This is a genomic window from Pantoea sp. Pa-EAmG, assembly GCF_030024295.1.
GTDB lineage: Bacteria > Pseudomonadota > Gammaproteobacteria > Enterobacterales > Enterobacteriaceae > Pantoea > Pantoea dispersa.
The window spans coordinates 1-52517 of the sequence record NZ_JASEWO010000007.1 but is presented as its reverse complement, the minus strand read 5'-3'; the positions used below and the strand labels follow the sequence as shown (position 1 = coordinate 52517).

The 52517-nt window shown below is 60.1% G+C and carries 40 protein-coding genes; 13 read left to right on the top strand and 27 right to left on the bottom strand.

Going from position 1 to position 52517, the window contains the following annotated elements; all coding sequences use genetic code 11:
- From QMM04_RS02235 to QMM04_RS02215, 5 genes are all read left to right on the top strand, one after another.
- Window positions 1-277, top strand: a 277-nt coding sequence (locus QMM04_RS02235) for a hypothetical protein (protein WP_282995563.1), incomplete at its 5' end; no start/stop codon positions are given.
- A gap of 180 nt (window positions 278-457) precedes the next feature.
- A complete protein-coding gene (gene mutH, locus QMM04_RS02230) occupies window positions 458-1144 on the top strand; it encodes a DNA mismatch repair endonuclease MutH (protein WP_282995562.1) in 687 nt (228 codons plus the stop codon).
- Between the two features lie 97 nt (window positions 1145-1241).
- A complete protein-coding gene (locus tag QMM04_RS02225) occupies window positions 1242-1952 on the top strand; it encodes a TerC family protein (protein ID WP_021506699.1) in 711 nt (236 codons plus the stop codon).
- A 116-nt stretch (window positions 1953-2068) separates the two neighbouring features.
- On the top strand, window positions 2069-2287 hold the full coding sequence (locus QMM04_RS02220) for a YgdI/YgdR family lipoprotein (protein WP_021506698.1): 219 nt from the start codon (window positions 2069-2071) through the stop codon (window positions 2285-2287).
- A gap of 143 nt (window positions 2288-2430) precedes the next feature.
- Window positions 2431-3471, top strand: coding sequence for an NADP(H)-dependent aldo-keto reductase (locus tag QMM04_RS02215; RefSeq protein WP_282995560.1), 1041 nt, complete (start codon window positions 2431-2433; stop codon window positions 3469-3471).
- Between the two features lie 131 nt (window positions 3472-3602).
- Here QMM04_RS02215 and lplT read toward each other — a convergent pair whose 3' ends face one another.
- From lplT to QMM04_RS02175, 8 genes are all read right to left on the bottom strand, one after another.
- Complete coding sequence (lplT, locus tag QMM04_RS02210) at window positions 3603-4793, bottom strand: lysophospholipid transporter LplT (protein WP_282995559.1); 1191 nt, start codon at window positions 4791-4793, stop codon at window positions 3603-3605.
- Window positions 4790-6940 carry a bifunctional acyl-ACP--phospholipid O-acyltransferase/long-chain-fatty-acid--ACP ligase gene (gene aas / locus QMM04_RS02205; RefSeq protein ID WP_282995558.1) on the bottom strand — a complete coding sequence of 717 codons (2151 nt, stop codon included), beginning with the start codon at window positions 6938-6940 and terminating at the stop codon, window positions 4790-4792. Before aas ends, lplT begins: the two co-directional genes overlap by 4 nt.
- A gap of 90 nt (window positions 6941-7030) precedes the next feature.
- On the bottom strand, window positions 7031-8431 hold the full coding sequence (locus QMM04_RS02200; RefSeq protein ID WP_282995557.1) for an efflux transporter outer membrane subunit: 1401 nt from the start codon (window positions 8429-8431) through the stop codon (window positions 7031-7033).
- 3 nt (window positions 8432-8434) lie between these two features.
- Window positions 8435-11536, bottom strand: a complete 3102-nt coding sequence (locus QMM04_RS02195) for an efflux RND transporter permease subunit (protein WP_282995556.1) — start codon at window positions 11534-11536, stop codon at window positions 8435-8437.
- The gene (locus QMM04_RS02190; protein ID WP_282995555.1) at window positions 11533-14682 is read right to left on the bottom strand and encodes a multidrug efflux RND transporter permease subunit; all 3150 of its coding nucleotides are present in this window, start codon (window positions 14680-14682) and stop codon (window positions 11533-11535) included. Before QMM04_RS02190 ends, QMM04_RS02195 begins: the two co-directional genes overlap by 4 nt.
- Entirely contained in the window at window positions 14679-15884 is a 1206-nt protein-coding gene (locus QMM04_RS02185) for an MdtA/MuxA family multidrug efflux RND transporter periplasmic adaptor subunit (RefSeq protein ID WP_282995554.1), read from the bottom strand. The genes QMM04_RS02190 and QMM04_RS02185 overlap by 4 nt, the downstream gene beginning before the upstream one ends.
- A gap of 443 nt (window positions 15885-16327) precedes the next feature.
- Window positions 16328-18058, bottom strand: a complete 1731-nt coding sequence (locus QMM04_RS02180; protein WP_021506690.1) for a penicillin-binding transpeptidase domain-containing protein — start codon at window positions 18056-18058, stop codon at window positions 16328-16330.
- Window positions 18059-18369: 311 nt separating this feature from the next.
- A complete protein-coding gene (locus QMM04_RS02175; RefSeq protein ID WP_104188416.1) occupies window positions 18370-20643 on the bottom strand; it encodes a molybdopterin-dependent oxidoreductase in 2274 nt (757 codons plus the stop codon).
- Between the two features lie 196 nt (window positions 20644-20839).
- Here QMM04_RS02175 and galR point away from each other — a divergent pair, with 196 nt between their 5' ends.
- Window positions 20840-21841, top strand: a complete 1002-nt coding sequence (gene galR, locus QMM04_RS02170; protein ID WP_031279486.1) for an HTH-type transcriptional regulator GalR — start codon at window positions 20840-20842, stop codon at window positions 21839-21841.
- A gap of 225 nt (window positions 21842-22066) precedes the next feature.
- Here the strand turns inward: galR and QMM04_RS02165 are convergent, their stop codons facing one another.
- Both QMM04_RS02165 and lysA read right to left on the bottom strand, forming a co-directional pair.
- Entirely contained in the window at window positions 22067-22519 is a 453-nt protein-coding gene (locus tag QMM04_RS02165; protein WP_021506687.1) for a GNAT family N-acetyltransferase, read from the bottom strand.
- Window positions 22519-23772: a diaminopimelate decarboxylase gene (lysA, locus tag QMM04_RS02160; protein ID WP_282995553.1), complete on the bottom strand. Its 1254-nt coding sequence runs from the start codon at window positions 23770-23772 to the stop codon at window positions 22519-22521. Before lysA ends, QMM04_RS02165 begins: the two co-directional genes overlap by 1 nt.
- A gap of 110 nt (window positions 23773-23882) precedes the next feature.
- Between lysA and QMM04_RS02155 the strand changes: the two genes are divergently transcribed.
- The gene (locus tag QMM04_RS02155; RefSeq protein ID WP_282995552.1) at window positions 23883-24803 is read left to right on the top strand and encodes a LysR family transcriptional regulator; all 921 of its coding nucleotides are present in this window, start codon (window positions 23883-23885) and stop codon (window positions 24801-24803) included.
- On the opposite strand, the gene QMM04_RS02150 is transcribed toward QMM04_RS02155, so the two are convergent.
- The gene (locus QMM04_RS02150; RefSeq protein ID WP_282995551.1) at window positions 24800-25963 is read right to left on the bottom strand and encodes an MFS transporter; all 1164 of its coding nucleotides are present in this window, start codon (window positions 25961-25963) and stop codon (window positions 24800-24802) included. The two genes, QMM04_RS02155 and QMM04_RS02150, sit on opposite strands and share 4 nt — an antisense overlap.
- A gap of 391 nt (window positions 25964-26354) precedes the next feature.
- Between QMM04_RS02150 and QMM04_RS02145 the strand changes: the two genes are divergently transcribed.
- Window positions 26355-26981: a hypothetical protein gene (locus QMM04_RS02145; RefSeq protein ID WP_021506683.1), complete on the top strand. Its 627-nt coding sequence runs from the start codon at window positions 26355-26357 to the stop codon at window positions 26979-26981.
- A 249-nt stretch (window positions 26982-27230) separates the two neighbouring features.
- Here the strand turns inward: QMM04_RS02145 and lysS are convergent, their stop codons facing one another.
- Both lysS and prfB read right to left on the bottom strand, forming a co-directional pair.
- Window positions 27231-28751 (bottom strand): lysine--tRNA ligase, encoded by a 1521-nt coding sequence (lysS, locus tag QMM04_RS02140; protein WP_021506681.1) that lies wholly within the window; start codon window positions 28749-28751, stop codon window positions 27231-27233.
- 9 nt (window positions 28752-28760) lie between these two features.
- Window positions 28761-29859, bottom strand: a protein-coding gene (gene prfB, locus QMM04_RS02135) for a peptide chain release factor 2 (RefSeq protein WP_104093670.1) whose coding sequence is annotated in 2 segments (ribosomal slippage) — window positions 28761-29783 and window positions 29785-29859 — 1098 coding nt in all. Because the reading frame shifts where the segments join, the coding sequence is not laid out codon by codon here.
- A gap of 551 nt (window positions 29860-30410) precedes the next feature.
- Here prfB and QMM04_RS02130 point away from each other — a divergent pair.
- The gene (locus QMM04_RS02130) at window positions 30411-33167 is read left to right on the top strand and encodes an autotransporter domain-containing protein (protein ID WP_282995550.1); all 2757 of its coding nucleotides are present in this window, start codon (window positions 30411-30413) and stop codon (window positions 33165-33167) included.
- Window positions 33168-33170: 3 nt separating this feature from the next.
- Here the strand turns inward: QMM04_RS02130 and recJ are convergent, their stop codons facing one another.
- From recJ to xerD, 3 genes are read right to left on the bottom strand one after another with little or no spacing between them, the layout of a single operon-like run.
- A complete protein-coding gene (recJ, locus tag QMM04_RS02125; protein WP_282995549.1) occupies window positions 33171-34898 on the bottom strand; it encodes a single-stranded-DNA-specific exonuclease RecJ in 1728 nt (575 codons plus the stop codon).
- Window positions 34899-34907: 9 nt separating this feature from the next.
- On the bottom strand, window positions 34908-35621 hold the full coding sequence (gene dsbC / locus QMM04_RS02120) for a bifunctional protein-disulfide isomerase/oxidoreductase DsbC (RefSeq protein ID WP_021506677.1): 714 nt from the start codon (window positions 35619-35621) through the stop codon (window positions 34908-34910).
- Between the two features lie 22 nt (window positions 35622-35643).
- On the bottom strand, window positions 35644-36537 hold the full coding sequence (xerD, locus tag QMM04_RS02115; protein WP_282995547.1) for a site-specific tyrosine recombinase XerD: 894 nt from the start codon (window positions 36535-36537) through the stop codon (window positions 35644-35646).
- A gap of 100 nt (window positions 36538-36637) precedes the next feature.
- Between xerD and fldB the strand changes: the two genes are divergently transcribed.
- Window positions 36638-37156: a flavodoxin FldB gene (gene fldB, locus QMM04_RS02110; RefSeq protein WP_088517213.1), complete on the top strand. Its 519-nt coding sequence runs from the start codon at window positions 36638-36640 to the stop codon at window positions 37154-37156.
- Here fldB and QMM04_RS02105 read toward each other — a convergent pair.
- Both QMM04_RS02105 and sdhE read right to left on the bottom strand, forming a co-directional pair.
- Window positions 37153-37572: a protein YgfX gene (locus QMM04_RS02105; RefSeq protein WP_282995546.1), complete on the bottom strand. Its 420-nt coding sequence runs from the start codon at window positions 37570-37572 to the stop codon at window positions 37153-37155. The genes fldB and QMM04_RS02105 overlap by 4 nt on opposite strands.
- A complete protein-coding gene (gene sdhE / locus QMM04_RS02100; RefSeq protein WP_010616925.1) occupies window positions 37547-37813 on the bottom strand; it encodes an FAD assembly factor SdhE in 267 nt (88 codons plus the stop codon). The genes QMM04_RS02105 and sdhE overlap by 26 nt, the downstream gene beginning before the upstream one ends.
- A 228-nt stretch (window positions 37814-38041) precedes the next feature.
- Between sdhE and ygfZ the strand changes: the two genes are divergently transcribed.
- Window positions 38042-39025 carry a tRNA-modifying protein YgfZ gene (ygfZ, locus tag QMM04_RS02095; RefSeq protein ID WP_282995545.1) on the top strand — a complete coding sequence of 328 codons (984 nt, stop codon included), beginning with the start codon at window positions 38042-38044 and terminating at the stop codon, window positions 39023-39025.
- A 52-nt stretch (window positions 39026-39077) separates the two neighbouring features.
- Here the strand turns inward: ygfZ and QMM04_RS02090 are convergent, their stop codons facing one another.
- Window positions 39078-39731, bottom strand: a complete 654-nt coding sequence (locus QMM04_RS02090; protein WP_021506671.1) for a hemolysin III family protein — start codon at window positions 39729-39731, stop codon at window positions 39078-39080.
- A 176-nt stretch (window positions 39732-39907) separates the two neighbouring features.
- Here QMM04_RS02090 and QMM04_RS02085 point away from each other — a divergent pair, with 176 nt between their 5' ends.
- Together QMM04_RS02085 and QMM04_RS02080 are read left to right on the top strand one after the other, a co-directional pair.
- Entirely contained in the window at window positions 39908-40639 is a 732-nt protein-coding gene (locus QMM04_RS02085; protein ID WP_031279481.1) for a MurR/RpiR family transcriptional regulator, read from the top strand.
- Between the two features lie 124 nt (window positions 40640-40763).
- Entirely contained in the window at window positions 40764-42203 is a 1440-nt protein-coding gene (locus QMM04_RS02080) for a 6-phospho-beta-glucosidase (protein WP_260641597.1), read from the top strand.
- 60 nt (window positions 42204-42263) lie between these two features.
- On the opposite strand, the gene QMM04_RS02075 is transcribed toward QMM04_RS02080, so the two are convergent.
- The 8 genes from QMM04_RS02075 to QMM04_RS02040 all read right to left on the bottom strand — a co-directional run bounded on the left by QMM04_RS02075 (window position 42264) and on the right by QMM04_RS02040 (window position 52467).
- The gene (locus tag QMM04_RS02075) at window positions 42264-43007 is read right to left on the bottom strand and encodes an SDR family oxidoreductase (RefSeq protein WP_282995544.1); all 744 of its coding nucleotides are present in this window, start codon (window positions 43005-43007) and stop codon (window positions 42264-42266) included.
- A 73-nt stretch (window positions 43008-43080) separates the two neighbouring features.
- Complete coding sequence (gene gcvP, locus QMM04_RS02070; protein ID WP_021506667.1) at window positions 43081-45954, bottom strand: aminomethyl-transferring glycine dehydrogenase; 2874 nt, start codon at window positions 45952-45954, stop codon at window positions 43081-43083.
- Between the two features lie 98 nt (window positions 45955-46052).
- Window positions 46053-46439, bottom strand: coding sequence for a glycine cleavage system protein GcvH (gene gcvH, locus QMM04_RS02065; protein WP_282995543.1), 387 nt, complete (start codon window positions 46437-46439; stop codon window positions 46053-46055).
- 22 nt (window positions 46440-46461) lie between these two features.
- Window positions 46462-47559 (bottom strand): glycine cleavage system aminomethyltransferase GcvT, encoded by a 1098-nt coding sequence (gene gcvT, locus QMM04_RS02060; protein ID WP_282995542.1) that lies wholly within the window; start codon window positions 47557-47559, stop codon window positions 46462-46464.
- A 555-nt stretch (window positions 47560-48114) separates the two neighbouring features.
- Window positions 48115-49317 (bottom strand): FAD-dependent 2-octaprenylphenol hydroxylase, encoded by a 1203-nt coding sequence (gene ubiI / locus QMM04_RS02055; protein ID WP_282995541.1) that lies wholly within the window; start codon window positions 49315-49317, stop codon window positions 48115-48117.
- 20 nt (window positions 49318-49337) lie between these two features.
- Window positions 49338-50516: a 2-octaprenyl-6-methoxyphenyl hydroxylase gene (gene ubiH / locus QMM04_RS02050; RefSeq protein ID WP_282995540.1), complete on the bottom strand. Its 1179-nt coding sequence runs from the start codon at window positions 50514-50516 to the stop codon at window positions 49338-49340.
- Window positions 50513-51835 (bottom strand): Xaa-Pro aminopeptidase, encoded by a 1323-nt coding sequence (pepP, locus tag QMM04_RS02045; RefSeq protein WP_282995539.1) that lies wholly within the window; start codon window positions 51833-51835, stop codon window positions 50513-50515. Before pepP ends, ubiH begins: the two co-directional genes overlap by 4 nt.
- A 50-nt stretch (window positions 51836-51885) precedes the next feature.
- Window positions 51886-52467, bottom strand: coding sequence for a YecA family protein (locus QMM04_RS02040; protein WP_282995538.1), 582 nt, complete (start codon window positions 52465-52467; stop codon window positions 51886-51888).
- Window positions 52468-52517: the final 50 nt, after the last annotated feature.

Here is a 52517-nt window from a genome sequence, read left to right as displayed (position 1 = left end):
CATGCACAACGGGGAGAATAACACTAAAACCCCCATTTATCATAGTGATACCCAATCAACGCGTTCAGATACACAGCGTGAAAGCCGGTTATTCTTCCCCACGCGCTTACCGCTGCTCAAAGATCCATCACCGTTGATTTTATCCACAGAGAATGTCCTAAACCTGGGCAGAGAATGGAAAAAAAGCGCGCAGTTCGGCAAAGTCAAGGCAGTAAATGGAAACAGGGGTGGGCAAAACGTGGGGTTATCCCACTTTTCTGTGGATAACTGGGTTTAAGATCCTGTTCATTGTCGATAACAAACCGGGATAACCGCCTCTTACCCTGGTGAGCGCCTGGTCAATCGCGCTAAAAAAGCATGCTGAATCATGCTATTATCACGTTTACATTGTCCGGCACGATGTGGACAACACGCGCTGACCTTTACTGACCAAATTTTGACCAATGCGAGTTTTATCATGAATTGCCCTGCCGCCTTGCCTGCTGCGCCCCGTAACGAAGCCGAACTGCTCCAGCGTGCCCAACAGCTGGCTGGTCAGAGCTTTGCCGCGCTGGCCGCGCAGCTCGGCCTGCCGATGCCCGCCGATTTACGCCGCGATAAAGGCTGGGTCGGCATGCTGCTGGAGCTGCTGCTTGGCGCCAGCGCCGGCAGTAAAGCCGAGCAGGATTTTGCGCATCTGGGCATTGAACTCAAAACCATTCCGGTCGACGCGCTGGGTAAGCCGCTGGAAACCACCTTTGTCTGCGTGGCACCGCTCACCGGCAACAGCGGCGTTACCTGGCAAACCAGCCACGTGCGCCACAAGCTGGCGCGGGTGCTGTGGATCCCGGTGGAGGGCGATCGCGCCATTCCACTGGCCGAGCGCCGCGTGGGTTCGCCGCTGCTGTGGCAGCCGAATGCGCAGGAAGAGCAGCAGTTACGTGAGGACTGGGAAGAGCTGATGGACATGATCGTGCTCGGCCATGTGGAGCGCATCACCGCCCGCCACGGTGCGTGGCTGCAAATCCGGCCAAAAGCGGCCAACAGCAAAGCGCTGACCGAAGCCATCGGCGAACACGGCGAGCCGATCATGACGCTGCCGCGCGGTTTTTACCTCAAGAAAAGCTTTACCGGACCGCTGCTGGCGCGGCATTTTCTGCTGTAATTCCCGGTACAACCTCGCCCTTGCAGGATCACTTTAGGCAGCGCCGCCTGCGCCGTGTATAATTCCCGTTTACTTTTCGTTTAGGAATGAAGGATTCATGTTTGACTGGATTGCTGATCCCAACGCCTGGCTGGCGCTGGGAACATTAACCATTCTGGAAGTGGTGCTGGGTATCGATAACATTATTTTCCTGTCTCTGGTGGTCGCGAAACTGCCGCAGCACCAGCAAAACCGGGCGCGCCGGCTGGGTCTGATGGGGGCGATGTTGATGCGCCTCGGGCTGCTGGCCTCCATCGCCTGGGTGGTGAGACTGACGCAGCCGTTGTTTTCCATCATGGACCACGCCTTCTCCGCGCGCGATCTGATTCTGCTGTTCGGCGGCCTGTTCCTGCTGTGGAAGTCGAGCATGGAGATCCATGAAACCATCGAAGGCGGCGAAGAGGAGCACAAAACCAATGTGCACTCTTTCTTCGGCGCCATCGTGCAGATCATGCTGCTCGACATCATCTTCAGCCTGGATTCAGTGATCACCGCCGTCGGTCTGTCCGATCACCTGTTCATTATGATGGCGGCGGTGGTCATCGCGGTGCTGATGATGATGGTGGCCGCGCGCGCGATTGGCGAGTTTGTTGAGCGGCATCCGTCGGTCAAAATGCTGGCGCTGGCGTTTCTGATTCTGGTCGGCTTTACCCTGATCCTCGAGAGTTTTGGTATGCATGTACCAAAAGGTTACATTTATTTTGCGATGTTCTTCTCCATGGCGGTAGAGTGTCTGAACCTGATGCGCAGCAGGAAAAACAAAGCGTAACCTGTCAAGGGCGAGCGCATCTCGCCCTGTTATTTTAGGAATGATGCGATTACTCCAGCTGGCAAAAGCATTTATTACTACACTTTTGCTGTTGAAGTGGCTTGAGGGAGCTGAGAATGAAAGGGTTGGTAAGTGCAGTGGGCCTGCTGCTGGCGGCGCTGGCATTAAGCGGTTGCAGCAGTGATTACGTTATGGCCACCAAAGATGGCCGCATGATTATGACCGAAGGTAAGCCGTCGATTGATAAAGAAACCGGTCTGGTGCAGTACACCGACGAACAGGGCCATGTTATGCAAATTAATGGTGACGAGGTTTCCACCATCATTGAGCGTTAAGTGCCAAATTGCCTCGCCTGTACGCGTTTTCCCCCTGTGCAGGCGATTTCCCGAACTTTCCCCCCTTCCTTCTGCGCCACTTCACAGGCTATAGTCCCAGAGAACACAACATTCCGTTTCATAATGAAAAAAGGAAGCCGGCAATGCATTATCACCGTATCCCCCATAGCACGCTGGAAGTCAGTCAGCTGGGGTTAGGCACGATGACGTTTGGTGAGCAGAATAGCGAAGCCGACGCCCACCAGCAGCTTGATTACGCCGTTAGCCAGGGTATTAACCTGATTGATACCGCCGAGATGTATCCGGTGCCACCGCGTCCGGAAACCCAGGGCCTGACCGAAAAATACATTGGCAGCTGGCTGCAAAAGCGCGGCAGCCGCGACAAAATCATTCTGGCGAGTAAAGTCGCCGGCCCGGTGCGCGGCAGCGATGCGCTGATTCGCCCCAACCAGGCGCTGGACCGCAAGAACGTCCGCGAAGCGCTGGACGCCAGCCTGAAGCGCCTCAATACCGATTACCTCGACCTCTACCAGCTGCACTGGCCTCAGCGCCAGACCAACTACTTTGGCAAACTCGGTTATCAGTATAGTGACAACACCGCCACCGTTACGCTGCTGGAGACGCTGGAAGCGCTGACCGAACAGGTGCGCGCGGGCAAGATCCGTTACATTGGCGTCTCGAACGAAACGGCCTGGGGCGTGATGCGCTACCTGCAGCTGGCGGAGAAGCACGAGCTGCCGCGTATCGTCACTATTCAGAATCCGTACAGCCTGCTGAACCGCAGTTTTGAAGTGGGTCTGGCAGAGATTAGCCAGCATGAGGGCGTGGAACTGCTGGCCTATTCCAGCCTGGCCTTTGGTACGCTGAGCGGCAAATACCTTAACGGGGCGAAACCGGCCGGCGCACGTAATACGCTGTTCAGCCGCTTTACCCGCTACAGCGGCGAGCAGTCACAGCAGGCGATTGCTGCCTACGTGGCACTGGCGAAACAGCACAACCTGGATCCGTCACAGATGGCGCTGGCCTATGTGCGGCAGCAGCCGTTTGTGGCCAGCACCCTGCTCGGTGCCACCACCATGGAACAGCTGAAGGTTAACGTGGAGAGTTTCAACCTGACGCTGAGCGGCGAGGTGTTAGAGGCGCTGGAAGCGATTCACCGTCAGTACACGTATCCGGCACCGTAATCTCCCTGGTGCGCGTTAACGCGCACCCTACAGGGTTTGTGTTACCCTCGCGTACCTGCTGTGGTTTTGGCGTACGCGCCGGGCCAGGATAGGGTCGCCATTCATGGCGACCTGGTCCCTTTCTGCGCCGCTCAGCGACGCGTTCTCCACCACAGCACGGCAATCGCCATGGCGAACAGCGCGCCGAAGCCCACGCCCGTCGCGACCGCCGGCGCACCCAGCTTAATCGCCACGGTATACAGCCCCAGCATCAGCAGCATCGCGCTGTTTTCACCCAGGTTTTGCACCGCAATCGCGTTGCCAGAACCCACGGTATCTTTGCCGCGCTCCTGCAACAGCGCGTTGAGCGGCACCACAAAGAAGCCGCCCAGCGCACCAATCAGCATCAGCAGCAGATACGCATTCAGCAGGCTATGCTGCAGCGAGAACAGCACCACCATCACGCCAATCAGCACGCCGGCCGGCATGCAGCGCCGCACCGTTTGCAGCGTGACCAGTTTTGCCGCCGCGCCCGCGCCGATAACGATACCGATCGCCACCATGGCATTTAGCGTGGTCGGCGTTTTATTGTCCGTGATGCCCAGCGCCACCGGCACCCACAGCACCAGCAGGAAGCGCAGCGTGACGCCGGCGCCCCAGAACAGGCTGGTGCCGAGCAGCGAGAAGCGGGTTTCACCGTTACGCCACAGCAGCTGTGCCGAGGCGATAAAGCTGCGCAGCATCGCGCCAGCGTGCCAGCTCTGGCCGGGGCGCGCTGGCTGCAGACGCGGAATGAACAGGTTCGCCACCACCGCCAGTGCGTAAGTGAGCGCACACACCACCAGCGCCGCCAGCAGATGCCAGTCGGCGAGCACGCCGCCTGCCACCGAGCCGAGCAGAATCGCCGCGATAGTCGACGACTCCATCAGCCCGTTGGCTTTCACCAGCCGCGCGCCGCTGGTGATCTCCGTCAGGATGCCGTATTTCGCCGGCGAATACGCCGCCGCGCCGACCCCTACCAGCGTGTAGCCGAGAAACGGATTAAAGCCGAAGCAGATCACCAGCGCACCGAGCAGCTTAAGGCTGTTGGCAAACATCATCACCCGCCCTTTGGCAAAGCTGTCGGCCATCTGTCCGACAAACGGCGCGAGCAGAATGTAAGTGGCCACAAACAGCATCTGCAGGATCGGCTGGCTCCAGTCCGGATAGAACTGATTTTTCAGCAGCGCCAGCGTGGCGAACAGCAGCGCGTTGTCGCCAAAGGCAGAGAAAAACTGTGCCACGATCACCGCCAGCATACTGCGCGACAGCAACGGAGCGTCCGGATTCACCGACTGACTCATGCCCGCTCCTCTTCTGCCAGCTGTTTCAGGCTGACGTAGTCAGGTTTACCGCTGCCCAGCATCGGCAGCTGTTTCATGTAGCGAATATCGCGCGGCACGGCCAGCTCTGGCGCACCCATCTCACGCGCGGCCTGCTGCAGCCGCTCGCGGCTGAGTTCACTGTCGGTGGTAAACAGCACCAGCGCTTCACCGCGCTGGCCATCGGGCCGCAGCGACGCCGCGTGCTGTTTCTCCGCCGAGGCTTTCAGGGCAATCTGCTCCACGCTCTCCAGCGACACCATCTCACCAGCGATTTTGGCGAAGCGTTTAGCGCGCCCCTGAATCTGACAGAAACCGCCCTCGTCAAAGCTGACAATATCCCCGGTATCGTACCAGCCGGCTTCCTGTTCGCCCTCGCCGTTATCCGCCACCGGTGGCTCCAGCACGCCGGGGTTTTCCACCCGCAGGTAGCCGTTCATCACATTCGGACCGCGCAGCTGTAGTCGTCCGCCCTGCTCAATGCCCGGTACCGCAATCAGACGTGAATCCATGCCCGGCAGAATACGGCCGACGGTATGCGATTTGGCGGCCATCGGTACGTTGATTGCCACCACTGGCGCACACTCGGTCACGCCGTAACCTTCGAGGATGCGGATGCCGTACTTATCCATGTAGATCTGGCGCGTGCCTTCCTGCAGCTTCTCGGCACCGGCCACCACGTAGCGCAGCCGGGCGAAATCGTACGGGCTGGCAAAGCGCGCATAGTTGCCGAGGAAGGTGGAGGTGCCGAACAGCACGGTGCAGTTACGGTCATACACCAGCTCCGGCACGATGCGATAGTGCAGCGGGCTGGGATAGAGGAACACCTGCGCGCCGGTCAGCAGCGGCGTGAACAGTCCGACGGTGAGGCCGAAGGCGTGGAACAGCGGCAGCGCCGACATAAAGCGGTCGCGCGGGGTGAAGTCCGCCACGGTGCGAATCTGCTCCACGTTCGCCAGCAGGCTTTTATGCGAGTGCACCACACCTTTGGGATTGCCTTCCGAGCCGGAGGTAAACAGCACCATTGCCGCGTCTTCTGGCTGCTGCGCAACCTGTGCCCGGCGTGGCAGCAGCAGGTGCGCGAGGATCCACAGTTTGTCCTGCAGCGTGACGGTATCCTTCAGATCCTCCAGATAGATCCACTGCACCTCCGTCAGCCCCTGCGGCAGGTGCCACAGGTTGCCTTTCTCCAGGAACTGGCGCGAGGTAAACACGGTTTTCACCTGCGAGGCGGTCAGCGCCGCGCGCATGCCGTTGATGCCGGCGGTGTAGTTGAGCATGGCCGGCACGCGACCGCGCAGTGAAGCCCCGAGAATCGCTGCCGCGGTCACCGTGGCGTTCGGCAGCAGCAGGCCAACGAATTCGCCCTGCTGGCTGTAGCGCTCCAGAATGCGTCCGACGCCGAGCGCTTTTTTCAGCAGCCCGGTGTAGCTGTCCGGCTTAAAGTTGATGTCTTCGATGCAGGGTTTGCTCAGCCCGTAACGGGTGCGTGCATTGAGAAAAGCGTCGAACAGCGTTTCGCGCGGGCGCACCGCCATGCGCGCTTCCATCATCACATGGTGTAAATGCTCACCGGCCAGCACGCGGCGGTCGCGCGCGCGTTTCGCTTCCGGCATGGGAATCACCGTGGCAGGCAGCACCGTCAGGGTGATGCGCGGGAACAGACGACGTTTAAACACCCCGGCCAGGCGGCCAAACGGCGTGTACTCTGCGCCTTCAATGCGCATCGGCACCACGGTGGCGGCGGATTTCGCAGCGACGAAGCCAGCGCCGCTGTAGATTTTCATCAATGAGCCGGTGACGGTAATGCGCCCTTCCGGAAAGATCACCACCGGACGCCCTTCGTTGATCATGCGCACCAGATGTTTGATCGACATCGGTTTGGTGGGGTCGAGCGGCACGAAGTCGATGACCGGCCTGAGCAGGCGCATATACCACTGTTCACTGATCGAAGAATAGACGGCGAACACCGGTTTGATGGGCAGAAACAGCGCCAGCAGCACGCCATCGAGAAACGACATATGGTTTGGCGTGATCAGCACTTTTTCTTTGTGCAGGGCAGTCAGATCGCCACGCAGCTCAACGCGCCATAACAGGCGACAGAGGAAACGCAGAACGGTAAATAGCATGCCAGCTCCTTAGCAGCGGTAAAAAATGGTTCTTACCTTGCAGGATCCGGGGATGTTCGACAAGTAGCGCAGTGATTTATCGTGATGAATTCAGGGTGATTCGCCCTGCCAGCCGCCGCCCAGCGCGGCGATCAGCGCCACGCTGCTCACCCACTGGCTGCTCTGCAGCGACAGCAGGCTCTGCTGCTCGCTCAGGCTGCTGTTTTCCGTGGTAGCGACATCAAGGTAATCAATCATGCCGGCGTCATACTGGTTGCGCGTTACGCGTGCTGACTCCTGTGCCGCCACGGCGGCGCGCTGCTGCGCGGCGATTTCCCCCTGCAGGGTATTCAGTTCCACCAGGTTATCTTCCACTTCTCCCAGCGCGCTCAGCACCGTCTGCCGATAGGTGGCCACGCTGGCATCATAAGCGGCACGCGCCTGCGCCACTTTCGCCGAGGTCGCGCCAAAGTCGAGCAGCGTACCGCTGAGCTCCGGCCCCAGCGACCAGGCGCGATTCGGCAGCGACAATAAACTGTGGATCGCTGAGGCGGTCACGCCACCGCTGGCGCTGAGCGTCAGGTCGGGATAATAACCGGCAATCGCCACCCCGACCGCCGCGTTGGCGGCCGCCACGTTACGTTCGGCATAGGCGATGTCCGGACGGCGCTGCAGCAGCGCCGAAGGCAGGCTCTGCGGAATGGACGGCAGCGTGGCATCCAGCTTCGCCACCGGCAACGTAAAGTCGGCTGGTGCACGCCCCAGCAGCAGCGCCACCGCGTGCTCCAGTTGCGCGCGCTGCCACTGATAATCCTGCGCCGAAGCGCGGGCGCTCTCCAGCTGCATCTGCGCCTGCGCCAGAGTGGCGCGGGATTCGCTACCGGCGCGGTACTTGTTGTCGATCACGCTGAGATAGCGCTGATAAGCTTCAATGCTGCGCTGATAGAGCGCGATCTTTTCGTCGATGATGCGCAGCTGAAAATAGTCCTGCGCCAGCTCTGACTGGGCGCTCAGCGTAACATTGGCCAGTTCAGCCTGGCTGGCCTGCGCGCTGGCCTTATCCTCTTCCTGGGTGCGGCGCAGTTTTCCCCACAGATCCAGCTCCCAGCTGGCATTCAGCGTAGCGCTGTGGCTATTGCTGACGCTGCGCTGACCGCTGGTGCTGGCACGGCTGCCGCTGCGCGTGCTGCTGGCATCGTAGTCAAGTGAGGGAAACAGTGCCGCGCGCGACTGCGCGCTCAGCGCCTGGGCTTCGCGATACTGCGCCGCATAACTGGCGACGTTCTGGTTGGAGATGCTCACCTGGCGCAGCAGGCTGGACAAGGTGGCATCGTGATACACCATCCACCACTCCCCTTTGCGACTGGCGTCCTGCGGCGTGGCCTGCGTCCAGCCTTTGGCCTCTTTATAGTGCGTCGGCAGCGCCATCGCCGGACGCTGATAATCGGGGCCAACGCTACAGCCAGCAACCAGTAGCGCCGCCGTCAGCGCGCCAATGTTCATCATTTTCATCAATCAGGATTCCACATGACGCACGCGCCGCCACTGATGCTGGGTGGCGCGGCTGAGACGATCCAGCCAGAGATAGACCACTGGCGTGGTAAACAGGGTCAGCAGCTGGCTCAGGGCCAGACCGCCGGCAATGGCAATCCCCAGCGGACTGCGTAAATCAGCGTCGCCACCGCTACCCAGCGCCAGCGGCAGAGCGCCGAAGAAGGCGGCCAGCGTGGTCATCATGATCGGCCGAAAGCGCATCAGGCACGCCTGCGTAATCGCCTGCTGCGGCGACAGCCCCTGGCTGCGCTCGGCGTGCAGGGCAAAATCGATCATCATGATGGCGTTTTTCTTGACGATACCGATCAGCAAAATGATGCCGATCAGCGCAATCACCGTCAGCTGCGTATTGGTCAGCAGCAACAGCAGCAGCGCCCCGACGCCTGCCGACGGCAGCGTGGAGAGAATGGTCAGCGGGTGAATGTAACTCTCATACAGCACGCCCAGGACGATATACACCGCCGCCAGCGCCGCAATAATCAGCCACGGCATGGTGGCGGTGAGCTGAGAGAACGCTGCGGCGGTGCCGGCAAAGCCCGCCTGAATGCTGGAGGGCAACCCCAGCTGTGCCATCGCTTGCTTAATCAGCGTCTGCGCCTGCTCCAGCGACACGCCGTCGTTGAGGTTGAAGGCGATGGTGCTGGTCGCTGACTGGCCCTGATGCGCAACCGACAGCGGCGCGTTGCCGCCGCTGAAGCGGGCAAAGGCCGCCAGCGGCACGCGATCGCCGCTGTCGTTAATCACATACAGTTGTTGCAACATGGCCGGATCGCGCGTGTCGCTGTCCTGCAGGGCCATCACCACATGGTACTGATTGAGCGTGTGATAGAGCGTGGCAATCTGTCGCTGGCTAAAGGCATTGTTCAGCAGCGTGTCCAGCATCTGCACGTTAACGCCCAGCCGCGTGGCGCGGTCGCGATCGATGTTGATCACCACCTCCTGTCCGCCGGTTTGCGCATCGGAATCCACGCTGTTGAGTTGCGGTATCGCGGCCAGCGCCGCCTGGACTTTCGGCGTCCAGCGGCGCAGCAGGTCGAGATCGTCAGCCTGCAGGCTGTACTGATAAGTGGCGTTGGCGCTGCGCCCGCCGATGTGCAGATCCTGCGCGGCCATCAGGAACAGCTGCGCCCCGGCAATATGGCGGGTTTTCAGGCTCAGCCGGTTAGCCACTTCGGTGGCGCTGGCAGTGCGCTGGTCAAAATCTTTCAGCCGGACAAAAAAGTTGGCGCTATTGCGCGAGCCAAACATGCCGCTGCCCATTGACGACATCACGCTGTCTACCGCCGGATCGGCCTCAATGATTTTGGTGAACGCCAGCATCTTTGGCTTCATCGCCTGGAAGGAGATGTTCTGGTCAGCGCGCAGGGCGCCCATCAGCAGGCCGGTGTCCTGATTGGGGAAAAAGCCCTTTTGCACCACGCTAAACAGAAACAGATTGAGCAGCACGGTGAGCAGCAAACTCAGCAGGGTAATCTTCTGGTGCGCCATCACCCACGCCAGGCCACGCGCGTAGGCGGCCAGCAGCGCGTTGAGCGCATTTTCGATTAGCTGATAGAGCGGATGCGGCCGCCGGGTGACCTGCGGCTTCGGCCGCAGCAGTCGGGCGCACAGCATCGGGGTCAGGCTGAGCGAGACAAACATGGAGATCAGCAGCGAGACCGTCAGCGTCACCGCAAATTCCCGGAACAGGCGGCCAACAATGCTGCCCATCAGCAGAATCGGGATAAACACCGCCACCAGCGACACCGTCATCGACAGCACCGTAAAGCTCACCTCATGGGCACCGCGCAGGGCGGCACGCAGCGGACTCAGACCGGCTTCGATGTGCCGGGTGATATTTTCCAGCACCACGATGGCGTCATCAACGACAAAGCCCGTGGCGATGATCAGCGCCATCAGCGACAGGTTATCGAGACTGTAGCCGAGCAGATACATCACCGCGCAGGTGCCGATTAACGACACCGGCAGCGCCAGCGCCGGAATCACCACCGCCTGCAAATTACGCAGGAAGACAAATACCACGGCAATCACCAGCAGCATCGCCACCAGCAGCGTCTCTTCGGTGTCATACAGGGAGGCGCGCACCGTTGGCGAACGGTCTACCACCACTTTGAGCTGGGTATCGGCAGGCAGATCTTTCTCCAGCTGTGGCAGCTGCGCTTTGATGGCATCGATGGTGTCGAGCATGTTAGCGCCGGCCTGACGCTTGATGGCGATCATCACCGACGGCTGTGAATTGAGAAAACCGGCCTGATACTGATCCTCCACCGAGTCATACACCGTGGCGACATCATGCAGTCGCACCGCCTTACCCGCGTGGTAGCTGACTATCAGGTCGCGGTACTGTGCCGCTTTGTCCAGCTGGCCGTTGCCGTCCACCATCCAGGACTGGCTGCTGCCCTGCAGCATGCCTTTCGGCAGATTGGTGGTGCTGCTGGCGACGGCGCTGCGCACCGTATCCAGCGCAATGCCATAGTGCGTCAGCTGTTGCGGCTGCAGATCGATGCGGACCGCCGGCAGCGCGCTGCCCATCAGCGACACCTCGCCTACGCCCCTGACCTGGCCCATCGCCTGCTCGATTTTGCTTTCGGCGAGGTCATACAGTTCACCCGGCGTGCGCGTGGCTGAGGTAAGCGCCAGCATCACAATCGGCGCGTCCGAGGGATTCGCTTTGCGATAGGTCGGCAGCGACTCCATGGCACTCGGTAACAGGCTGCGTGCCGCATTGATCGCCGCCTGCACGTCGCGCGCCGCACCATTGATATCGCGGTCAAGTTCAAACTGCAGTATCACGCTGGTCGAGCCCTGCGAGCTGGTCGACGTCATCTCCGTCACACCGGCAATCTGGCCGAGCGAACGCTCCAGCGGCGTCGCCACCGTGGCCGCCATGGTTTCCGGGCTGGCGCCGGCCAGGCTGGCGCTGACCATGATGGTAGGAAAATCCACCTGCGGCAGCGGCGCGACGGGCAGCAACCGGTAGCCCAGCGCCCCGAGCAGCAGGATCGCCAGCGTCAGCAGCAGCGTGGCAACCGGGCGAAAGATAAACAGCCGGGTGATGTTCATGGCTCGCCCCGCGCCTGCTGCTGCCGGCGCTGCACGTAGCGCTTACCGCGCTGCGCCAGCCCATCAAACCACAGATAGATCACCGGGGTGGAGAACAGCGTCAGCACCTGGCTCACCAGCAGGCCACCGACAATCACCAGCCCGAGCGGCTGACGCAGTTCAGCACCGGAGCCGGAGGCCAGCATCAGCGGCAGCGCCCCGAGCAGCGCCGCCATGGTGGTCATCAGAATCGGCCGGAAGCGCAGCAGACAGGCCTGATGGATCGCTTCGCGCGGCGTCATATGCTGCTTATGCTGCGCCTCCAGCGCGAAGTCGATCATCATAATGGCGTTCTTTTTAACGATGCCAATCAGCAGAATGACGCCAATCAGCGCAATCAGGCTGAATTCGCTGCCCGCCAGCATCAGCGTCAGCAGCGCCCCGACCGCCGCCGACGGCAGCGTGGAGAGAATGGTCACCGGATGAATAAAGCTTTCATACAGAATGCCCAGCACCACGTACATGGTGATCAGCGCCGCCAGAATCAGCCATAGCGTGTTGCCGGTGGCACTCTGAAACGCCGCGGTTTCACCCTGATAGCGCAGCGTTATGCTGGCGGGCAGTTTAAGCTGCTGCGTGACCTGCGCAATCGCCCGCTGCCCCTCCTCCAGCGAATAACCGGGGTTAAGATTGAACGACACCATCACCGCCGGGAACTGATTCAGGCGCATGTGCATCAGCGCCCCGGTCCGCGCATGCACGCTGGCGATGGCGGTGAGTTTCACCATGCCGGTGGTGGTGGTCTCACTGTCGCTGTCGCTGCTGGTTGATGCGCTGCTGCTCACCGGCAGATAAACGTCATCAAATGACGCCGGCGACTGCTGATACTGCGGCGCCACTTCCAGCACCACGCGATACTGGTTCGCCTGGGTAAAAATGGTGGAAACCAGCCGCTGACCAAAGCTGTTGTACAGCGCGGTATCGACGTCAGCTGCCGTGATGCCGTAGCGCGCCGCTTTATCGCGATTCAGCTCCACATAGGCCACGCGCCCCTGATCCTGCAGGTTGCTGACCACGCCATTAAACTCCGGGCGCTGCTGCAGCGCAGCTATCAGCTGCGGCGTCCAGCGCACCAGGTTTTCGCTGTCGGCATCATCAAGGGTGAACTGGTACTGGCTCGGCGTCACCTGATCGTTGACCGTCAGGTCCTGTGCTGGCTGCAGATAAAGCTGAATGCCGGCGACCCGGCGCGCCGCCTGCTGTAGCTGCGCAATCACCTCATCGGCTTTGACGTCGCGCTGGTCAAACGCTTTCAGGTTGATCTGCAGGCGCCCGCTATTGAGGCTGGTGTTATTGCCGTCGATACCAATGGTTGAGGACACACTCTCGACCGCCGGATTTTGCAGGATCACCGTTGCCAGCGCCTGCTGACGCTGCGCCATCGCCGTGAAGGAGACATCCTGCGACGCCACGGTCACCCCCTGAATCAGCCCGGTATCCTGCGTGGGAAAGAACCCTTTCGGGATGGCCAGATACAGCAGCGCGGTGAGTGCAAAGGTTGCCAGCGCCACCAGCAGCGTCAGCTTCTGATGGTTGAGCACTACGCTGAGCAGGCGGTCATAGCCGCGGACCAGTTTGTCAAACAGCTCGCCGCCTTTGCGCGCAAAGCGTGACTGTTGCGACTCCGGAATATGCCTTAACAGCCAGGCACACAGCATAGGCGTCAGCGTCAGCGACACCACCATCGACACCAGAATCGACACGGCCAGGGTGATGGCGAATTCGCGGAACAGCCGTCCGACCACATCGCCCATAAACAGCAGCGGAATCAGGACCGCAATCAGGGAAAACGTCAGGGAAATAATGGTGAAGCCAATCTGCTGCGAGCCTTTCAGCGCGGCCTGCATCGGCGTTTCCCCCTGCTCCAGCCGGCGCGAAATGTTCTCCACCACCACAATCGCGTCATCAATGACAAACCCGGTGGCGATGGTCAGCGCCATCAGCGACAGGTTGTTGAGGCTGAAATCGGCGAGATACATCACGCCAAAGGTGCCAATCAGCGACAGCGGTACTGCCACGCTGGGAATCAGCGTCGCCGCCACGTTGCGCAGAAACAGGAAGGTCACCATCACCACCAGTGCGATCGACAGCATCAGTTCAAACTGTACGTCGCTGATTGAGGCGCGGATGGTCTGCGTGCGATCGGCAAGCACACGCATTTTCACACCATCCGGCAGCGCCGCCTGCAGAACGGGCAGCTGTTTTTTAATGCTATCCACCACCTGAATGACGTTAGCGCCGGGCTGGCGCTGCACGCTGATGACAATCGCCGGACGGTTATTGGCCCACGCCGACTGAAAGCGATTCTCCGGCCCCTGTTCGATATAGGCGATATCTTTCAGCCGCAGCGCCGCACCGTTCTGCCAGGTGAGAATCAGATTGCCGTATTCGGCTGCGGTGCGCAGCTGGTCGTTGGCGTCGATGGTCACCGAGTGATATTTGCCGTCGAAGCCGCCTTTCGAACCGTTGACATTGCTGTTGGCGATCAGCGTATTGACGTCTTCCAGCGACAGCTTGTGCGCCGCCAGCGCTTTTGGATCCATCTGCACGCGAATCGCCGGCTGATTGCCGCCCGCCAGGGTCACCATCCCCACACCGTTGATTTGCGACAGCTTCAGCGCCACGCGGGTGTTCACCAGATCCTGCACCTCAGTCAGCGGCAGCGTGTCGGAACTGGCGGCCAGCGTGATCACTGCACTGTCGGCCGGATTGACCTTTTTATACGTCGGCGGATTGGGCAGATCGTCCGGTAACAGATTATTCGCTGCGTTGATTGCCGCCTGGACTTCCTGTTCGGCGACGTCAAGCGACAGATCGAGGCTGAACTTCAGGGTGATAATCGATGATCCGCCTGAGCTGGCAGACGTCATCTGGCTGAGGCCGGCCATCTGACCGAGCTGACGCTCCAGCGGCGAGGTCACGGATGAGGCCATCACGTCCGGGCTGGCGCCAGGATAAAGGGTGGTAACCTGAATGGTCGGATAATCCACCTGCGGCAGCGCCGAGGTGGAGAGAAAGCGATAAGCGAACAGGCCGGCGATCAGCACGCCGATCATCAGCAGAATCGTCGCCACCGGGCGCAGGATAAACAGACGAGACGGATTCATGGCTGGGTACTTTTGCTGTCGTCAGCCAGCTGGACTTTGCTGCCGTTAGTCAGACGATCGATCCCCTCGGTCACCAGACGATCGCCTGGCGCCACGCCCTGCAGGATCGCCTGACGATCTTCCCCCAGTGCCGGTCCGGCGGTGACCGCTTTGCGCGTCACGCTATTATCTTTGTTGATAATAAACACAAAGCTCCCGTCGCTGCTCAGCTGCAGCGCCTGCGCCGGAATCACCGTCGCGTTTTTCAGCGTGCCGGTTTGCAAACGCAGATTAACGAACTGGTTGGCAAACAGCGCTTCGTCCTCGTTAGGAAAGCTGGCTTTCAGTTCGATGGTGCCGGTGCTGGTATCGATCTGATTGCTGATGTACTTCACATCACCCTGCGCCAGTATGGTGCTGTTGTCCTGATCGAAGGCCGTCGCGGGCAGGCTCTGGCCGTTGCGCAGTGCGCGCGTCAGCTGCGCGATGTAACTTTGCGGCACGCTGAACGTCACGGCGGCAGGCTGCATTTGCGTCACCACCACAATGCCGGTGGTGTCGCTGGTCTGCACCATATTGCCGGGATCGACCAGCCGCAGACCTACGCGGCCGCTGATCGGCGAGGTGATGCGGGCATACTCAATATCCAGTTTTGCGCTGGCGATTTGCGCCTGATCCGCCGCCACCGCGCCCTGATACTGGCCGACGGTAGCAATCTGGCTATCCAGATCCTGGCGCGACAGCGAGTCCTGCGCTGCCAGCTTTTTGTAGCGTGCCAGCGTCAGTTGCGCACTGTGCAGTAGCGCCTGGTTCTGGCTGAGATCGCCCTGATACTGCGCCAGCGTCGCCTGATAACTGCGCGGATCGATCTGCGCCAGCAGCTGACCGGCGCTGACTTTCTGCCCTTCAGTAAAGAACACCTGCTGCAGCTGCCCGGCCACGCGGCTGGTGACGGTGACGCTGGCGTTGGGGATCACCGTGCCGAGCGCATTCAGGTACACCGGCACGTCGGCCGTCGCGGCAACGCCGCTGTGCACCAGCGTTGCCGGGCCGCTCATCTGCGCCGCGCCGCGATGACCGCCTGGCGGCAGGTCGCCGGGTGCTGCGCCCCGCTTGCCGCCTGCCACACGCCAGATCACGCCTGCCGCGATCAGCAGCACCAGCAACACAAGCAGCCATTTCAGCCAGCGGGAGAAACCAGAACGGGGAGCATGGATAGTCATCAGCGTCTTCAGATCAGCAAAAGTGTGGGTAAAAACCCCGGTAAGCAGGGGATTATTTCAGCGAAAATCATCACGACGCGCATTATCGGCGGATCGCCAGAACGTTTTCTATACGCAAACCGTAAGCGTTTCGTTAAGAGATGCAGGATTTAAACCGCGCCCGGCAGCGGCCGGTGATGGCGCGTGCAGGCGCTATAAACGGGAGAGGAGGACAACTTACAGGCAAAAAAAACCCACGCATCCGCGTGGGTCGGTGCAACCGAACAGGGTGAATACCACAAGGGTATCGCTGCCGCAGCAGCCGATCTTCACACCAATCAATACCTCTGGGACCTTTATCGTCGCGCAATGGCGGCACGGATAACAGCCGCAAATCGCAACGGAGTTCGGCGAAATGCAACGAGGTGTGAAAAGCTCGACTGCGCGTTTACATCCTGATTTCGTTAAGATTTATCTGATGCCGGTTTACTGTAAATCGCGTCTGGTGCCACGTTCATGTGTTTCAGCACCGGCCCCATGATGTTGCCAAATACCGGCGCGGCCACCGAGCCGCCAAAGTGATCGCCGGCGGTAGGATGGTTAATCATCACCACCAGCGCCACTTCCGGATGGCTGGCCGGCGCGATGCCGGCGGTGTAGTTGACATAGCCGCCGTCATATTTGCCGCTGCTGCCCATCTTCTCCGCGGTACCGGTTTTGGTCGCCAGCCGGTAGCCCGGAACCGCTGCTTTCACCCCGGTACCGCCCGGCAGCACGTCACTCTCCAGCATGTGCACCACGGTTTGCACGATCTGCGGATCCGCCACCTGCCTGCCCAGCACCGGTGGCGTCACTTTGGTGATCGACAGCGGGCGATAGACGCCATACGAACCGAGCGTGGCGTATTCACGCGCAATCTGCAGCGGCGTTACGCGCAGACCGTAACCGAACGAAAAGGTGGCGCGCTCGATGTCCGCCCAGCGCTGGCGATGCAGCGGGAAGTAGCCCACGCTCTCACCGGTCAGTCCCAGCCCGGTCGGCTTGCCAAGACCAAACGCCTGATAGGTGTTCACCAGCGCTTCCGCCGGCATCGCCAGCGCGATGTGCGACACGCCGATGTCGCTGGATTTCTGCAAAATGCCGGTCATGGTCAGCCGCGGCCAGTGGCCGACATCGCGGATCAGGTGGCCGTTGACGCTGTAAGGCGTGGTGTCGATCACTGAATCGGGGCGCACCAGATGGCGCTGCAGCCCTTCCATCACCACCAGCGGTTTCACCGTCGAACCGGGCTCGTAGCTGTCGTTGATGGCGGTATTGCGCATTTGCGCTGGCGTGGCGTTGTCATAATTGTTGGGGTTGAACGACGGATAAGATGCCATAGCGAGGATCTCGCCGGTGTCGATCTTCACCAGCACCGCCGCGCCCGAATCGGCCTTGTTGAGCAGCACGCCGTCGCGCAGCTTGCTGTACAGCGTAAACTGGTCAAACTTATCGATGCTGAGCTGCACCGTCGGCGGCTGCTTCGGCGGCTCGTAATCGATCATCGCAATAATGTTGCCGTCCCCGTCCTGGCGATACACCTCTTTACCCGGCTCGCCCTGCAGTACCCGGTCAAAGCCCTTCTCCAGCCCGTTAAGTCCGTTATTGTCCGCCCCGACGATGCCAATCAGCGGCGCCGCGGCCTCACTCATCGGATAAAAACGGCTGTCGTCATACACCGAACTGATGCCTTTCAGATGCAGCTCAGCAATATCTTTGGCAATGCCCAGCTCGATTTTGCGCCCGAGATAGAGGAAACGCTTTTTCGGATTGGCGGTGATCTGCGCACGCAGCTCATCCGGTCGCAGATTCAGCGCCGCCGCCAGATAGCTCCATTTGGCGCTGGTGAAATCGGGATTGGCCTCCAGCACGCGCAGCGGATCGGCGATGATATCGCGCGATGGCACGCTGAGCGCCAGCGCCTGGCCGTCGCGGTCGAGCAGCGTGCCGCGGTTAGTCGGCAGCGTCACGGTCCGCAGCGAGCGCTGGTCGGCCTCGTGCTCCAGCATCGGATGATTGATCAGCTGCAAATCGCCGACGCGCGCCAGCAGCAGGCCCATGCAGCCTAATACGCCCAGACAAATCAGACGAAAACGAAACGGGTTAAACGGGGCTTTAATCTGGTCTTTTCCCAGAAATTTTTTAATCGGGGGCATGGCGATCCGCTGCGATAAAAGATGAATCCAAAGGGGTTAGCTGCAGTTATAAAGAAAGGTAAAGCGAGTTGACAGGAAAACAATGTATCAGTTCGTTTATGTCCGATTGAGGTCACCACAACGGGACACATCACACCGGCAGATCGCAGGCAAAAAAAACCTGCGCATCTGCGCAGGTCGGTGTAATCAAGAAAACTGTTGATGTTCACCCATCAATACCTCTGGGACCCTGACTGTAGCAAGTTGCTCAGCGCAGAAACTATCACTCAAACGCAACAGTTACCGGCAAAATGTAACCAGCGGTGAGATTGTTAGCCGATTGTGCAACTGGCGTGTTTTTTGATTTCCACCAGGCAGCTCATGGCGTTCGGGCCCTGAGTTAACGACGAGGTCCCGATGTCGAGCGTCAGCACGTTAGGGTTGCCGGCGCGGTCCCACGGCTGCCACGCTTTGCCAAAACCGGGATCGAACCAGGCACCGGTGGCGATGATCACCACGCCGGGCGTCAGGCCGTCCGTCAGGCGAACGCCAGCCAGCATACGGCCACGCGCGTTGCTCACTTCAATCTCATCGCCGTCACTGATACCGCGCGCGGCGGCATCGTCAACGTGCATATACAGCGTTTCGTGACCGGCAGTTTTGCCGGCCTGCACCGTGGCGGTGGCATCCAGCTGACTGTGCAGGCGATCCGCAGGCTGCACCGAAATCATGTGCAGCGGGAACTGCGCGCTGAGCGCTGCGCCAAGCCACTCCTGCGGCGCGCGCCACTCCGGATGCCCGGCGAAATCCGCCAGCTGGTAATCGGCGATAGTCTGGCAAAACAGCTCAATTTTGCCGCTGGCGGTGTGAATCGGATGCGCCTGCGGGTCGGCGCGGAAATCATCCATAAACACGTACGGCTTGCCGCCCTGCGGAATCTCAACAAAGCCGCGCTGCCAGAATGCCTCAAACTCCGGGAACGCGATGTCCAGCTGCGCATGCGCCTGCGCGCACTGCTGGTAAAGATGCTCAATCCACTGCATCTCGTTGCGTCCTTCGGTAAAGCGATCGCGGTAGCCAAGGCGATCGGCCAGATCGGCAAAAATATCAAAGTCGTTACGCGCCTGATGCTGCGGTTTAATCGCCTGGTGCATCGCCAGCACGAAGCGGTCACGCGACGAGCCGCCAATGTCGTTGCGCTCCAGCGTGGTGGTGGCCGGCAGCACGATGTCCGCCATCTGCGCCGCGGGCGTCCAGACGATATCCTGCACGATGACCGTATCCGGACGCTGCCAGCCCTCGACCAGCCGGTTGAGCTGCTGGTGATGATGGAACGGATTGCCGCCTGCCCAGTGCACCAGGTGAATGTCGGGATAGTGCAGCGTCTCGCCCTGAAACGCATACGGCTGGCCGGGATTGAGCAGCATGTCGCTGATGCGCGCCACCGGGATCGACAGGTTCGCCGGATTCGGGCCGGTGCTCATCAGCGGCGCCGGGCCTTCCTGGCGCGGATTGCCGACGCTGTTCATTGAGCCATGACCAAAAGAGAAGCCGCCGCCCGGCAGTCCCGGCTGGCCCAGCATCGACGAGAGCGCAATCATCATCCAGTACGGCTGTTCGCCGCGATGGGCGCGCTGCACCGCATAAGCACAGGTGATGAAGCTGCGTTTGCCCGCCAACTGCTGCGCCAGCAGCGCGATACGCGCCGCCGGGATGCCGGTTATCGCACTGGCCCACGCGGGCGTTTTCGCCACGCCGTCGCTTTCGCCCAGCAGATAGGCACGCAGCTGCGGCCAGCCGGTGCAGTGGCTGGCGAGGAAAGCCTCATCGATAGCGTTCCGGCGGGTAATTTCATGGCCGAGCGCCAGCATCAGCGCCACGTCGGTGTTCGGGCGAATCGGAATCCACTCGGCGTTAACGAATGCCGGGCAGTCATCGCGCATCGGGCTGATGTTAATGATCGGCGTGCCTTTGGCGCTCAGCTGCTGCAGCGCCGGTTTCAGGCTGTGCTCGCCGGCGCCGCCGGAGGCCACCTGCGCATTTTTCAGCGCCAGGCCGCCAAAGGCGACGAAAATTTCTGCATGCTCCACCACCTGCGGCCAGTCGGTGACGCGGCCGGTGAGCGGCATATAAGTGCCAATCACATACGGCAGAAAGAACTGGGCCGCGCCCCAGCTGTAGTTACCCTGCTGATCAACGCCACCGCCGCCCTGGAAATAGAAGCGACGAATCAGGGTGCGCGCATGGTTAACGCGACCGGCTGATGACCAGCCGTACGAACCGTTGAAAATGCCGGAAGCGCCGTAGCGGTCGCGCACCCGGCGGTTCTCTTCCGCCACCAGATCGAGCGCGGTGTCCCAGTCCACGGCGACAAAATCTTCCCGGCCGCGCAGCGTGCGATCGCTGTTTTCACGCGACTTCAGCCACGAACGGCGCACCATCGGCTGACGGATGCGTTTATCCGAGTACACCAGTTCAGGGATAGTGTGGATCATCGGGGAAGGATCGGCATCGGCGAAGAAAGGTTCGCAGGCAATCAGGCGCTGATTTTCGGTGACGGCGGTAAACGCGCCCCAGTGCGCAAGGTGCGGCACACGAGTTTTCATGGTTATGGGTCCGGCAGGCAGGTGTGATTCAGGCTGGCAGCATAGCACGGTGCCGTTACCGGGCTAAAGCCTCACCGTGAGCGTCTGATTTTCCGCACTTTTGCGACAGCGCTGACATTCTGGCGGGTTGCGGCTGCCGGGCTTTTCCGTAACACTGAGAGCATGTGTAAACGTTTTCCCGGATGTCGACCATTGCATGGCTACTATTAAGGATGTTGCCCGCATGGCGGGGGTGTCGGTCGCGACCGTGTCCCGCGTCATCAATAATTCGCCCAAAGCCAGCGAGAGTTCGCGCCTCGCCGTTACCCAGGCCATGGAACAGCTGCAGTATCACCCGAACGCCAATGCCCGCGCGTTGGCGCAGCAATCCACCGAAACGCTCGGGCTGGTGGTAGGCGATGTGTCAGACCCGTTTTTTGGCGCGATGGTGAAAGCGGTCGATGAAGTCGCCGGGCAAACCGGCAACTTTCTGCTGATTGGTAACGGTTACCATAATGAGCAGAAAGAGCGTCAGGCGATTGAACAGCTGATGCGCCATCGCTGCGCCGCGCTGGTGGTGCACGCCAAGAAAATTCCCGATGATGATTTAGAGCTGCTGATGAAGCAGGTGCCGGGCATGGTGCTGCTGAACCGGCTGCTGCAGGGGTTTGAGTCGCGCTGCATTGCGCTGGATGACCGCTACGGCGCCTGGCTGGCCACGCGCCACCTGATTCAGCAGGGTCATACGCAGATCGCCTTTATCTGCTCGACGCACACCATCTCTGACGCCGAAGATCGGCTGCAGGGCTACTACGATGCGCTGAAGGAGCACGGTCTGCCGTGCAACGACCGGCTGGTGGCGTGGGGAGAACCGGATGAGGTCGGTGGCGAGCAGGCAATGACGGAACTGCTCGGACGCGGCAAGCAGGTGAGCGCGGTGGCGTGCTACAACGATTCGATGGCCGCCGGTGCGCTGGCGGTGCTGAGCGATAACGGCATTCGCGTGCCGGAAGAGATGTCGCTGATTGGCTTTGATGATGTGCTGGTGTCGCGCTACGTGCGTCCGCGCCTGACCACGGTGCGCTATCCGATTGTGACCATGGCGCAGCAGGCCGCGCAGCTGGCGCTGGCGCTGGCCAACGGCACCGCGCTGCCGGAGGTGACCAATATGTTTAGCCCGACGCTGGTCAGGCGGCATTCGGTGGGTGGACCGGGTTAAACGGGGGCGGGCTTTCCCTCACCCTAACCCTCTCCCTGAGGGAGAGGGAACGTTCCAGAGCGCGGTCAGCCCTTGCGGAGAGGAACGTTCCAGAGCGCGGTCAGCCCTTGCGGAGGGGAACGTTCCAGAGCGCGCGGTCAGCCCTTGCGGCAAGGAGAGCGCGGTCAGCCCCCTCGCCCGCTTGCGGGAGAGGGTTGGGGTGAGGGCCAGCGCGCACCCAACCCACTATAAATCCTGCGAATACACCTTCACCTGCACCTCAGGAAACTCCAGCGCATCACACTGATACTGCCAGCCGAAACGCTCGTAGTAGCCGCCAAACGTCGACCACAGCCACACCGTTGCATAGCCGCGCTGGCGGGCATAGTCCAGCACGTGCTGCTGCAGGGCGGCACTCAGCCCCTGCCCGCGCGCCGCTTCATCCACATACAGCGCGGCAACCCACGGATAGAGATCCTGACGGCTAATCAAATCGCAGCGCCAGAACCCTACCGTGCCGTGCGGCACGTCATCCTCGTCCAGCGCGACAAAGGTCACCGGAAACGCGGCACCGTTCAGGCTACTGCGTACAATGCTGTCGTAAAACGCGCGCGAGGTGCCGTCACCAAACGCCTGCCACAGCCAGTCGGTGATCTGGCTGGCGTGATGCGGCACGCTGCTGAGCGGCACGATGCGCATCAGTTCAGCTCCAGCGCCAGCAGTTCCTGAATGGTCTGCGCACGGCGAATCTCACGCGGCACGCCCTGCTCAAACAGCACTTCCGGGATCAGCGGACGGCTGTTGTAGTTGGAGGACATTGATGCGCCGTAAGCGCCGGTATCATGGAACACCAGATAATCGCCGACCTGTGCCGCTGGCAGCGCGCGGGTTTCCACTTTGCCGCCTTCCCGCTGGGTAAACACATCTCCCGACTCACAGAGCGGCCCGGCCACCACGCTCTCCACATGCGCGTCAGCCGGCGCGCTGCCATCGGCAGGCAGCAGCGAAATATGGTGATAGCTGCCGTACATCGACGGACGCATCAGATCGCTGAAACCGGCATCCACCAGCACAAAGTGACGGCTGCCCATCTGCTTCACCGCCCGCACCTGCGACACCAGTACGCCCGACTCTGCCACCAGGAAACGGCCCGGCTCGATCTCCAGCTTCACCGCATGGCCGAGGTGCGCCGCGATACGCTCGCGCGCGCCGTTCCACAGCCCGTAATAGTGCTGCGTATCTATCGCCTCCTCACCAAAGCGGTAAGGAATCGACAGCCCGCCGCCCGCCGAAATGGCCTGCAGATCCTGACCAAAGGCCACCACCTGATCGACCATCGCGTCGCACACCTGCTGCAGATGGCCATAATCGACGCCGGAACCGATGTGCATATGTAAACCTACCAGCTGCAGGCCATGCTGCTGGATCGCCGCCAGCGCCAGCGGCAGATCGCTGTGCCAGATGCCGTGCTTACTGTTTTCGCCGCCGGTATTGGTTTTCTGGCTGTGACCGTGGCCAAAGCCCGGATTAATGCGCAGCCAGACGCTATGACCCGGCGAAACCGCGCCGAGCTGATGCAGCATATCCACTGAGCCGGCATTCACCGGCACCTTCAGCTCGGCGATGCGCGCCAGCGTCGGTGAGTCCAGCACATCGGCGGTGAACACAATATCCTCGCCGCCCGGCTGAAAACCGGCAGCCAGCGCACGTTCGATCTCGCCGAGCGAAACCGAATCGACCTTGACGCCGGCAGCGCGCATCAGCCGCAGAATATGAATATTCGAGCAGGCCTTTTGCGCAAAGCGCACCACGTCAAACGCGCTGAGCTGCGCAATACGCTGCTGAATGATTTCGGCATCGTAAGCCCAGAACGGGCCGCTGTAGCGCTGCGCCAGCGGCAGCAGATTTGTGGCGTTAAGCGCCGTCTGGGAATCGTTAAGTGGACGTGGCATGAGCATTCTCCTGAGTCGTTGCTGTCATTTAGCCACAGCACAGTGATGCAGAAAAATATCTGTTTAAGCATCAGCTATGCAAATATGATATGGATGACATGGAGGCGACGATGGCAAAAATTAACTGGCGGCATATCGAAATCTTTCACGCGGTGATGACCAGCGGCAATCTGACCCAGGCTGCCACGCTGCTGCATACCTCGCAGCCAACGGTGAGCCGCGAGCTGGCGCGGCTGGAGCAGCAGTTGGGCTTACAGCTGTTTGAGCGGGTGCGCGGCCGCCTGCAGCCCACCGTGCAGGGGCTGCGGCTGTACGAAGAGGTGCAGCGCTCGTGGTACGGTCTGGATCGCATCATGGATGCCGCCGAAGGGTTACGCAATTTCCGCCTGGGCGAGCTTTCCATCGCCTGCCTGCCGGTCTTTTCCCAGTCGCTGTTACCGCCGCTGCTGCAGCCGTTTTTACAGCGCTATCCGCAGGTGAGCCTGAATATTATTCCGCAGGAGTCGCCGCTGCTGGAGGAGTGGCTGTCGGCGCAGCGCTACGATCTCGGTCTGACCGAAACCCAGCATGCGCCCGCCGGGACTGAACGTCTGGCTCTGCTGACCAGTGATGAAGTGTGCGTGCTGCCGCCGCAGCATCCGCTGTGTCAGCGGGCGGTGCTGACGCCGCAGGATTTTCACGGTGAAAACTATGTCAGCCTGTCGCGCAGCGATAGCTATCGTCAGTTGCTGGATGCGCTGTTCCATGAGCAGCAGGTGGAGCGGCGGCTGGTGCTGGAGACGCACAGCGCCGCGTCGGTGTGCGCGATGGTGCGCGCCGGGGTGGGTATTTCGATTGTTAATCCGCTGACGGCGCTGGATTACGCCGACAGCGGCGTGGTGATGCGCCGCTTCAGTATTGCCGTGCCGTTCACGGTGAGCCTGGTGCGGCCACAGCATCGGCCGGCATCGGCGCTGGTCGATCACTTCTGCGACCACCTGCAGCAGCAGGTGGCCACCTTTCCGCAGCGCATCGCCCAGCGGCTGGCTTAAGCGCGCACCGTCTCGCGCTGACCGCCCGATTTGCGGAAGGTCAGCAGACAAACCACTAAGCCCGCTGCCGCCAGCGCTGCTGCCGCGACCGGCACCGCCGTCAGGCCATAGCCTTTGTCGATCACTGCGCCGCCCACCCACGCACCGAGTGCGTTACCGACGTTGAAGGCCGAGATGTTGAGCGTCGACACCAGATTTGGCGCCTCTTTACCGTGGCGCACCACGTTGATTTGCAGACCCGGCACGGTGGCGAAGGTCGCCATCGCCCACAGGAACAGGGTTACCTCTGCCAGCCACAGCGCATGGCTGGTCCAGCTGAACAGCAGCGAAAACACGGCGATCAGCGAGAAGCTGAGGATCAGGCTGAACGACACTTTCCAGTCCGCCAGTTTCCCGCCAACAATGTTACCCACCGTCAGGCCCGCGCCAATCAGGAACAGAGTCCAGCTGACACCGCGATCGCTGATGCCGGTCACCTGTAACAGCAGCGGCGCAATGTAGCTGAACAGCGCAAACATCGCGGCGGCAAAACACACCGTCATCAGCAGCGACAGCCACAGTTTGCCGTTGGCCAGCGCGCTGATTTCGCTCGCCAGGTGCACCGGTTTTTCATCTTTGTTAGTCGGCAGGCTGACAATCAGCGCGATGAACGCGAGAATGCCGATAATCGCCACGCCCCAGAAGGTGGCGCGCCAGCCAAACAGCTGACCAAACCAGGTGCCGAGCGGCACGCCCAGTACGTTGGCCAGCGTCAGACCGGTAAACATCAGCGCCACCGCCGATGCCTGACGGCCCGGCGCCACCAGGCTGGCCGCGACCACTGAACCGATGCCGAAGAACGCACCGTGACACAACGCGGTAATAACGCGCGCCAGCATCAGCAGGTTATAGGTATAAGCCAGCGCACAGAGTACGTTGCCGATGATGAAGATGATCATCAGCAGAATCAGGGTACGTTTACGCGGCAGTTTCGCGGTCAGCAGCGCCATGATTGGCGCGCCGATAGCCACGCCCAGCGCATAGCCGCTGATCAGCCAGCCCGCAGAAGGAATCGACACCTGCAGGTCACCCGCCACTTCCGGCAGTAACCCCATGATGACGAACTCCGTGGTGCCGATGGCGAACGCACTCAGCGCCAGCGCCAGTAATGCAACAGGCATAACACACTCTCCCAAAATAATTTTGCAGGCGGGCCGCACGACGAACGCCGTACGGTTAAGACAGACGCGTATCCCTCCGACAGTGCGGGGATGTTTATTTTTGAACTGCGTCACAGTCTGCTATTAAAGCACAGCCTCTGACTCTCAACCACCCGGGCGGCAGCAAGGCTATTTTGCCTGCGCGGCAATAATCCCGGCGCTAAAAAGTGTCGCTTATGCATCACTGAGACAGGACGGCGATAACAGACTACGCTTGATAACAGGTTGTGATCGCTGTCACAGCGACGGCGCTTTCTGGCGTTAAATCAGGCAGTAAAGGATGGTCGCACATTGCCGATACCCCAATGGATTGCCCGGTAATGCGGCGTCAACACAACAGGGGGACAGAGTTATGCGATGGATCATCGCGCTGGCGATCGGCGGCTTAAGCGGCTGCTCGGTCGGGCACTATGAATACAGCTCAGAAGCGGCCAGGCGCGTCGATATGACCGTCACCGGCATCCCCACCGTGCTCGGCATGGGTGCGCTGGGCACCACTATCCCCCTGACGCGCGAATATAGCCTGACGGCGGCGCACGTGGCCAAATATTCGCTGTATCGGGTGAAGGCCTGGCATCCGGAGTGCGATATCGCCGTGGTTTATCATGCGAATAAGGAAGCCAACCTGCCCCCGCAGTTCCGCAACAGCCATATCGGCGACAACGTTAATCTGTATGGGTATAGCTTTATCTCCGCGCTGCCGGTGGCATCAAGCGGCAAAAATCTGATCAATACGACGCTAAGCAATGACTGGAATAAGGCCAGCTGCGTAGTGGTGGCGGCCAATGCCGGCGTGGTGAAAGGCATGTCCGGCGGCGCGGTGTATAACGCCAGCGACGACACGCTGGCCGGGGTGATTGTCGGCTATAGCAGTCGGATTGATGATAATAAGAGCGGCAAAACGCTGTTTAAAGATGTGGCGCTGTATGTGCCTTATGCGCGGTTCCAGGCGTGGCTGGATGGGGTGGTGAAGTCTTAGGTTGGGTGCGCGCTGATGCCCTCACCCCGGCCCTCTCCCACAGGGAGAGGGAGAAAGCCACAGCGGCACTTTGCCACGGGGAGAGGGAGAAAACCACAGCGGCCTTCTGCCTCGGGGAGAGGGAGAAAACCACAGCTGTCCTCTGCCACAGGGAGAGGGAGAAAACCACAGCGGCCCTCTCCCACCGGGGTACAGGCAAGTCCCCTCTCCCCATGGGAGAGGGTTAGGGTGAGGGTGAAGGCAACCTGATTACTTACCGGTCGGGCGCAGAGCCGGGAACAGGATCACGTCACGAATGGTGTGGCTGTTGGTGAACAGCATGACCAGACGATCGATACCGATGCCCAGACCCGCAGTCGGTGGCAGACCATGCTCCAGCGCGGTGACGTAGTCTTCGTCGTAGAACATCGCTTCGTCATCACCGGCGTCCTTCGCGTTAACCTGCTGCAGGAAACGCTCGGCCTGATCTTCCGCATCGTTCAGCTCGGAGAAGCCATTACCGATTTCACGGCCGCCGATGAAGAACTCAAAGCGGTCGGTGATTTCCGGGTTCTCGTCATTACGACGCGCCAGCGGTGACACCTCTGCCGGATACTCGGTGATGAAGGTTGGTTGAATCAGGTGCGCTTCTGCTGTCTCTTCGAAGATCTCGGTCACCACGCGGCCCAGACCCCAACTCTTCTCCACTTTAATGTGCAGCGCGTTGGCAATCGCCACTGCTTTATCAAAGTCATCCAGATCGGCGAGGTCCGTCTCAGGACGGTATTTCTTGATCGCTTCACGCATGGTGAGCTTCTCAAACGGCTTGCCGAAATCGAAGGTGTGCTCACCGTAAGGCACTTCCGTCGTGCCCAGTACGTCCTGCGCCAGGGTGCGGAACAGGCTCTCGGTCAGTTCGATCAGATCTTTGTAATCCGCATACGCCATATAGAGTTCCATCATGGTGAACTCTGGATTGTGGCGCGGCGAAATCCCTTCGTTACGGAAGTTACGGTTGATCTCAAACACGCGATCAAAACCGCCGACCACCAGACGCTTGAGGTACAGCTCCGGCGCGATACGCAGGTACATGTCGATGTCGAGCGCATTATGATGGGTGATGAACGGACGCGCGGAAGCACCGCCCGGAATCACCTGCATCATCGGCGTTTCCACTTCCATAAAGTCGCGGTTAACCATGAACTGACGAATGCCGGCCATGATTTGTGAGCGAATTTTGAAGGTCTTGCGCGAATCGTCGTTGGAGATCAGGTCAAGGTAACGCTGACGGTAACGGGTTTCCTGATCGGCGAGGCCGTGGAATTTGTCCGGCAGCGGACGCAGCGCTTTGGTCAGCAGGCGCAGCTCAGAGATATGGATCGACAGCTCGCCGGTTTTGGTTTTGAACAGCTTACCGCGCGCGCCGAGGATATCGCCGAGATCCCACTTTTTGAACTGCTCGTTATAGACGCCTTCCGGCAGATCGTCACGCGAAACGTAGATCTGGATCTGACCGCCCACATCCTGCAGGGTGGCGAACGACGCTTTACCCATGATGCGGCGGGTCATCATACGACCGGCTACGCTCACCTCAACGCCGAGCGCTTCCAGCTCGTCGTTCTCTTTGCTGTCATAGTCGGCATGCAGACGATCGGAGGTGGTGTCACGGCGGAAATCGTTAGGAAACGCCACGCCCTTTTCACGCAGCGCGCTGAGTTTTTCGCGACGCGCTTTCAGTTCGTTGTTTAACTCAAGGGCGGCATCAGCGCTCTGCGGTTGTTGTTCAGACATGTCGGTTCCTTATAGCCCTGCTTTTAAACTTGCTTCAATAAAACGGTCAAGATCGCCATCCAGTACGGCCTGGGTGTTACGCGTTTCTACGCTGGTACGCAGATCCTTGATGCGCGAATCGTCAAGAACGTATGAACGGATCTGGCTGCCCCAGCCGATGTCCGACTTGTTCTCTTCCGCCGCCTGCTTGTCGGCATTCTTCTTCTGCATTTCGTATTCATACAGCTTGGCACGCAGCTGTTTGAAGGCCTGATCTTTGTTCTTATGCTGCGAGCGGTCGTTCTGGCACTGCACCACAATGTTGGTCGGCAGGTGGGTAATACGCACCGCTGACTCGGTTTTGTTAACGTGCTGACCACCAGCACCCGAGGCGCGATAGACGTCGATACGCAGGTCGGCCGGGTTGATTTCGATGTCGATGTTGTCATCCACTTCCGGGTAAATAAATACCGAACTGAAGGAGGTGTGACGACGACCGCCGGAGTCGAACGGGCTCTTACGCACCAGACGATGAACGCCGGTTTCGGTACGCAGCCAGCCGTAAGCGTAATCACCGATGATTTTGATGGTGGCTGATTTGGTACCGGCCACTTCGCCTTCGGACTCTTCGATGATCTCGGTTTTGAAGCCTTTGGCTTCCGCCCAGCGCAGATACATGCGCAGCAGCATGCTGGCCCAGTCCTGCGCTTCGGTGCCGCCAGAGCCGGCCTGAATATCCATGTAGCAGTCGGCGCTGTCGTATTCGCCGGAGAACATACGGCGGAACTCCAGTTCACCCAGCTTCACGTCCAGCGCGTCCAGCTCGACAACGGCTTCGTTGAAGGTCTCTTCGTCGTCGGCTTCAACCGCCAGCTCCAGCAGACCCTGCACATCTTCCAGCCCCTGCTGCATCTGGTCGAGCGTTTCAACTACCGCTTCCAGCGAGGCGCGCTCTTTGCCCAGCGCCTGCGCGCGTTCAGGTTCGTTCCAGACGTCCGGCTGTTCCAGCTCGGCGTTTACTTCTTCGAGGCGTTCTTTCTTGGCATCGTAGTCAAAGATACCCCCTAAGAACGCTGCTGCGCTCACTGAGGTCCTGGATACGATTTTTGACCGGATTAATTTCAAACATGGCTTTTCAGTCTTTTTTGACGATTCGGTGAGAGGAGATAAAAGTAACGCGCTAGTTTACCCGAAAGCGCGCCTGGTTTGTAGCTTTGCACATCAATGGCTATACCGCGTATGAACCGGCAGAAAATAATTGCGCCAGTTCTGGAAACCAGCAGGTATGGCGGTTGCCAGAAATCCCGCTGTCATTCGCCACCGGCGCGGTGCGTCTTCAGAATTTTCCTACATAATCACGGCAATAAACGCCAGCTGGCGTCATTAAAACCCATGATTTCTCAGACAAAATCATTAAAACTCCACCATCAGAAATGTCTGGTTCGAAGCGTGATATAGCGCGATTAGCCTGCGCAATGCTGCGCTGTCCTGGCCATCAACCGGCCAGTGCGCACCTTATCCTTTCTGCACCCTGGCGGAATCTCAGGGGTTAGTGCTTCATCTATTGCGTTCTGTCTGTCAGCCACGTTGCTCAGGAGTATTCGTGACAGGGAAAGACTGCATTCAGGCCCGTTAACGTGAACGGGCGACAACATGCCCTGAGAGGCATGAGGAGTTGCCATGCATTATCCTGTTGTTACTTTTCGACCCTCACCGCGCCTGCTGGCGCTCCTCATCCCGTTTCTGCTGAGCGCCTGTGGTGGCGGCGGCGGCGGTGGTAGCGGCGGCGGCAGCACCCTGACCCCGGTCACGCCGGTCGTTGAACCTGCGGTGCCGGCCACGGCCGCCAGCAATAAAGTAGGCATCATTGACTCCGGCCTGGCCCCGGGCCGCAGCGAAATTAATTACGCCAACGTGAATTTCTCCAGCTATGTCGGCAGCAACACCGCGCTTAACGACAACATGGGAATCAACGGCCACGGCACGCTGGTGGCGATGACGCTACTGGGGCTGTCGCCTGACAGCGCGCTGTATGTAGCGCAGGCATCACAAAATAACATTTTCAGCTATGACAATACTGCGCGCGCCGTGCAGGGCCTGGTGGCGCAGGGCGTACGCATCTTCAATATGTCCTACGGTTCGCAGGAGCGCCTCACCAGCCAGCAGGCGCTAACCGATGCGCGCCAGCGCTATCAGTCGCTGTATCAGGGGCTCAACGCGGTGGCTGCGGCAGATGGGCTGGCGGTGATGATCACCGGCAACAACAGCGGCGCCACGCCGGCACCGGACGTGCTGACACCGCTGATGTATAACGACCCGCAGCTGGCGCGTAATCTGCTGGCGGTGACCGGTATCCTGAGTCATACCGGTTATGACCTGCCAGGCCGCGCAGCCGGCACCGGACCGTTTGACGCCTGCGGCGCGGCCGCCGCGTGGTGCCTGACCGCACCGGGCTATACCGATTACCTGTATCAAAACTCCGACGGCAGCTGGGTGCAGGCGCGCAGCTACGGCACCTCATTTGCCGCACCGCGCGTGACGGCTGCGGCCTCGCAGCTGCTGCAGCGTTTCCCGTGGATGAGCGGCCATAATCTGCAGCAAACCCTGCTGACCACCGCCACTTACCGCAGTGATGCGCACGATAACGTCGCCGACAGCGCCAACGGGCGGCCATACAATGAGACGTTCGGCTGGGGCGATCTTAACGCCGCCAAAGCCTTAAACGGGCCGGGACAATTCTGGGCAGAGGACTTCAGTGCGCGCCTCGACGGCGGCCAGTATGTGTTCAGCAATGACATCAGCGGCGATCGCGGGCTGGTGCTGGACGGCAGCGAACGCGGCGGTACGCTGCAGCTGACCGGCAACAACAGCTATCAGGGCATGACGCAGGTCTCCGCCAATAGCCTGCTGATTGACGGTGCGATTGCCGGCAATGCGCTGGTGAACGGCAGCGGCAAACTGGGTGGCAGCGGACGCATCGGCGGCAATCTGGTCAACCAGGGATCGGTTAATAGCGGCCTGCAGGTGGCGGGCAACTATCAGCAAAGCGCCAACGGTACGCTCAACGTCACGCTGAACAATCCGCTGCGCGTGACCGGCAACGCGGCGCTCGACGGCACGCTAAACCTGGCGCCGCCCTCCGCCAGCTACGTGGTGAAACAGCAGGAAACGCTGCTGACCAGCGGCGGCGGCGTGAGCGGTCAGTTTAGCCAGGTCAATACCGGCGTATTTCTCGACGGTTCCGTCAGCTATGACGCCCACAGCGTTACCGGCCAGCTAACGCGTAAAAACACCGCCGCGGCGGCACAGGCGATGGGAATCGATAGCACCAGCGCGCAGCAAACCAGCCGCAACCTGGAGCAGGCGTTTGAGCTGGCGGACCGCTGGCAGGGTCAGGCGACGCTGAGCAGTGCGCAGCAGTCAGCGCTGGCGGCCGCAGGCGCCTTCCAGACGCTGGCGGACACCCGCAGCGCACAGGCGGCGATCAACTCCCTGTCCGGCCAGGCGCATGCCTCCGGCAATGCGGTGCTGTTCAACGCGCTTGATTATCAGACGCGCCTGCTCAACAACCGCATCGATGATGCCAGCGAACAGGGGCGCTTCGGCTTCTGGCTGGAGAGCGGTCAGCTGCGCGGTTCGCTCGATCAGGATGGCTATCTCGGCAACCGCTATCGCAATACCCTGACCGCGCTGGGTGCCGACAGCGATTTTGGCCTGCCCGGCCTGCGCCTCGGCATCGCCTGGACGCACACTCAGCTTGATGCCACCTATGACGACACCGGCGGCAACAGCCAGAACAGCCTGCAGGGCGTAATGCTGTATGGGCGCTATGCGGTGACGCCAGCCTGGTACTGGCAGGGCAATCTCAGCTATCAGCATGGACGCGACAAACTGCAGCGCCTGGTGCTGCTGGATGAAGCTGCACCGGTCTCCTCTTCCGCCCGCACTGACAGCTGGCAGGCAGCGTTACAGAGCGGCTATCGCTGGACGCTGCAGGAGGATTATCGCATTGAGCCCTATCTCGGCTGGCGTGAAACCGGCCTGCAAACCGGCAGCTTCAGCGACAGCGGCAGCGCGTTTGGTCTGCAGGGCGACGGCGACAACTATCGCCGCAGCGTCGGTTACGGTGGCCTGAATCTCAGCGCGCGCCAGGACTGGTCGGCAGGCTGGTGGAGCATGCTGAGCCTGTATGGCGAATACCAGTACGCGTTCAGCAATCCGCCGATGGACGTCAGCGCGCGCTGGAGCGGCTTCGGCAGCGGTCAGCAGAGCTTTACCATCCCAGGTATGCAGCTCGATCGCCGCTCGCAGTGGTTTGGTGCGCGGGTTGATCTGGTGCAGTCGGCACGCGCGCGGCTGTTTCTGCGTGCCGACCGCCACGTGGCCGATCGCGGCGATGAGAAGGTGCTGCGCGGCGGTGTCGACGTCACGTTCTAAAGGTTACGACTGCGGCCAGATATGGTCGATGATCAGCTGTACCGAGCGATTGCCGCGGTATTCGTTGATATCCAGCTTGTAGGCCAGCTGCACCTGACGCACGCTGCTGTCTGGCCACAGGCTGGTGTCGACGTTAAAAGCGATACCATCCAGTAACGGGCCGCCACCCAGCGGCTCGACCATCACCTTAAGGTGACGCTCGCCCACCAGACGCTGCTGCAACAGCTTAAACTGACCGTCGAACACCGGCTCCGGAAACGCCTGGCCCCAGGGGCCGGCTTCCCGCAGCATTTCCGCGGTGTGCAGGGTAAATTCCTGCGCATGCAGTTCGCCATCGGACCACATCACGCCCTGCAGCGCCTCGCCCTCCAGCCATTCGTCGATCAGCGCAGCAAAGCGCTGGCGGAACTCATCGTACTTCGCCTCTTCCAGCGACAGCCCCGCCGCCATGGCGTGCCCGCCAAATTTGATGATCAGCCCAGGATAGAGCGTGTCGATACGTTCCAGCGCGTCGCGCAGGTGCAGCCCGGCAATCGAACGGCCAGAGCCCTTCAGCGTGCCGTCACCGGCGGGCGCGAAGGCGATGACCGGACGGTGGAAGCGCTCTTTCAGGCGTGACGCGAGGATGCCAACCACGCCCTGATGCCACTCCGGGTGATAAAACGCCAGCCCGAGCGGCAGATCGCGATGCTGGCGCTCCAGCTCATCGCACAGTGCCAGCGCTTCGCTCTTCATGCCCTGCTCAATCTCTTTGCGCGTCTGATTGAGCGCATCAAGTTCGCTGGCCAGCATGCGCGCCTGGGCAATATCTTCCGTCAGCAGCAGCGCAACACCAACCGACATATCGTCCAGCCGGCCGGCAGCATTGAGGCGTGGCCCGACGGCAAAACCGAGATCGCTGGCCGCCAGCTGACGCGCATCGCGGTTAGCAATCTCCAGCAGCGCGCGGATGCCGGCACGGCATTTACCGGCGCGGATGCGGCTCAGCCCCTGCCACACCAGAATGCGGTTGTTGGCATCCAGCGGCACCACGTCGGCCACGGTACCGAGCGCCACCAGATCCAGCAGTTCGGCCAGATTGGGTTCACTGCGTCCGTCGCTGAACCAGCTCTGCTGACGCAGATGGGCACGCAGCGCCAGCATCAGATAAAACGCCACGCCGACGCCCGCCAGCGAACGTGACGGGAATGCGCTGTCGCTCAGGTTAGGGTTAACGATGGCCTCGGCCGCCGGCAGCGTTTCGCCCGGCAGGTGGTGATCGGTGATCAGTACCGGAATCCCGTGCTGGTGTGCGGTATCGACGCCCGCGTGCGACGAAATGCCGTTATCCACGGTGAGGATCAGCTCGGCGCCACGCGCGCGCGCCTGCTCCACCACTTCCGGGCTCAGGCCATAGCCGTCCTCAAAGCGGTTCGGCACCAGATAATCGACGTTGCCGCCCATGCTGCGCAGCGCCAGCACGGTGAGCGCAGTGCTGGTGGCGCCATCGGCATCGAAATCGCCCACCACCACGATGCGGCGTTTTTGCTGCAGCATCTGGTGCAGCAGCGTCACAGCACGCTCAATGCCGCCAAGGCTTTGCCACGGCAGCAGGAATTTCGCGCCGCGTTCCAGTTCGGCGGCGTCTTTGACACCGCGCTGCAGGTAGAGACGACGCAGCAGCGGCGGTAAATCATCGGGTAACTGCGCGTCGGCCTGAGCTTCACGCCGACGCAATTCTACAGAGTGCATCACTGTGTCTTAACCACCACGCTTCTGGCCGTCCAGCACCTGCTTCAGCTCCTGCGGTCCCTGGTAGCCAGGAATCATCATGCCGCTGTCGGTGAGGATGGCGGGCGTGCCCTGAATACCAAACAGAATGCCCAGCTTGTAGTGCTGATCGAGATTGATTTTGCAGCTCGCCGGCGCATCCATTTGCGGTGCGTCGCCTTTCATTGCGGCATCAAACGCCTTGTTGCGATCGGCGCTGCACCAGATGGCGGTCATGGCTTTCTCCACCTGGCCGTGCAGGCCTTCACGCGGGAACGCCAGATAGCGCACGGTGATGCCCAGCGCGTTGTAGTCAGCCATTTGCTCGTGCAGTTTGCGGCAGTAGCCGCAGGTGATGTCGGTGAATACGGTGATCACGTGCTGCTCTTTCGGCGCTTTGTAGACAATCATTTCCGGTGCCAGCGCGGCGACTTTTTTCTCCAGCAGCTGATTGGTGACATTCACCGGCTGCGCGCCGCTGACATCGTACAGCGGGCCCTGAATCATGTGCTTGCCGTCTTCGGTGACGTACAGCACGCCGCTTTCGGTCATCACCGTTTTGATACCCGGCAGCGGCGACGGCTGGATTTCCGCCTGCTGCATACCCAGTTTTTTCAGTGATTGCTGAATCGCGCTGTCATCGGCATGGGCCAGCGCAGAAAAGGCGCTGACCAGCAGAGCCAGCGTCGTAACGGTTTTTTTCATCTCAAATCCTTGTTGCCGCTGCTCAGGCGCGCGGATGATGCTGTTGATGTAACTGACGCAGGCGCTCAGTCGCCACGTGCGTGTAAATCTGGGTGGTCGACAGGTCGCTGTGCCCCAGCAACATCTGTACGACGCGTAAATCGGCACCATGGTTCAGTAAATGTGTGGCAAATGCGTGGCGCAGCACGTGCGGTGACAGCTTTTCGCTGTCGATGCCGGCAAGGGTGGAATAGTGTTTGATGCGATGCCAGAAGGTCTGGCGTGTCATCTGCTGCGCGCGGTTGCTGGGGAACAGCACATCAATGGTCTGCCCGTTCAGCAGCCACGGCCGCCCGTGTTCCATATAATGCTCCAGCCAGTAAATTGCTTCTTCACCTAATGGCACCAGCCGCTCTTTATTGCCTTTACCGATGACGCGCACCACGCCCTGACGCAGGCTGACATCACTCAACGTCAGACCGACCAGCTCAGAGACGCGCAGCCCGGTAGCGTAGAGCAGCTCCAGCATCGCTTTGTCACGCAGTTCGAGCGGTATGTCCGTTGCCGGCGCCTGTAACAGGCGCTCGACCTGATTTTCTGACAGGTCTTTTGGCAGGCGCTGCGGCAATTTCGGCGCTGATAACAGCGCGCTGGGATCGTCACTGCGCAGCTTTTCGCGGTACAGATACTGAAACAGACGGCGCATCGCGCTCAGAGTACGCGCTGAGCTGGTGGCTTTGTAACCGCCCTCAATCCGCTCAGCCAGAAACTGCTGCAAATCAGCGGATTCCAGCGTCAGCAGCGTGCGCTCATGGTGGTGCAGCCAGGCAGTGAGCGTCTGCAAATCCTGACGATAGGACGCCAGCGTGTTCTGCGCCAGGTTGCGCTCAATCCAGAGCGCGTCGAGAAACTGTTCTATCAGATCGCTGTCCTGCACTATTGCCCCTCGCCGTGTGAAATCGTGCTCATTATGCCTGAAACTGGCCTGCTTCTGGTACAATTGCGCCAGAGTGAGTTTCAGTCAGAGCATTAATTGCATGAATATCGGTCTGTTTTACGGTTCCAGTACCTGTTACACCGAGATGACGGCGGAGAAAATCCGCGACTTTATCGGTGAAGAATTAGTCACACTGCATAACCTGAAAGATGACGATCCGTCGCTGATGGAGCAGTACGATTTACTGATTCTCGGTATTCCGACCTGGGATTTCGGCGAACTGCAGGAGGACTGGGAAGCGGTGTGGCAACAGCTGCCGGCGCTCAATCTGCAGGGCAAAATTGTGGCGCTGTACGGCATGGGCGACCAGGTCGAGTACAGCGAATGGTTCCTCGATGCGCTGGGTATGCTGCACGAACTGCTGCTGCCGATGGGCGTGCAGTTTGTCGGTTACTGGCCGCTCGAAGGCTACCAGTTCACCAGTAAAAAACCACTGACCGCCGATGGTCAGCAGTTTGTCGGCCTGGCGCTCGACGACGTTAATCAGTTTGAGCTGAGCGAAGCGCGCGTCGAGCAGTGGTGCGAACAGATTCTGACCGAAACCGCCGCGCTGCTTTAATGCGGCGTCGCGCCATCCAGCAAAAAACAGCGGGCGCGTAACGCGCGCCACGCGTCGGGCGGCATGCTGTCGTGCAGCAGCCACAGCCGCCAGCGCTGCCCGCGACGGTTACGCAGCACCAGCAACACGCCCCACGGTAGCCAGTCCGGCTGCTGTTGCGCCTGCCAGCGCTCACCGCGCCAGTACCAGTCACCCTTGTCATCCAGCATGAGTGCTCCGCAGCGCTGCTGCAGGCGACGCGCGTTACGCCAGTACTGCAGGGTCAGTAGAATCACCACCGCGATCTGAACCCAGGCCCAGCCCGCCGGCCAGCGACAGCTCAGCAACAGCACGCCACACAGCCCGAACAGCGTCACATTCAGCGCCCGCGCGCTGCGTGACGCGCGCAGATCACATTGCCACCGGCCCGCGTTCACGGTTGCGCTGCTGAATCAGTTTCACCATGCGTTTGAACTCGGGATCGGCCGGTTCGCCGTGGTTCATCATCCAGTTAAACAGGTCCGGATCGTCGCTCTTCAGCAGCGCGACAAACACCTGCTTGTCGCTGTCGCTCAGCGAATCATACTCATATTTAAAGAACGGCATGATCGAGACATCCAGCTCCAGCATGCCGCGACGGCATGCCCACTGGACGCGCGCTTTGTCATGAATATCCATGTGTCTTCTTCCACAGCTGATAACAGTGGCGCTCAGTGTACCTGCTTTTTCGCCGCGCTGCAGGCGTGCAACCGGACGCTGCGCGCGGTGACGCACAGCAATGCCACCGGTTTCAGGGTTATCACGCGATTTGTGCGCCAGATTCCGCAAACAGGTTGCAATGGCGCACTGCTCTTTTAACATTGGTAAGCATATTACTGGATAAACCTTATTGATCAGGACGGACTCATGCCGATTTTCACCCTTCCGCCTCGCCAGCCCGCTGCGGCGTCGCGCCTGCCTTTAACGCTGATGTCGCTCGACGAGTGGGCGCTGGTATCGGTGCAGGGCAAAGATAGCACCTCTTATCTGCAGGGTCAGCTGACGCTGGACGTGGCGGCGCTGGACGCAGCGCAGCATCGCCCGGCAGCGCACTGTGATGCCAAAGGCAAAATGTGGAGCAATCTGCGTCTGTTCCATCGTGGAGAAGGTTATGCCTATGTTGTGCGGCGCAATCTACGCGAGCAGCAGGTGACCGAACTGAAGAAGTATGCGGTGTTCTCCAAAGTGACCATTGCGGCCGATGATGACGCAGTCCTGCTCGGCGTTGCCGGTTTTCAGGCGCGCGCCGCGCTGGCTAACGTTTTCGCCACGCTGCCGGATGCCACAACCCCAGTGGTACAGCAGGATGACACCAGCCTGCTGTGGTTCGCCGAGCCAGCCGAGCGTTTTCTGCTGGTCACCACGCCGGCGCAGGCCGAAGCGCTGCAGCAGAAGCTGGCCGGGGAAGCGCAGCTGAATGACAGCACGCAGTGGCTGGCGCTGGATATTGCGGCGGGCGTGCCGGTGATCGACAGCGCCACCACGGCGCAGCTGATTCCGCAGGCCACCAACCTGCAGGCGCTGGATGCCATCAGCTTTAAAAAAGGCTGTTACACCGGCCAGGAAATGGTGGCGCGCGCCAAATTCCGCGGCGCCAACAAACGTGCGCTCTACTGGCTGGCGGGCAGCGCCAGCAAAGTACCGGACGCAGCCAGTTCGCTGGAGTTGCAGATGGGCGACAAATGGCGTCGTACCGGCACGGTGCTGAGCGGCGTACAGCTGGATGATGGCAGCGTGTGGGTGCAGGCGGTGCTGAACAACGATCTGGAGCCGGATAGCGTGCTGCGCGTTGAAGGCGATGAAAGCGGTAAGCTGACCATTCAGCCGCTGCCCTATTCGCTGGAGGAGTAACGGTTACGGCTGGTACGCCGCAGGGTCGCCACCAGTGGCGACCCTTGCCTTGTTACATCACGTAAAAATAGATGGCGCAAAAGTGCAGCACGCTGCCGCCCAGCACGAAACCGTGCCAGATGGCATGATTGTACGGGATACGGCGCGACACATAGAAAATCACCCCGAGTGAATAGACAATCCCGCCCGCCGCCAGCAGCCAGACGCCGCCGGCCGACAGTTTGGTTGCCAGCTGATAAATCACCACCAGCGACAGCCAGCCCATGCTGAGATAGGTCACCAGCGACAGCACTTTAAAGCGATGCGCAATGGTCAGCTTAAAGATGATGCCCGCCAGCGCCAGACTCCAGATCACCACCATCAATCCCTGCGCCAGCGGCGATTGCAGCCCGACCAGCAGAAACGGCGTGTAAGTTCCGGCAATCAGCAAATAGATGGCGCAGTGGTCAAATTTCTTCAGCCAGTATTTGGCGCGCTGGTGCGGAATGGCGTGATACAGCGTCGAGGCGAGGAACAGCAGAATCATGCTGCCGCCGTACAGGCTATAGCTGGTAATGGCAGTGATATTCGCCTGCATTTCAACGGCCTGGGTCAACAGCAACACCAGCCCCACGATGCCAAACACACAGCCCAGGCCGTGGCTGATGCTGTTGGCAATCTCTTCGGCCAGTGAATAGCCCTGGGCAATAAGTCGGTTCTGTACCATGGCGTCGGATTCCTGAACATCGTAACGAAAGTTGTGCTTTTTCTGTGCACCAGAGTAGCGAAGAACAATTTCAGAGTACACATGTACGCTAAAATTATTCTGTGAAGAGGTGTGACAACCCAGCGGCAAACCAATCTGTTACACTGAGGCTTCTTTTTGCCGTGAGCGCCGCCCGAATGTTTTCACACAGCGACCTGTCCCGTTTGAATGACCTTGAGATGCAGGTTTATCACTTCATCATCAAACACCGGGAAAGTGTCAGTTATATGACCATCCGCGAACTGGCGGCGCAGGCGGGCGTCTCGACCACCACGGTGCTGCGCTTCTGCCGCAAAATGCACTGTGACGGCTGGTCAGAATTCCGTATCCGTTTTCGCCTGGCGCAGGAGGAAAGCGCGCCGGTGCTGCTGCCCTCCGGTGTCGGTGAAATGCTGAGCTTTTTTAAAAGCATCAATAACGCAGAATTTGATCAGCAGATTGCCACCGCGGCGCAAATGATTATTGAGGCTGAGCACATTTTCTTTATTGGTGCCGGTACTTCAGGCAGTCTCGGCAAATATGGTGCACGCTATTTTTCTAATATTGGCAAATTCAGCCATCACATCGATGATCCTTATTACCCGGTGAGTAAGAGCGCCTGGGAAAATGCGCTGGCGATTATTTTATCCGTCTCTGGCGAAACCGAAGAGATCCTGCGCTTTGCCAGTCAGTTCAGTCTGCATCACTGTAAAATCATCTCCATCACCAATCACGACAACTGCTCGCTGGCGAAAATGGCGGATTTCAATCTCTCCTATCATGTGCCGCAGGAGAAACTGCCTGACCGCTACGATATTACCACCCAGGTACCGGTCATTTATATTCTGGAGACGCTGGGCCGTTATATTTCCCGCCTCACGCAGGTATAAAACAGCCTGTTTTTCGACGGTAACAAGTCACATTTCCGCGCCGGTGTTATAGCGTGACTTTGCTATTTCAGTTGTTACACTGCGGGCAGTATTATTTTCGCCAACAGCGTGACGAGGTATTGAAATGAGTGAAGGATTGCAGTTACCCAGCGGATTTCTCTGGGGCGGCGCGGTGGCAGCCCATCAGGTTGAGGGCGGCTGGGATCAGGGCGGCAAAGGCGTCAGCATTGCTGATGTTCTCACCGGCGGCGCACACGGCGTTGATCGCGTCATCACGCCCGGCGTCCAGCCCGGCCAGCACTATCCCAACCATCAGGCGGTGGAATTCTATTCACACTACAAACAGGACGTGGCGCTGTTTGCTGAGATGGGTTTCAAATGCTTCCGCACCTCGATTGCCTGGACGCGCATTTTCCCCAACGGCGATGAACTGCAGCCCAATGAAGCCGGCCTGCAATTTTACGATGACCTGTTTGATGAACTGCTGAAATATGGCATCGAACCGGTGATTACCCTGTCGCACTTTGAGATGCCATATCATCTGGTTAAAGAGTACGGCGGCTGGGCTAATCGCAAAGTGGTCGATTTCTTTGTGCGCTTCAGTGAAGTGGTGATGACGCGCTATCGCCACAAGGTGAAGTACTGGATGACCTTCAATGAAATCAATAACCAGCGCAACTGGCAGTACCCACTGTTCGGCTACTGCTGCTCCGGCGTCGTGTTCACTGAGCATGAAAAGCCGGAGCAGACAATGTATCAGGTGATGCATCACCAGTTCGTCGCCAGTGCCAAAGTGGTAAAGCGCGGCCACGAAATCAACCCGGATTTCCAGATTGGCTGCATGATCGCCATGGTGCCGGTCTATCCGTTCTCCTGCCATCCGGACGACGTGATGCGCGCGCAGGAGTCGATGCATCAGCGCTACGTGTTCAGCGACGTGCAGATGCGCGGCGCGTACCCGGCTTATACGCTGAAAGAGTGGGCGCGCAAGGGCTATCACATTGAGATGGAAGCCGATGACGCCGAAACGCTGCGTCAGGGCTGCTGCGATTACATCGGTTTCAGCTACTACATGAGCAATGCGGTGGACACCAAAGCCAGCGGCGTCGACGACCCGATCACCGGCTTCGACGGCGTAGTGCCTAACCCGCATGTGAAAGCGTCCGACTGGGGCTGGCAGATTGATCCGGTCGGCCTGCGCTACGTGCTTAACGCGCTGTATGAGCGCTACCAGAAGCCGCTGTTTATTGTTGAGAACGGCTTTGGTGCCATTGATAAAGCCAATGCTGAGGGCGTAATCGAAGATGACTACCGCATTGATTATCTGCGCGCGCACATTGAAGAGATGAAAAAAGCGGTGGCGCTGGATGGCGTTGATCTGCTGGGCTATACGCCGTGGGGCTGCATCGACTGCGTCTCCTTTACCACCGGCCAGTACAGCAAGCGCTACGGCTTTATCCACGTCGATAAAAACGATGACGGCAGCGGCAGCTTTGCCCGCTCGAAGAAGAAGAGTTTCGCCTGGTATCAGCAGGTGATTGCCAGCAATGGTGAAGTGCTGTAACCGCTAATGGCGCGCGACGTATAGATGTGCGCCGCGCGCAGACAGGCTGTGAAGTGCGGCTCAACGACCGCCTGATGCATCAATAAAGCTGCCGGTGACGTATGAAGCGGCGTCACTGGCCAGCCAGGCGATGGCGGCAGCGATCTCCTCCGCCTGGCCGCCGCGCTGCATCGGCAGCGATGACGCGAGGCGATCAACGCGCCCCGGCTCGCCGCCGTCGGCATGCATATCGGTGTAGATCAGCCCTGGCCGCACGCTGTTAACGCGAATCCCCTGCGCCGCCACTTCCAGTGACAATCCTCTGGTCAGCGTGTCCATCGCGCCTTTCGACGCCGCATAATCGACATACTCATTGGGCGAGCCGGTACGCGCGGCCGCTGACGAGACGTTAACAATAGCGCCGCCCTGACCGCCGTGTGCGGTGCTCATGCGTTTTACCGCTTCGCGGCAGCAGATAAACGTGCCGGCGACGTTGGTTGCCAGCACGCGCTGAATGCGCGCAGCATCCAGATCCTCAACCCGGCACTGGGAGAAGAGAATACCGGCGTTATTCACCAGCACGCGCAGCGCGCCCGGCTGCTGATCCAGCTGGCGGAACATGCGCACCACCTGCGCTTCATCGGCAATATCCGCCTGTAAGGCAAACGCGCTGCCGCCCTGCGCTTCGATATCTGCTACCACCTGCAACGCTTCTGCTTCGCGCTGCCGGAAATTGATTGCCACGCGATAACCTGCCTGCGCCAGCAGCAGCGATGTTGCCCGTCCAATTCCGCGGCTACCGCCGGTGACCAGTGCCAGATCCATATGCTTCTCCCATAAAAAAAGGCCGACAAATCGGCCTTTAGTATTACTGAAGGGTTTGGATTACGCCTGCAAATTACTGGTATTCGCTCATCGGAACGCATGAACAGAACACATTGCGATCGCCAAACACATCGTCGAGACGCTTAACGGTCGGCCAGTATTTGTTGGCGCTGCCGGCCGGGAAGACCGCCAGCTCGCGGCTGTACGGATGAGTCCAGTCGCCGACGATTTCCATCTGGGTATGTGGTGCATTCACCAGCGGGTTGTCGTCAGCCGGCCATTCACCGTCGGCCACGCGATCGATTTCCATGCGGATCGCCAGCATCGCGTCAATAAAGCGGTCCAGCTCGATTTTGCTCTCAGATTCGGTCGGCTCGACCATCAGCGTGCCCGCGACCGGGAACGACATGGTCGGCGCATGGAAGCCATAGTCGATCAGGCGTTTCGCGATATCCAGCTCGCTGATGCCGGTCTGCTCTTTCAGCGGACGAATGTCGAGAATGCACTCATGCGCCACGCGGCCGTCGCGGCCGGCGTACAGAATCGGGTACGCTGACTGCAGCCGGCTGGCGATGTAGTTGGCGTTGAGAATCGCCACCGAGCTGGCCTGCTTCAGCCCTTCGGCACCCATCATGCGAATGTACATCCAGCTGATGGGCAGAATAGATGCGCTGCCGAACGGCGCCGCAGAAACCGCGCCCTGCTGGGTCAGCACGCCGTCAATCTGCACCACGCTGTGGCCCGGTACGAATGGCGCCAGATGCGCCTTCACCCCGATCGGCCCCATGCCCGGACCGCCACCGCCGTGCGGAATGCAGAAGGTTTTGTGCAGGTTGAGATGCGACACGTCAGCGCCAATGTAGCCAGGCGTGGTGATCCCGACCTGCGCGTTCATGTTTGCGCCGTCGAGGTACACCTGGCCGCCGTACTGATGCACGATCTGGCACACTTCGCGAATGGTCTCTTCGTAGACGCCGTGCGTCGACGGATAGGTCACCATGATACACGACAGCGCATCACCGGCCTGCGCTGCTTTTTCACGCAGATCGCCGAGATCGATGTTGCCCTGCTTATCACAGGCCACCACCACCACCGCCATGCCCGCCATCTGCGCGGACGCCGGGTTGGTACCGTGCGCCGAGCTCGGGATCAGACAGATCGTGCGGCCCGCTTCATTACGGCTCTCATGATAGCGACGGATGGCCAGCAGACCGGCGTATTCGCCCTGCGCACCAGAGTTCGGCTGCATGCACAGCGCATCGTACCCGGTGAGCTGAACCAGCCACTGGGACAGCTGGCCGATCATCTGCAGATAACCGCTCGCCTGCTCTGCCGGGCAGAACGGGTGCAGTTCAGCGAATTCCGGCCAGGTGATCGGAATCATTTCGGCGGCGGCATTCAGTTTCATGGTGCATGAGCCGAGCGGGATCATCGCCTGATTCAGCGCCAGATCCTTTTTCTCCAGGCTGTGCATATAGCGCATCATCTCAGTTTCGCTGTGATGACGGTTGAACACCGGATGGGTAAGGAATTCGCTGGTACGCTGCTGGCCTGCCGGAATGGCGCTGTTTTCCGCCGCCACCGCGGCGTCCAGCGCCTCGATATCCTGGCCGTGCGCGTCGCCCAGCAGAATGGCAAACAGCGCCAGCACGTCTTCACGCGTGGTGGTTTCATCCAGCGTGATACCGACCGCATTGAGGATATCGCTGCGCAGGTTGACGCCGAAGCTCAGCGCACGGTTCAGCACCGCCGCTTTGTCCGCGACTTCAACGGTCAGCGTATCGAACCAGCTGTGATGGCGCAGCTTCAGGCCGCCGTTTTGCAGGCCTGCTGCCAGAATCGAGGTCAGACGGTGAATGCGCGAGGCAATGCGCTTCAGTCCGGCCGGGCCATGGTAAACCGCGTACAGGCCGGCGATATTCGCCAGCAGCACCTGTGAAGTACAAATGTTGGAGTTGGCTTTCTCACGGCGGATGTGTTGTTCGCGCGTCTGCATCGCCATGCGCAGCGCGGTGTTACCGGCGGCATCGCGTGACACACCGATGATACGGCCCGGCATGGAGCGCTTGTGCTCATCACGGCTGGCAAAGAAGGCCGCGTGCGGACCGCCGTAGCCCATCGGTACGCCAAAGCGCTGGGCGGAACCAAAGACGATATCAGCACCCTGTTTGCCCGGCGCTTCCAGCTGCACCAGCGCCATGAAATCCGCCGCCACGCTCACCACCACTTTGCGGCTTTTCAGCTCAGCAATCAGTTCACGGTAGTCGTGCACTTCTCCGCTGGTACCGACCTGCTGCAGCAGCACGCCAAACAGATCGTCGTGCTCGCGGGCTTTTTCGGCGCGATCGATAATCAGCTCAAAGCCAAAGGTTTCGGCGCGGGTGCGCACCACATCCAGCGTTTGCGGATGGATGTCATCGGCGATAAAGAATTTTGTCGCGTTTTTCAGCTTGCTGACGCGTTTGGCCATCGCCATGGCTTCGGCCGCCGCGGTGGCTTCATCCAGCAGCGACGCTGAAGCGATATCCAGCCCGGTGAGATCGAGCGTCAGGGTCTGGAAATTGAGCAGCGCTTCCAGCCGGCCCTGCGACACTTCCGGCTGATACGGCGTATACGCCGTGTACCAGCCCGGATTTTCCAGCATGTTGCGCAGAATCACCGGCGGGGTGATCACGGCGCTGTAACCCATTCCAATCCAGGATTTATAACGCTGATTCTGGCTGGCAATGGCTTTCAGCTCTGCCAGCGCCTGCTGTTCAGTCGCGGCATCGCCTACCGCCGGCGGGCCTGGCAGCTGGATATCAGCAGGCACAATTGAAGCGATCAGCGAAGCCAGCGAGCTGGCACCAATCGCTTCCAGCATGGTGGCCTGCTGCGCGGCATCAGGACCGATATGGCGCTCAATAAAAGCACCGTTATGTTCGAGCTGGCTGAGAGTCTGGGTCATTTACAGTACATCCTGAATCGGGCTGGGTGACAAAATGGCATTAAATCAGGCAGATAAAAAAGAAGGCGCCGCAGTGCAGCACCTTCAGAGACTACCGGTTACTCGTCGATGGATTTTTTGTAGGCCTCGGCATCAAGCATCGCGTCGAGCTCGGACTCGTCGCTGGCTTTGATGCGGAACAGCCAGCCGGCGGCGTACGGTTCGCTGTTAACCAGCTCCGGGGCATCGCCCAGCGCTTCGTTGACCTCCACAATTTCACCGCTCAGCGGGGCATAGATATCCGATGCCGCTTTCACGGATTCGGCTACCGCACAGTCGTCACCGGCGGCAAAGCTGGCGCCCACGTCAGGCAGGTCGACAAACACCATGTCGCCCAGCAGTTCCTGCGCGTGTTCGGTGATGCCCACGGTAAACGTACCGTCAGCTTCTTTACGCACCCACTCGTGGCTATCACGGTACTTCAATTCATTTGGCACATTGCTCATCGCCATTTCTCCTGAAAAAAAATTACTGAGCGACCGGCTTGCCGGCGCGAACAAAAATAGGTTTAGTCACTTTCACCGGCATTTCACGATTGCGGATTTCAACTATCGCCTGCTCACCGATACTGGCCGGCACGCGCGCCAGCGCAATGCTGTAGCCCAGCGTTGGCGAGAAGGAGCCGCTGGTAATGATGCCCTGCTGCGGCTGTCCCTGCGCATCGGTAAAGCGCACCGTCAGACCGTTACGCAGCACGCCTTTTTCGGTCATCACCAGCCCGACCAGCTTTTCCGTGCCGTTCTCGCGCTGCACTTCCAGCGCCTCACGGCCAATGAAATCACGGTCGGCGGGCTCCCAGCTGATGGTCCAGCCCATGTTGGCAGCCAGCGGCGAAACGCCTTCATCCATCTCCTGACCATACAGATTCATGCCAGCTTCGAGACGCAGCGTATCGCGTGCGCCCAGTCCGGCTGGTTTCACGCCTGCGGCCAGCAGCTGCTGCCAGAAATCTGCGGCCTGAGCGGCAGGCAGGGCGATTTCATAACCGGCTTCACCGGTATAACCGGTCGTGGCGATAAACAGATCGCCGGCGTGTACGCCAAAGAACGGCTTCATGCCTGCCACCGCGTCACGCTGTGCCGCGCTAAACAGGCTCTGTGCTTTATGCTGCGCGTTCGGTCCCTGTACGGCGATCAGCGCCAGATCGTCACGCTCGGTGAGCGCAACCCCAAACGGCTGCGCATGCTCAGCGATCCACGCCAGATCCTTCTCGCGCGTGGCGGAGTTGACCACCAGGCGGAAGAAATCTTCGCTCATAAAGTAAACAATTAAATCATCAATGACGCCAGCTGAAGCATTCAGCATGCCGGTATAGAGGGCTTTGCCGGGCTGGGTCAGTTTGGCGACATCGTTGGCCAGCAGGTAACGCAGAAATTCACGGGTGCGCGCGCCGTGCAGATCGACAATGGTCATGTGGGAAACGTCAAACATTCCGGCATCGTTGCGTACCGCATGGTGTTCATCCATTTGCGAGCCGTAGTGCAGCGGCATCATCCAGCCGTGGAAGTCCACCATGCGGGCACCGCAGGCCTGATGCTGTTCGAATAGAGGCGTTTGCTGAGTCATAACCATCCTGTGAAGACAAGTGAATGTGACGCGCCTGCGCCGTCAGTTTTGAGCGACGCAAACGTTCTCTTTACGCTGAAGTTACCACCGAACCCGGCAATTAACCATAAGGAAAACGAGGGTGAAACCTTATCATCCTTTGTGCTGCCCCGGCAGCCACGCCAGCACATCTCACTGCATTTATGTGATTTACCGCGCATATAATTCACCTGTTGCGCAGTAATTCAGCCGAATAATTGAACCTGTGCCGCAGACAAGGGAAATGGTTCGGGAGCAAAAAGCATTTTGGATTAGTAAAAGTAATGCGAATTGAGACCTGAAATTAGAATAAATCAAATGAAGGGCAATTTGGGTGCAGCGATGCACAATAATGGTGCTGGGGCGGGTTTTGTAGTGGCGTTACCGGGTGCGCACAGGGTCGCGATGGATGGCGACAACGCTGTGCAGTTCGGTGATTCATGAGCGGCAGCCGACTGCCACGCCCACCCTTGAGGGCGATCGCGTAACGTCAGTGCAGGAAAAACGGCACCTGAAACGGTGCCGTAATAAGGAGGGTTAGCGGATCCAGCCGGGCAGGTCGTTGAGGCCCATGGCCTGCTTCAGCAGTAACGGCTTCACGCCAGGCAGCGTGTCGGCCAGCTTCAGCCCGACGTCGCGCAGCAGTTTTTTCGCTGGATGGTGGCCGGCAAACAGCTCACGGAAACCCTGCATTCCAGCCAGCATCAGCGCTGCGCTGTGCTTGCGGCTGCGTTCATAACGCCGCAAATAGAGATGCTGGCCGATATCTTTGCCCTGCTGATGCAGACGGCGGATTTCGCCAATCAGCTCGGCGGCATCCATAAAGCCGAGGTTCACCCCCTGCCCGGCCAGCGGATGGATGGTATGCGCCGCATCGCCCACCAGCGCCAGCCGGTGCGCAGCAAAGTTGCGGGCGTAACGCGCCATCAGCGGGAAGGTTTTCCGTTCGCTTTCCACCTGGCACAGACCAAGGCGCATATCGAATGCCACCGACAGCTGCTGGTTAAACAGAGCTTCCGGCATGGATTGCAGTCGCGTCGCTTCCTGCGGTGACAGCGACCAGACGATGGAACACAGGTGCGGATCCTGCATCGGCAGGAAGGCCAGAATGCCGTCGCCGTGGAACACCTGGCGCGCGATGGCATCGTGCGGCATATCGGTGCGTACATTGGCCACCAGCGCGTGATGTTCGTAATCCCAGAAGGTGATCGGGATATCCGCTTTGTCACGCAGCCACGAGTTGGCCCCGTCCGCAGCAATCAGCAGGCGCGCGCTCATCATGCTGCCGTCCTGCAGGGTAATAAAGGCTTCGTTATCGCCAAACGCCACCTGCTGCAGCTGAGCCGGTGCAATCAGCGTCACGTCGCTGCACTGGCTGGCGCGCTGCCACAGCGCACTGTGAATCACCTCGTTTTCAATGATATGTCCGAGGTGCGACAGCCCCTGCTGCTCGTCATCAAAGCTGATCGAGCCAAAGCTGTCCTGATCCCACACTTCCATGCCGTGATACGCACTGGCGCGCAGCGCGAGAATGGTGGACCAGACATCGAGTTTTTGCAGCAGACGCTCGCTGGCGGCGTTGATGGCCGAGACGCGAACCGACGCTGGCGCCGCCGCATCAAATTGTGGCTCAGGCGCTTTTTCCAGCACCGCAACGCGCAGGCCGCTGCCCTGTAAGCCACAGGCCACCGCCAGACCGACCATGCCGCCACCGGCAATCGCCACATCAAATGTTTGCATTGCTGCCCCTTAATTCATGCTTAACGCTTAACCCAGCCGAGCGTGCGCACGGCAAGTGGGTTTCGCAGCCATGGCAGGTGGTCCATTGCCACCAGCCCAAGATTTCGTCCTGCCACCAGCGGGGCATAATGGTTGGCGAACAGCCGCACCAGACCGTCGGTGACGCCAATCGTCGCCGCGCGATCTGGCTGGCGGCGCGCAGCAAAATGGTGCAATACCGCGTGGCTACCGGGATCCTGCTGGTGACGATGCGCCGCCGCCAGGGTTTCCGCCAGCGACATCACATCGCGCAGTCCGAGGTTAAAGCCCTGCCCGGCGATCGGATGCAGCGTCTGTGCCGCGTTGCCGACCAGCGCCAGCCGGTGCGTCACCTGACGCTCTGCGGTCTGCAGCGCCAGCGGATAGATTTCGCGCTGGCCGGCATGCGTGAAGCGCCCCAGCCGCCAGCCAAAAGCACGCTGTAATTCATGCATGAAGGTAGCGTCGTCCCACTGCTTAACCGTGGCTTCGGCGGCCGCCGGATGACACCACACCAGCGACAGACGGTTGCCGGACATCGGCAGCAGCGCCAGCGGACCATGCTGTGTGAAGCGCTCAAACGCGCGGCCCTGATGCGGCAGCTGCGTCGCGACGTTGGCAATCACCGCCAGCTGCTGATAGTCCTCGCGCTGCCAGCGCATGCCGCACGATGCCGCCAGCGGCGAGCGTGCGCCGTCGGCGGCCACCAGCAGCGCGCCCTGCAACGTGTCGCCGCTGCTGAGCGTCACCTGCACGCTATCGGCGCTACGCGTAACGGAGGTGACGTGATCCGGACAGCGCAGCGTTACGCCGGGTGCCGCACGCAGACGTTTAAACAGGCGCTGGCCGACATCATACAGCTCGACCACGTTGCCCAACGCCGCCAGTTGGTAATCCTCCGCCTGCATCTGGACAAACCCGCTGTGGCTGCGATCGGAAACGTGGATGTCGGTAATGGGCGTGGCGCAATCCGCCAGCGAACGCCACAGGTCAATTTCCGCCAGCTGCTGACAGGTGCCCGCCGCCAGCGCGATGGCGCGCCCGTCAAAGCCCGGGTGCGCGCGGCTGTCCGGCTGGTGACGCTCAATCAGCGTCACTGGCAACTGGCCCTGCGTCAGATGCGAAATCGCCAGTGCCAGCGTGGCGCCGGTCATGCCGCCGCCTGCAATCAGGATACTCATACGCCGCGCGCCGCCGCCATCAGTGCTTCGATCGCCTCAGCGTCTTTTACCACGCTGTCGGTCAGGTTTTCATTACCGTCCGCGGTGATGACGATATCGTCTTCGATACGGATACCGATGCCGCGATACTGCGCCGGCACTTTGGCATCCGGCGCGATATACAGGCCCGGTTCAACGGTGAGCACCATGCCGGGTTCAAGCAGGCGGTCGCGGCTGGGCGTGCCGTAGTGGCCGACGTCGTGCACGTCCAGCCCCAGCCAGTGACCAAGGCCGTGCATAAAGAACGGACGGTGCGCCTGCTCTTCAAACAGCGTATCGATATTGCCTTCCAGAATGCCCAGATCGACCAGACCGGTGATCATGATACGCACCACTTCGTCGTTGACTTCATGGATGCTGATGCCCGGGCGGAACATCGACAGTGCCTTATACAGCGAGGCGAGCACGATGTCGTAGATCTCGCGCTGCGGCTGGCTGAATTTACCGTTAACCGGGAAGGTGCGGGTGATATCGCCGGCGTAGCCATGGAATTCGCAACCGGCATCAATCAACACCAGATCGCCGTCGCGCATTTCGCTTTCGTTTTCGGTGTAGTGCAGAATGCAGCCGTTCTCACCGGAGCCCACAATGGTGTTGTAAGATGGAAAGCGCGCGCCGTGGCGGGTGAATTCGTGATGGATTTCGCCCTCCAGCTGATATTCAAACATGCCGGGACGGCACGCCTGCATCGCGCGGGTATGTGCCAGCGCGCTGATTTTTCCTGCGCGGCGCAGAATGGCGATCTCGTCTTCGCTTTTAAACAGGCGCATCTCATGCACCCAGGGACGCCAGTCGGTCAGCGTCGCCGGCGCGCTGAGGTTTTGCCGGAAACCGCGACGCAGTTTCTCCAGCGCACTGAACACCAGCATATCCGCTTCCGCGTATTCACCCTGTGCGTGATAGACCACGTCGAGTCCGTTGAGCAACAGGTGCAGCTGCTCGTCAATCGCATCCCACGGCAGCGCGCGGTCAACGCCCAGCTTCGCCGGTGCGGCTTCCTGACCAAGCCGACGCCCGAACCAGATCTCTGCCGTCAGGTCGCGTACGCGGTTAAACAGCACGCTATGGTTATGATTGTCATCGCTCTTGATTAATACCAGCAGCGCCTGCGGCTCGTTGAAGCCGGTGAAGTACCAGAAGTCGCTGTTCTGGCGAAAGGGATATTCGGTGTCGTTGCTGCGCGTCACTTCAGGTGCAGCAAAAATCAAAGCCGCGCTGCCGGGCGCCATGCGGGCGATCAGCGCCTGACGACGTTGCCGGAAAGTTTCCAGTGTAATCATATTTGCACTCCCTGTAGAAAACGGGCAGCGACCTGCCCACGATGACGCGCTTAGTGTAGCGTAGGTTTTTGCACTTCCGGTGCGGTCGGCGTGCGTGGCCGGGTGAAGGTGTCATGGCACAGCAGCGCGGCAACACGCACGTACTCAATCACCTCTTCCAGCGACTGTTCGAGCTCTTCCTGATCTTCATCTTCATCGTAGCCAAGTTGCGCAATGGTGCGCAGATCGTCAATCGCTTCGCCGGTCTCACCGGTCACTTTGTCCAGCTTCGGCTGTGTCACGCCCAGGCCCAGCAGGAAGTGATTGACCCAGCCGGCCAGCGCGTCAGCACGATCGAACACCGTGATGTCATCCTCATCCGGCAGCATCAGCTGGAACAGGAAACCCTCTTCATCCAGCGTGTTGGCCAGGTTTTCATGCAGCGCCTGCAGCGGCTGCGCCAGGCTTTGCGAGAACGCCATGCCCTCGTTAGTCAGGTCATGCACCAGGGTTTTCCAGCTGCTGTCCTGATTGCCGCCGCACAGAATGCCACACAGCAGTCCGTGCATCTCGGCGGGCGTCATGCCTACGCCCTGCTGGGAAAGTGCCGCGGCCAGCGCGTTGTAAGTGGGTGTTGCGTTCTGTAAAGACATAAGCTTTGGTCGTCGTTGGCAGAATAAGTTCGTGTTATGCTACCACCAGG

What these genes read in the sequence shown, in the direction of transcription:
- QMM04_RS02075 (WP_282995544.1), bottom strand. Translation starts at nt 43,007, where the DNA reads ATGGATCTGGCACTGGTCACCGGCGGTAGCCGCGGAATTGGACGGGCA.
- QMM04_RS02130 (WP_282995550.1), top strand. Translation starts at nt 30,411, where the DNA reads ATGCATTATCCTGTTGTTACTTTTCGACCCTCACCGCGCCTGCTGGCG.
- QMM04_RS02200 (WP_282995557.1), bottom strand. Translation starts at nt 8,431, where the DNA reads ATGAAAATGATGAACATTGGCGCGCTGACGGCGGCGCTACTGGTTGCT.
- QMM04_RS02195 (WP_282995556.1), bottom strand. Translation starts at nt 11,536, where the DNA reads ATGAACATCACCCGGCTGTTTATCTTTCGCCCGGTTGCCACGCTGCTG.
- QMM04_RS02150 (WP_282995551.1), bottom strand. Translation starts at nt 25,963, where the DNA reads ATGCCTGTTGCATTACTGGCGCTGGCGCTGAGTGCGTTCGCCATCGGC.
- galR (WP_031279486.1), top strand. Translation starts at nt 20,840, where the DNA reads ATGGCTACTATTAAGGATGTTGCCCGCATGGCGGGGGTGTCGGTCGCG.
- QMM04_RS02175 (WP_104188416.1), bottom strand. Translation starts at nt 20,643, where the DNA reads ATGAAAACTCGTGTGCCGCACCTTGCGCACTGGGGCGCGTTTACCGCC.
- QMM04_RS02185 (WP_282995554.1), bottom strand. Translation starts at nt 15,884, where the DNA reads ATGACTATCCATGCTCCCCGTTCTGGTTTCTCCCGCTGGCTGAAATGG.
- dsbC (WP_021506677.1), bottom strand. Translation starts at nt 35,621, where the DNA reads ATGAAAAAAACCGTTACGACGCTGGCTCTGCTGGTCAGCGCCTTTTCT.
- lplT (WP_282995559.1), bottom strand. Translation starts at nt 4,793, where the DNA reads ATGAGTCAGTCGGTGAATCCGGACGCTCCGTTGCTGTCGCGCAGTATG.
- recJ (WP_282995549.1), bottom strand. Translation starts at nt 34,898, where the DNA reads ATGCACTCTGTAGAATTGCGTCGGCGTGAAGCTCAGGCCGACGCGCAG.
- QMM04_RS02145 (WP_021506683.1), top strand. Translation starts at nt 26,355, where the DNA reads ATGCGATGGATCATCGCGCTGGCGATCGGCGGCTTAAGCGGCTGCTCG.
- ygfZ (WP_282995545.1), top strand. Translation starts at nt 38,042, where the DNA reads ATGCCGATTTTCACCCTTCCGCCTCGCCAGCCCGCTGCGGCGTCGCGC.
- lysS (WP_021506681.1), bottom strand. Translation starts at nt 28,751, where the DNA reads ATGTCTGAACAACAACCGCAGAGCGCTGATGCCGCCCTTGAGTTAAAC.
- QMM04_RS02215 (WP_282995560.1), top strand. Translation starts at nt 2,431, where the DNA reads ATGCATTATCACCGTATCCCCCATAGCACGCTGGAAGTCAGTCAGCTG.
- lysA (WP_282995553.1), bottom strand. Translation starts at nt 23,772, where the DNA reads ATGCCACGTCCACTTAACGATTCCCAGACGGCGCTTAACGCCACAAAT.
- QMM04_RS02165 (WP_021506687.1), bottom strand. Translation starts at nt 22,519, where the DNA reads ATGCGCATCGTGCCGCTCAGCAGCGTGCCGCATCACGCCAGCCAGATC.
- ubiH (WP_282995540.1), bottom strand. Translation starts at nt 50,516, where the DNA reads ATGAGTATCCTGATTGCAGGCGGCGGCATGACCGGCGCCACGCTGGCA.
- QMM04_RS02155 (WP_282995552.1), top strand. Translation starts at nt 23,883, where the DNA reads ATGGCAAAAATTAACTGGCGGCATATCGAAATCTTTCACGCGGTGATG.
- QMM04_RS02090 (WP_021506671.1), bottom strand. Translation starts at nt 39,731, where the DNA reads ATGGTACAGAACCGACTTATTGCCCAGGGCTATTCACTGGCCGAAGAG.
- QMM04_RS02220 (WP_021506698.1), top strand. Translation starts at nt 2,069, where the DNA reads ATGAAAGGGTTGGTAAGTGCAGTGGGCCTGCTGCTGGCGGCGCTGGCA.
- gcvT (WP_282995542.1), bottom strand. Translation starts at nt 47,559, where the DNA reads ATGACTCAGCAAACGCCTCTATTCGAACAGCATCAGGCCTGCGGTGCC.
- QMM04_RS02190 (WP_282995555.1), bottom strand. Translation starts at nt 14,682, where the DNA reads ATGAATCCGTCTCGTCTGTTTATCCTGCGCCCGGTGGCGACGATTCTG.
- mutH (WP_282995562.1), top strand. Translation starts at nt 458, where the DNA reads ATGAATTGCCCTGCCGCCTTGCCTGCTGCGCCCCGTAACGAAGCCGAA.
- gcvP (WP_021506667.1), bottom strand. Translation starts at nt 45,954, where the DNA reads ATGACCCAGACTCTCAGCCAGCTCGAACATAACGGTGCTTTTATTGAG.
- pepP (WP_282995539.1), bottom strand. Translation starts at nt 51,835, where the DNA reads ATGATTACACTGGAAACTTTCCGGCAACGTCGTCAGGCGCTGATCGCC.
- aas (WP_282995558.1), bottom strand. Translation starts at nt 6,940, where the DNA reads ATGCTATTTACCGTTCTGCGTTTCCTCTGTCGCCTGTTATGGCGCGTT.
- QMM04_RS02225 (WP_021506699.1), top strand. Translation starts at nt 1,242, where the DNA reads ATGTTTGACTGGATTGCTGATCCCAACGCCTGGCTGGCGCTGGGAACA.
- sdhE (WP_010616925.1), bottom strand. Translation starts at nt 37,813, where the DNA reads ATGGATATTCATGACAAAGCGCGCGTCCAGTGGGCATGCCGTCGCGGC.
- QMM04_RS02040 (WP_282995538.1), bottom strand. Translation starts at nt 52,467, where the DNA reads ATGTCTTTACAGAACGCAACACCCACTTACAACGCGCTGGCCGCGGCA.
- QMM04_RS02085 (WP_031279481.1), top strand. Translation starts at nt 39,908, where the DNA reads ATGTTTTCACACAGCGACCTGTCCCGTTTGAATGACCTTGAGATGCAG.
- fldB (WP_088517213.1), top strand. Translation starts at nt 36,638, where the DNA reads ATGAATATCGGTCTGTTTTACGGTTCCAGTACCTGTTACACCGAGATG.
- ubiI (WP_282995541.1), bottom strand. Translation starts at nt 49,317, where the DNA reads ATGCAAACATTTGATGTGGCGATTGCCGGTGGCGGCATGGTCGGTCTG.
- QMM04_RS02080 (WP_260641597.1), top strand. Translation starts at nt 40,764, where the DNA reads ATGAGTGAAGGATTGCAGTTACCCAGCGGATTTCTCTGGGGCGGCGCG.
- gcvH (WP_282995543.1), bottom strand. Translation starts at nt 46,439, where the DNA reads ATGAGCAATGTGCCAAATGAATTGAAGTACCGTGATAGCCACGAGTGG.
- QMM04_RS02180 (WP_021506690.1), bottom strand. Translation starts at nt 18,058, where the DNA reads ATGCCCCCGATTAAAAAATTTCTGGGAAAAGACCAGATTAAAGCCCCG.